The 54898-nt window shown below is 57.3% G+C and carries 61 protein-coding genes (1 of these 61 cut by a window edge); 23 read left to right on the top strand and 38 right to left on the bottom strand.

Going from position 1 to position 54898, the window contains the following annotated elements; genetic code table 11:
- Positions 1-129 precede the first annotated feature (129 nt).
- The gene (map, locus tag ACR0BD_RS01665) at positions 130-942 is read left to right on the top strand and encodes a type I methionyl aminopeptidase (RefSeq protein ID WP_480828509.1); all 813 of its coding nucleotides are present in this window, start codon (positions 130-132) and stop codon (positions 940-942) included.
- Here map and ACR0BD_RS01660 read toward each other — a convergent pair.
- Genes ACR0BD_RS01660 through ACR0BD_RS01645 form a run of 4 tightly spaced genes read right to left on the bottom strand, consistent with a single transcriptional unit; the run spans position 930 to position 3532 of the window.
- The gene (locus ACR0BD_RS01660) at positions 930-1109 is read right to left on the bottom strand and encodes a hypothetical protein (protein ID WP_480695638.1); all 180 of its coding nucleotides are present in this window, start codon (positions 1107-1109) and stop codon (positions 930-932) included. The two genes, map and ACR0BD_RS01660, sit on opposite strands and share 13 nt — an antisense overlap.
- Positions 1110-1135: 26 nt before the next feature.
- Complete coding sequence (locus ACR0BD_RS01655) at positions 1136-1771, bottom strand: HAD family hydrolase (protein WP_480828507.1); 636 nt, start codon at positions 1769-1771, stop codon at positions 1136-1138.
- Positions 1764-2324, bottom strand: a complete 561-nt coding sequence (gene rsmD / locus ACR0BD_RS01650; protein ID WP_480828506.1) for a 16S rRNA (guanine(966)-N(2))-methyltransferase RsmD — start codon at positions 2322-2324, stop codon at positions 1764-1766. Before rsmD ends, ACR0BD_RS01655 begins: the two co-directional genes overlap by 8 nt.
- A complete protein-coding gene (locus ACR0BD_RS01645; RefSeq protein WP_480828819.1) occupies positions 2321-3532 on the bottom strand; it encodes an NAD(P)/FAD-dependent oxidoreductase in 1212 nt (403 codons plus the stop codon). Before ACR0BD_RS01645 ends, rsmD begins: the two co-directional genes overlap by 4 nt.
- Before the next feature lie 99 nt (positions 3533-3631).
- On the opposite strand from ACR0BD_RS01645, the gene ACR0BD_RS01640 reads away from it, so the two are divergent.
- The 4 genes from ACR0BD_RS01640 (at position 3632) to ACR0BD_RS01625 (ending at position 5168) form a co-directional block, all read left to right on the top strand.
- On the top strand, positions 3632-4117 hold the full coding sequence (locus ACR0BD_RS01640) for a redoxin family protein (protein WP_480828505.1): 486 nt from the start codon (positions 3632-3634) through the stop codon (positions 4115-4117).
- A gap of 102 nt (positions 4118-4219) precedes the next feature.
- A complete protein-coding gene (locus ACR0BD_RS01635) occupies positions 4220-4465 on the top strand; it encodes a glycine zipper 2TM domain-containing protein (protein WP_480828504.1) in 246 nt (81 codons plus the stop codon).
- 11 nt (positions 4466-4476) lie between these two features.
- The gene (locus tag ACR0BD_RS01630) at positions 4477-4821 is read left to right on the top strand and encodes an EF-hand domain-containing protein (protein WP_480828503.1); all 345 of its coding nucleotides are present in this window, start codon (positions 4477-4479) and stop codon (positions 4819-4821) included.
- A gap of 35 nt (positions 4822-4856) precedes the next feature.
- Complete coding sequence (locus ACR0BD_RS01625) at positions 4857-5168, top strand: hypothetical protein (protein WP_480828502.1); 312 nt, start codon at positions 4857-4859, stop codon at positions 5166-5168.
- On the opposite strand, the gene ACR0BD_RS01620 is transcribed toward ACR0BD_RS01625, so the two are convergent.
- From ACR0BD_RS01620 to ACR0BD_RS01605, 4 genes are read right to left on the bottom strand one after another with little or no spacing between them, the layout of a single operon-like run.
- Positions 5165-5458, bottom strand: coding sequence for a 4a-hydroxytetrahydrobiopterin dehydratase (locus ACR0BD_RS01620; protein ID WP_480828501.1), 294 nt, complete (start codon positions 5456-5458; stop codon positions 5165-5167). The genes ACR0BD_RS01625 and ACR0BD_RS01620 overlap by 4 nt on opposite strands.
- Complete coding sequence (locus tag ACR0BD_RS01615; protein ID WP_480828499.1) at positions 5455-6642, bottom strand: GNAT family N-acetyltransferase; 1188 nt, start codon at positions 6640-6642, stop codon at positions 5455-5457. Before ACR0BD_RS01615 ends, ACR0BD_RS01620 begins: the two co-directional genes overlap by 4 nt.
- A gap of 45 nt (positions 6643-6687) precedes the next feature.
- Positions 6688-7455, bottom strand: coding sequence for a glycerophosphodiester phosphodiesterase family protein (locus ACR0BD_RS01610; protein ID WP_480695655.1), 768 nt, complete (start codon positions 7453-7455; stop codon positions 6688-6690).
- A complete protein-coding gene (locus ACR0BD_RS01605) occupies positions 7452-7907 on the bottom strand; it encodes a RidA family protein (protein ID WP_480828498.1) in 456 nt (151 codons plus the stop codon). The genes ACR0BD_RS01610 and ACR0BD_RS01605 overlap by 4 nt, the downstream gene beginning before the upstream one ends.
- A 295-nt stretch (positions 7908-8202) precedes the next feature.
- Here ACR0BD_RS01605 and ACR0BD_RS01600 point away from each other — a divergent pair, with 295 nt between their 5' ends.
- Together ACR0BD_RS01600 and ACR0BD_RS01595 are read left to right on the top strand one after the other, a co-directional pair.
- Positions 8203-9018, top strand: coding sequence for an MlaA family lipoprotein (locus ACR0BD_RS01600; protein WP_480695659.1), 816 nt, complete (start codon positions 8203-8205; stop codon positions 9016-9018).
- Positions 9008-9616 (top strand): MlaC/ttg2D family ABC transporter substrate-binding protein, encoded by a 609-nt coding sequence (locus ACR0BD_RS01595; protein WP_480695661.1) that lies wholly within the window; start codon positions 9008-9010, stop codon positions 9614-9616. The genes ACR0BD_RS01600 and ACR0BD_RS01595 overlap by 11 nt, the downstream gene beginning before the upstream one ends.
- Before the next feature lie 72 nt (positions 9617-9688).
- Here the strand turns inward: ACR0BD_RS01595 and ACR0BD_RS01590 are convergent, their stop codons facing one another.
- Genes ACR0BD_RS01590 through ACR0BD_RS01575 form a run of 4 tightly spaced genes read right to left on the bottom strand, consistent with a single transcriptional unit; the run spans position 9689 to position 13863 of the window.
- Positions 9689-10786 (bottom strand): ABC transporter ATP-binding protein, encoded by a 1098-nt coding sequence (locus ACR0BD_RS01590; RefSeq protein WP_480695663.1) that lies wholly within the window; start codon positions 10784-10786, stop codon positions 9689-9691.
- 3 nt (positions 10787-10789) lie between these two features.
- Positions 10790-11695 (bottom strand): carbohydrate ABC transporter permease, encoded by a 906-nt coding sequence (locus ACR0BD_RS01585; RefSeq protein ID WP_480828496.1) that lies wholly within the window; start codon positions 11693-11695, stop codon positions 10790-10792.
- Positions 11688-12560, bottom strand: coding sequence for a carbohydrate ABC transporter permease (locus tag ACR0BD_RS01580; protein WP_480828494.1), 873 nt, complete (start codon positions 12558-12560; stop codon positions 11688-11690). The genes ACR0BD_RS01585 and ACR0BD_RS01580 overlap by 8 nt, the downstream gene beginning before the upstream one ends.
- A gap of 58 nt (positions 12561-12618) precedes the next feature.
- The gene (locus ACR0BD_RS01575; protein ID WP_480828492.1) at positions 12619-13863 is read right to left on the bottom strand and encodes an ABC transporter substrate-binding protein; all 1245 of its coding nucleotides are present in this window, start codon (positions 13861-13863) and stop codon (positions 12619-12621) included.
- Between the two features lie 217 nt (positions 13864-14080).
- Between ACR0BD_RS01575 and ACR0BD_RS01570 the strand changes: the two genes are divergently transcribed.
- Both ACR0BD_RS01570 and ACR0BD_RS01565 read left to right on the top strand, forming a co-directional pair.
- Positions 14081-14815, top strand: coding sequence for a response regulator transcription factor (locus tag ACR0BD_RS01570; protein WP_480828490.1), 735 nt, complete (start codon positions 14081-14083; stop codon positions 14813-14815).
- A complete protein-coding gene (locus ACR0BD_RS01565; protein ID WP_480828487.1) occupies positions 14812-16254 on the top strand; it encodes a sensor histidine kinase in 1443 nt (480 codons plus the stop codon). The genes ACR0BD_RS01570 and ACR0BD_RS01565 overlap by 4 nt, the downstream gene beginning before the upstream one ends.
- A 4-nt stretch (positions 16255-16258) precedes the next feature.
- Here the strand turns inward: ACR0BD_RS01565 and fliP are convergent, their stop codons facing one another.
- The 4 genes from fliP to fliF are packed head-to-tail and all read right to left on the bottom strand — an operon-like array spanning position 16259 to position 19455.
- Positions 16259-16990 carry a flagellar type III secretion system pore protein FliP gene (gene fliP, locus ACR0BD_RS01560; protein ID WP_480828485.1) on the bottom strand — a complete coding sequence of 244 codons (732 nt, stop codon included), beginning with the start codon at positions 16988-16990 and terminating at the stop codon, positions 16259-16261.
- Positions 16990-17277, bottom strand: a complete 288-nt coding sequence (locus tag ACR0BD_RS01555) for a FliM/FliN family flagellar motor switch protein (protein WP_480695673.1) — start codon at positions 17275-17277, stop codon at positions 16990-16992. The genes fliP and ACR0BD_RS01555 overlap by 1 nt, the downstream gene beginning before the upstream one ends.
- Positions 17270-17866, bottom strand: coding sequence for a FliH/SctL family protein (locus ACR0BD_RS01550; protein WP_480695675.1), 597 nt, complete (start codon positions 17864-17866; stop codon positions 17270-17272). Before ACR0BD_RS01550 ends, ACR0BD_RS01555 begins: the two co-directional genes overlap by 8 nt.
- Positions 17866-19455, bottom strand: a complete 1590-nt coding sequence (fliF, locus tag ACR0BD_RS01545) for a flagellar basal-body MS-ring/collar protein FliF (protein ID WP_480828483.1) — start codon at positions 19453-19455, stop codon at positions 17866-17868. The genes ACR0BD_RS01550 and fliF overlap by 1 nt, the downstream gene beginning before the upstream one ends.
- A 119-nt stretch (positions 19456-19574) precedes the next feature.
- On the opposite strand from fliF, the gene ACR0BD_RS01540 reads away from it, so the two are divergent.
- The 5 genes from ACR0BD_RS01540 to ACR0BD_RS01520 are packed head-to-tail and all read left to right on the top strand — an operon-like array spanning position 19575 to position 24165.
- Entirely contained in the window at positions 19575-20072 is a 498-nt protein-coding gene (locus tag ACR0BD_RS01540; protein ID WP_480828481.1) for a flagellar basal body-associated FliL family protein, read from the top strand.
- A 9-nt stretch (positions 20073-20081) separates the two neighbouring features.
- Positions 20082-20531, top strand: coding sequence for a hypothetical protein (locus ACR0BD_RS01535; protein ID WP_480828480.1), 450 nt, complete (start codon positions 20082-20084; stop codon positions 20529-20531).
- Positions 20528-21112 carry a MotE family protein gene (locus ACR0BD_RS01530; RefSeq protein WP_480828479.1) on the top strand — a complete coding sequence of 195 codons (585 nt, stop codon included), beginning with the start codon at positions 20528-20530 and terminating at the stop codon, positions 21110-21112. The genes ACR0BD_RS01535 and ACR0BD_RS01530 overlap by 4 nt, the downstream gene beginning before the upstream one ends.
- 45 nt (positions 21113-21157) lie before the next feature.
- Positions 21158-22027: a flagellar motor stator protein MotA gene (motA, locus tag ACR0BD_RS01525; protein ID WP_480828478.1), complete on the top strand. Its 870-nt coding sequence runs from the start codon at positions 21158-21160 to the stop codon at positions 22025-22027.
- Entirely contained in the window at positions 22024-24165 is a 2142-nt protein-coding gene (locus ACR0BD_RS01520; protein WP_480828477.1) for a hypothetical protein, read from the top strand. Before motA ends, ACR0BD_RS01520 begins: the two co-directional genes overlap by 4 nt.
- A gap of 52 nt (positions 24166-24217) precedes the next feature.
- Here the strand turns inward: ACR0BD_RS01520 and ACR0BD_RS01515 are convergent, their stop codons facing one another.
- Together ACR0BD_RS01515 and ACR0BD_RS01510 are read right to left on the bottom strand one after the other, a co-directional pair.
- Positions 24218-25570, bottom strand: a complete 1353-nt coding sequence (locus tag ACR0BD_RS01515; protein WP_480828476.1) for an MmgE/PrpD family protein — start codon at positions 25568-25570, stop codon at positions 24218-24220.
- A complete protein-coding gene (locus ACR0BD_RS01510; RefSeq protein ID WP_480828475.1) occupies positions 25567-28011 on the bottom strand; it encodes a GcvT family protein in 2445 nt (814 codons plus the stop codon). Before ACR0BD_RS01510 ends, ACR0BD_RS01515 begins: the two co-directional genes overlap by 4 nt.
- Before the next feature lie 380 nt (positions 28012-28391).
- On the opposite strand from ACR0BD_RS01510, the gene ACR0BD_RS01505 reads away from it, so the two are divergent.
- On the top strand, positions 28392-28721 hold the full coding sequence (locus tag ACR0BD_RS01505; RefSeq protein WP_480695692.1) for a hypothetical protein: 330 nt from the start codon (positions 28392-28394) through the stop codon (positions 28719-28721).
- A gap of 4 nt (positions 28722-28725) precedes the next feature.
- Here ACR0BD_RS01505 and ACR0BD_RS01500 read toward each other — a convergent pair whose 3' ends face one another.
- Positions 28726-29229 (bottom strand): ion channel, encoded by a 504-nt coding sequence (locus ACR0BD_RS01500; RefSeq protein WP_480695694.1) that lies wholly within the window; start codon positions 29227-29229, stop codon positions 28726-28728.
- A gap of 71 nt (positions 29230-29300) precedes the next feature.
- Positions 29301-30206, bottom strand: coding sequence for an oxygen-dependent tRNA uridine(34) hydroxylase TrhO (gene trhO, locus ACR0BD_RS01495; RefSeq protein ID WP_480828473.1), 906 nt, complete (start codon positions 30204-30206; stop codon positions 29301-29303).
- Between the two features lie 97 nt (positions 30207-30303).
- Between trhO and pncA the strand changes: the two genes are divergently transcribed.
- Complete coding sequence (pncA, locus tag ACR0BD_RS01490; protein ID WP_480828472.1) at positions 30304-30897, top strand: bifunctional nicotinamidase/pyrazinamidase; 594 nt, start codon at positions 30304-30306, stop codon at positions 30895-30897.
- Here the strand turns inward: pncA and ACR0BD_RS01485 are convergent.
- Positions 30894-31427, bottom strand: coding sequence for a hypothetical protein (locus ACR0BD_RS01485; RefSeq protein ID WP_480828471.1), 534 nt, complete (start codon positions 31425-31427; stop codon positions 30894-30896). The two genes, pncA and ACR0BD_RS01485, sit on opposite strands and share 4 nt — an antisense overlap.
- Positions 31428-31592: 165 nt before the next feature.
- Between ACR0BD_RS01485 and pncB the strand changes: the two genes are divergently transcribed.
- Positions 31593-32885 carry a nicotinate phosphoribosyltransferase gene (gene pncB / locus ACR0BD_RS01480; protein WP_480828470.1) on the top strand — a complete coding sequence of 431 codons (1293 nt, stop codon included), beginning with the start codon at positions 31593-31595 and terminating at the stop codon, positions 32883-32885.
- Between the two features lie 3 nt (positions 32886-32888).
- Here pncB and ACR0BD_RS01475 read toward each other — a convergent pair whose 3' ends face one another.
- From ACR0BD_RS01475 to ACR0BD_RS01455, 5 genes are all read right to left on the bottom strand, one after another.
- Positions 32889-34340, bottom strand: a complete 1452-nt coding sequence (locus tag ACR0BD_RS01475; protein WP_480828469.1) for an aldehyde dehydrogenase family protein — start codon at positions 34338-34340, stop codon at positions 32889-32891.
- Positions 34341-34364: 24 nt separating this feature from the next.
- Complete coding sequence (locus tag ACR0BD_RS01470; protein ID WP_480828468.1) at positions 34365-35972, bottom strand: ABC transporter ATP-binding protein; 1608 nt, start codon at positions 35970-35972, stop codon at positions 34365-34367.
- The gene (locus ACR0BD_RS01465; protein WP_480828467.1) at positions 35969-36784 is read right to left on the bottom strand and encodes an ABC transporter permease; all 816 of its coding nucleotides are present in this window, start codon (positions 36782-36784) and stop codon (positions 35969-35971) included. Before ACR0BD_RS01465 ends, ACR0BD_RS01470 begins: the two co-directional genes overlap by 4 nt.
- Positions 36781-37728, bottom strand: a complete 948-nt coding sequence (locus ACR0BD_RS01460) for an ABC transporter permease (RefSeq protein ID WP_480695709.1) — start codon at positions 37726-37728, stop codon at positions 36781-36783. The genes ACR0BD_RS01465 and ACR0BD_RS01460 overlap by 4 nt, the downstream gene beginning before the upstream one ends.
- Before the next feature lie 153 nt (positions 37729-37881).
- Positions 37882-39369: an ABC transporter substrate-binding protein gene (locus ACR0BD_RS01455; protein WP_480828466.1), complete on the bottom strand. Its 1488-nt coding sequence runs from the start codon at positions 39367-39369 to the stop codon at positions 37882-37884.
- A gap of 171 nt (positions 39370-39540) precedes the next feature.
- Between ACR0BD_RS01455 and panB the strand changes: the two genes are divergently transcribed.
- The 3 genes from panB (at position 39541) to glpK (ending at position 42765) form a co-directional block, all read left to right on the top strand.
- Positions 39541-40380, top strand: coding sequence for a 3-methyl-2-oxobutanoate hydroxymethyltransferase (panB, locus tag ACR0BD_RS01450; RefSeq protein WP_480828464.1), 840 nt, complete (start codon positions 39541-39543; stop codon positions 40378-40380).
- Positions 40377-41219: a pantoate--beta-alanine ligase gene (gene panC / locus ACR0BD_RS01445; RefSeq protein ID WP_480828463.1), complete on the top strand. Its 843-nt coding sequence runs from the start codon at positions 40377-40379 to the stop codon at positions 41217-41219. The genes panB and panC overlap by 4 nt, the downstream gene beginning before the upstream one ends.
- Before the next feature lie 67 nt (positions 41220-41286).
- Complete coding sequence (gene glpK, locus ACR0BD_RS01440) at positions 41287-42765, top strand: glycerol kinase GlpK (protein ID WP_480828461.1); 1479 nt, start codon at positions 41287-41289, stop codon at positions 42763-42765.
- A gap of 33 nt (positions 42766-42798) precedes the next feature.
- On the opposite strand, the gene smpB is transcribed toward glpK, so the two are convergent.
- The 10 genes from smpB to ACR0BD_RS01390 all read right to left on the bottom strand — a co-directional run bounded on the left by smpB (position 42799) and on the right by ACR0BD_RS01390 (position 50957).
- The gene (gene smpB, locus ACR0BD_RS01435) at positions 42799-43281 is read right to left on the bottom strand and encodes an SsrA-binding protein SmpB (protein WP_170382128.1); all 483 of its coding nucleotides are present in this window, start codon (positions 43279-43281) and stop codon (positions 42799-42801) included.
- A gap of 47 nt (positions 43282-43328) precedes the next feature.
- Complete coding sequence (idi, locus tag ACR0BD_RS01430; RefSeq protein ID WP_480695721.1) at positions 43329-43871, bottom strand: isopentenyl-diphosphate Delta-isomerase; 543 nt, start codon at positions 43869-43871, stop codon at positions 43329-43331.
- 153 nt (positions 43872-44024) lie between these two features.
- A complete protein-coding gene (locus ACR0BD_RS01425) occupies positions 44025-44438 on the bottom strand; it encodes a c-type cytochrome (RefSeq protein ID WP_480828458.1) in 414 nt (137 codons plus the stop codon).
- A 113-nt stretch (positions 44439-44551) separates the two neighbouring features.
- Positions 44552-45565: a P1 family peptidase gene (locus ACR0BD_RS01420; protein ID WP_480828457.1), complete on the bottom strand. Its 1014-nt coding sequence runs from the start codon at positions 45563-45565 to the stop codon at positions 44552-44554.
- Positions 45566-45646: 81 nt separating this feature from the next.
- Entirely contained in the window at positions 45647-46393 is a 747-nt protein-coding gene (locus tag ACR0BD_RS01415) for an SDR family oxidoreductase (RefSeq protein ID WP_480828456.1), read from the bottom strand.
- A 60-nt stretch (positions 46394-46453) separates the two neighbouring features.
- Positions 46454-46873 carry an alternative ribosome rescue aminoacyl-tRNA hydrolase ArfB gene (gene arfB, locus ACR0BD_RS01410; protein WP_480828454.1) on the bottom strand — a complete coding sequence of 140 codons (420 nt, stop codon included), beginning with the start codon at positions 46871-46873 and terminating at the stop codon, positions 46454-46456.
- Positions 46874-47136: 263 nt separating this feature from the next.
- A complete protein-coding gene (locus ACR0BD_RS01405) occupies positions 47137-47781 on the bottom strand; it encodes a queuosine precursor transporter (RefSeq protein ID WP_480695729.1) in 645 nt (214 codons plus the stop codon).
- Between the two features lie 91 nt (positions 47782-47872).
- Positions 47873-48757: an esterase-like activity of phytase family protein gene (locus ACR0BD_RS01400; RefSeq protein WP_480828453.1), complete on the bottom strand. Its 885-nt coding sequence runs from the start codon at positions 48755-48757 to the stop codon at positions 47873-47875.
- On the bottom strand, positions 48730-49593 hold the full coding sequence (mepA, locus tag ACR0BD_RS01395) for a penicillin-insensitive murein endopeptidase (RefSeq protein WP_480828452.1): 864 nt from the start codon (positions 49591-49593) through the stop codon (positions 48730-48732). Before mepA ends, ACR0BD_RS01400 begins: the two co-directional genes overlap by 28 nt.
- Entirely contained in the window at positions 49590-50957 is a 1368-nt protein-coding gene (locus ACR0BD_RS01390) for an MFS transporter (protein ID WP_480828450.1), read from the bottom strand. The genes mepA and ACR0BD_RS01390 overlap by 4 nt, the downstream gene beginning before the upstream one ends.
- Before the next feature lie 126 nt (positions 50958-51083).
- On the opposite strand from ACR0BD_RS01390, the gene ACR0BD_RS01385 reads away from it, so the two are divergent.
- The 3 genes from ACR0BD_RS01385 to yaaA all read left to right on the top strand — a co-directional run bounded on the left by ACR0BD_RS01385 (position 51084) and on the right by yaaA (position 54292).
- Positions 51084-51371, top strand: coding sequence for a YggT family protein (locus tag ACR0BD_RS01385; protein WP_171123085.1), 288 nt, complete (start codon positions 51084-51086; stop codon positions 51369-51371).
- 77 nt (positions 51372-51448) lie between these two features.
- Positions 51449-53488: a DNA helicase RecQ gene (gene recQ / locus ACR0BD_RS01380; RefSeq protein ID WP_480828449.1), complete on the top strand. Its 2040-nt coding sequence runs from the start codon at positions 51449-51451 to the stop codon at positions 53486-53488.
- A gap of 33 nt (positions 53489-53521) precedes the next feature.
- Positions 53522-54292 (top strand): peroxide stress protein YaaA, encoded by a 771-nt coding sequence (gene yaaA / locus ACR0BD_RS01375; RefSeq protein ID WP_480828448.1) that lies wholly within the window; start codon positions 53522-53524, stop codon positions 54290-54292.
- Here the strand turns inward: yaaA and ACR0BD_RS01370 are convergent.
- Both ACR0BD_RS01370 and ACR0BD_RS01365 read right to left on the bottom strand, forming a co-directional pair.
- Entirely contained in the window at positions 54283-54744 is a 462-nt protein-coding gene (locus ACR0BD_RS01370; protein WP_480695741.1) for a VOC family protein, read from the bottom strand. The genes yaaA and ACR0BD_RS01370 overlap by 10 nt on opposite strands.
- A 9-nt stretch (positions 54745-54753) precedes the next feature.
- Positions 54754-54898: the final stretch of a response regulator gene (locus tag ACR0BD_RS01365; RefSeq protein ID WP_480828447.1), read on the bottom strand. It continues 2060 nt past the right edge of the window; the window shows 145 of its 2205 coding nt (coding positions 2061-2205); its start codon lies off the right edge, out of view; its stop codon occupies positions 54754-54756.

Raw genomic sequence — 54898 nt, 5'->3', positions numbered from 1 at the left:
GCCGCCTTGGTCCACCTGCGAAAATGATGTGCACATAGTTTCACCATGATGCGACCGCACGCCCTCTGGAACTTTCTGCACAAGCAGCGTAAATAGAATGCTGCGCGAAACATTTGGAGCCTCGCACCGATGAAAGAACATCGTGGCCGCCTGACCAAGGACGGTATACGCATCTATGAGCAAGGTGACTTTGCCGGAATGCAAGCGGCAGGGGCCTTGGCCGCGCGGATTCTGGATGACATTGCCGAACACGTTTTTCCCGGTCAGACCACCGGTGCAATTGACGGGATCATCACCCGGATGGTCGAAGACGCAGGCGCAACCTCGGCCACTATTGGCTACAAAGGCTACCAGCACGCCAGTTGCATCAGTGTGAACCATGTGGTCTGCCACGGCATTCCCGGCGACAAAAAGCTGAAGGATGGCGATATCCTGAACATCGACGTCACGGTCATCGTGGATGGCTGGTTCGGCGACACGTCACGCATGTATGTAGCGGGCAAGCTGCCACGCAAGGCGGAACGGTTGATTCAGGTCACGCACGACGCCCTGTTCAAAGGCATCGAAATGGTCAAACCCGGCAACACGTTCGGCGATATCGGCCACGCGATTCAAGCCTATGTCGAGGCTCACAGGATGAGCGTCGTCCGGGACTTCTGCGGGCACGGCTTGGGTCGTGTCTTCCATGCGCCGCCAAACGTTTTGCACTATGGCCGCCCGGGTACAGGTGCCGTGCTGGAAGAAGGCATGTTCTTTACCATCGAACCCATGGTGAACCTTGGCCGACCCGAGACCAAGACGCTGGCAGATGACTGGACCGCGGTAACACGTGACAAGTCCCTGTCGGCACAGTTCGAACACTCGGTCGGTGTGACCGCAAATGGGGTTGAGATTTTCACCCTGTCACCAGGTGACAGGTTCCATCCGACCTATTCGTCCTGATCTGTGGCCTGATCTCTCATCAGTTTCAGCAACAGCGTCTCAGAACCCCATGGCGTGATCGCGTCATGGATGAAAACCGGCGCGCGCGTTGGCTTGCGCTCGGGTCCGGTGGCAGCTTCGGTGTCTTTTGAAAATGCCCACAGGGGCGGGGTAAGTGCACGGTCCATGAATACGACCATAGCACGATCGGTCGTCAGAGTCCCAAAAGCTCGGGCACTTGTGACATGCGCGTGAATACCTCGGCCCCTAAGGCGGCCAATTCGTCACCATCGTCATGCGCAGCGTAACCAAGACAGCGCATATTCGCCCGCAAAGCCGCAGTAACCCCGGCGACACTGTCCTCTATGACGACCGGAGATTTGGCGTTGAAGTGTTGTGCTGCCAAACGGAACATCGTCGGATCGGGTTTGCCGACACCAATGTCATGAGCCGAGAACATGACATCCGCGAACCGATCCCACAAACCGTTTTGACCCAGCGTGATTTTCATTTTGTCCACCCGCCCGTTGGATGCGACGCAGAACGGTATGGCCTTCTCATCCAACCGGTCCAGCACTTCGGCCACGCCCTCAATCAACGAAACACCTTGGCGTAAACGGGCATAGGTATCGGCGTAGACCTCTTCGATCCAATTCGCCGGCAACACCGCTCCCATATCTTGCGCCACGTCTTGTGCCTTTGTCATGGTGGTGCCCACGAACAGCGACAAGCACTCTTCCTCCGTTAGCGGCAGACCATAGCGCGACAGGCTGTCGACCAAGACTTGATTGGATATCGGCTCGCTGTCGACCAGAACGCCGTCGCAATCAAAGATCACCAGGTCATGCATTCGCATCATCCTTCCAAATCAGCGTGATATGCGTATCGCCGTACTTGCGGCTGTCATGCACGCTGAAACCTTCGGGCGCTTGCATCGGTGCGCTTTCTTCCCAGACAATCAGCGCACCATCCGACAACCAGCCTTGCGTCAAGTTGGCAAGCGCCTTTTGGCCAAGAGATTTGCCATATGGCGGATCGAGGAAAACCAAATCGTAAGGGTCGTCAGGATTCTCTGCCAAACGAGTGGCATCGCGACGGATCAGATCCGTATAGTCGCGACTTTGGGTCAGTTCGATATTCTTGCGGATCAATCCCTGTGCCACGCGACCATCGTCAACAAATGTAACATGCGCCGCGCCGCGTGAAAGAGCTTCAAGACCCAGGGCTCCGGTGCCTGCAAACAGATCCAAAACACGCAGTCCGTCAAAGTCGATCTGATGGTTCAGTACGTTGAACAGACTCTCGCGCACCCGGTCTGTCGTGGGGCGCAAATGCGCCCCTGCGTCACCCTTGCCGACCGAGGCCAAAGCACGGCCCCGGTACTGTCCGGCGATGATCCTCACGCTTTGAGAAGCGGTTTCAGATCCGCGGCGGGGTCTGCCACAATAGCAGGATCCGCAGTTCTGCCCGCGTCGATCAGCCGTTTACCAACCATGTAGGCGCGCGGGTCGTTCATCGCATCCACCGCAATCAACTGATCACCCTTGTAGTACCAAAAGGACACGGTCGAGCCCTCGCCCTTACGGGTCACAACGCGATCGTAACCGGTATTCAATCCAGCGATCTGCAGTTTGATGTCATACTGATCCGACCAGAACCACGGCGTCGCCGTGTAATCCTTGGCCGCGCCCAACATGTTCTGGGCGACGATCTCGGCCTGATCAATGGCGTTCGGCACACTTTCCAGTCGAATGCGGCCCCCAGCATGAGGGAAAGAGGCGCAGTCCCCCGCCGCCCAGATCGACGCGTCAGAGGTGCGGCCATGTGCATCGGTCTTGATGCCGTTTTCAAGCTCAAGACCAGCCATTTCTGCCAACGCCGTTGCCGGGGCAATACCGACGCCGACGACGACGAAATCCACGTCCAGTTCGGTGCCATCGGTCAGAACTGCACCTGTAACCCTGCCGTTTTCCCCCACAAGACGGTCCAGCCCAACCCCCTCGCGGATATCTGCGCCGTATTCGGAATGCAGCGCGCGGAAATAATCACTGGTCTCAGCCGCAGCGACGCGTTGCAGAATGCGGTCAGCCATCTCGACCAAGGTCACCTTGACCCCGCGCTTGGCGCAGACGGCCGCAGCCTCCAACCCGATATAACCGCCACCGACGATCAAGGCCCGCGCACCGTCTTTCACGCGCGGCTCCATCTCGTCGATATGGGCCAGATCACGCACCACATGCACACCCGCAAGATCGCCGCCGATCGCAGCAGGCAGACGGCGCGGATCAGACCCTGTGGTCAGGGCAAGCTCGTCATACGAAATGACCTCATCGCCCAGCGACACGGTCTTGGCCTGCGGATCAATACCGGTCACGCGTTGCCCAAGCCGCAGGGTGATATTGTTCTCGGCATAAAAGCTCTCGGGTCGCAGGAACAGGCGTTCCAGCTCCATCTCGCCCAGCAGATACGCTTTGGACAACGGTGGGCGCTGATAGGGCAAATGCGGCTCGGCACCGATCAGGGTGATGTCACCGTCAAACCCATCCTTGCGCAGTCGCGCGACAAGCGAAGCACCCGCCTGCCCAGCCCCAATCACGACAATATGGCTCATCATTTCCTCGCTCAGTCGAATTACCGTGGTCACTTCCTCTGGCTCCCCTATATTGCGGCAAAGCCCGACTCTGCAAATCCAAACGACAGGAGCACAAAAATGATTTCAACAGGTGACACGCTGCCCGACGCCACGCTGACCCAGATGGGCGCGGAAGGCCCCGAAGAAGTTCGGATTTCAGATAAGACAAGTGGCCGAAAAGTCGTAATTTTCGCCGTACCGGGTGCGTTTACCCCGACCTGTCATTCAGCCCACGTGCCCAGCTTTGTGCGGACCAAGGATCAGTTCGACGCCAAGGGCGTGGATGAGATCATCTGCATTTCCGTGAACGACCCCTTTGTTATGAGCGCATGGGGTGAGGCCACCGGCGCGACCGAAGCCGGCCTGACCATGATGGCTGATGCGGCGTCGGAATTCACCAAGGCCATCGGTATGGACTTTGATGCGCCGCCAGTTGGTCTGATCGCGCGTTCGAAACGCTATGCGATGCTTGTCGAAGACGGCAAGGTTGTCGCCTTGAACCTCGAAGAAAGCCCCGGCGCCTGCGAAATCTCGGCCGGCGAGGGATTGCTGGAAGTTATCTAAGCCAAAACCTGGCCCCGGCGGTGCCGGGGCCGGTATCCTAATTAACTTGATCCTCTGCCCTGATGCGCGAATACTTAACCTGTATTCGTCAGGGAGTTTTTCATGAACCTAAAGGTTATTTACCTTGCTCTGGGCGCAGCCGGCGCGTTGGCCGCGTGCGGTCCAGCTCCAACCCCTCAACAACAGGCGGCACGACAGCATGAGATTGCCTGTCTTAGCGGCACAGTAGGCGGTGCATTGCTGGGCGGCGTGATCGGCAACCAGTTTGGTGGTGGCTCCGGTAAGACGATCCTGACAGCAGCAGGTGCTGCGGTTGGCGGGATCGAAGGGCAGAAATTCGCGTGTTGAAAGGGGCAAACATGAGAAACATTTTGACGTTGGCCTTCATTACGCTTTCCAGCGGAGCTATTGCTGAAACCGTTGCGGAACTGCATGAGAATGAACTGAAGGCCATAGATGCAAACAATGACGGCTTTCTGTCCAAAGATGAGTTCAATGCCTTTTCCGATTATGCGTATCAGGCAATGGACGAAGACAAGAACGGGACATTGGGGTTGGAAGAAGCCAAGCCGTTTCTGGATATCAAGCAGTTTCAGCAACTTGACCGCAACAAAGACAACCTTATTTCAAAAGATGAATATGATTTGCAGATGAACCAAGATTTCGAGTCCGCCGATCAAGACGGCAACGGTCAGTTGGACTGAATCCGGCCACCTGCCTCAAGAGTCAGGAGTTCGAGATGAACAAATGGATTTCTCTGGGTGTCGTGGCCCTGATTGCAGCCTGTGATGTACCACAAGCCCCAATCGTTACGGGGCCAGATGGCCAGCCGCGCATACAGATCAACACAAGTGGTTTGACCTGCTATGAAACGCGGTGTCTGGATATCGACCCGGCGGCGCGATCCGTACGAATGGTCGGAAACCGGGCCACCCGAATTCCAAGCAATATTAACGTCAGCAACGGAACGGTCACTCCGGCTGAATTCAAGCAACTGGGGCAGATCGCAAGCCTGGCGGGTGGCTTCGGGTCGGATATGGATCGGCGCTAGGCCAGACTATCCATTTTGCGCGCCAGCTTGGCGTCCAGCGCTGAAAGCCCCCCAACATCGTGGGTCGACAGGGTGACCTCGACCGTACGGTATACGTTGAACCATTCGGGATGATGGTTCCATTTCTCGGCAAAGATCGCCACTTGTGTCATCCAGCCAAAAGCATGGACGAAATCCTTGAAAACAAAACTCTTGGTAATTGCATCCCGACCCTCGACCATGGTCCAGCCGTTTTCGAACAGCGGGTTCAGCAGGGGGCCGCGGGTCTCGGTCGACAGTAGTTCGGTCATTGCTGTTCCTCCGGGTTCGCTTTCCTGAACGGGCCGTAATCCGTCAGGATTTCGATCTCGTCGCCGATCGCCTGTGCTTCGGCCTTCAGATATTTGCGGATCGCATCAGAAAAGCCCGGGTCATTGACCCAATGCAGGCTGTGCGTCCGTGTGGGCAAGTAGCCGCGCGCAAGTTTATGTTCCCCCTGCGCGCCAGCCTCGACCCGCTTGTGGCCTTGGGCGATCGCAAAGTCGATCGCCCTATAATAGCACAGTTCGAAGTGCAGGCATGCATGATGTTCGATACAGCCCCAATACCGGCCATAAAGCGTTTCGCGCCCTATGAAATTCAGCGCCCCGGCGATCGGGTAGCCATCACGCTCGGCTAGAACAAGTGCCATGTCATCCGCCATGGTTTCATGTGCGATGTCAAAGAATTGCCGGGTCAGGTATGGCACACCCCATTTCCGCGAACCCGTATCCTGATAGAACCGCCAGAACGCATCCCAGTGCTCGGATCTCAGGTCGGCGCCGGTCAGGGTTCGGATTTCTCCACCGAACTCGCAGGCTTGCTTGCGCTCTTTGCGGATATTCTTGCGTTTGCGGGACGATAACGCAGCAAGGAAGCCGTCAAAATCCGTGTATTCATCGTTCAACCAGTGAAACTGTTGCGAGTGGCGCACCATCAGGCCCATTTCCTGACCTGCTTCGGCCTCGTCTTCGGTACAGAAGGTCGCGTGGATTGAGGACACCTGATTGTCTGCAGCCAACTGCACCGCGCCTTGCACCAGCGCCGACAGGCCCACGCCCTCATATCCCGGGCGCACCAGAAAACGTCTGCCTGTGGCAGGTGTAAACGGTACAGCGATCTGCAACTTGGGATAATAGTGGCCGCCGGCGTTCTCGTAGGCATGCGCCCAGTTGTGGTCAAAGATATATTCGCCCTGACTATGCGATTTGGCGTACATCGGCGCAGCACCGATGAGCATTCCATCAAGATAGGCTGTCAGGTATTGCGGCTGCCATCCCGTGCGCTGCCCGACAGAGCCACTTTCCTCGAGCGCCAGCAAGAAACGATGCGTGGTAAATGGATCCAGTGGGCGTCCGCCATCTGCGGCCTCGGGACAGGCGCAACTATCCCATTCCGCCGCAGAAATCTGCGAGAGCGATCCAAGTACCCGAACCTCGATTTGCGCCTGATCCATGTGCCCTCCGCGTCCTTTTACTATCTGTGACGTACAGGACCGGGTTCAACCCGAATGCGCGGCCAAATACCCTTCAAAGGTCACATTGTCGGCAACCGTGCGGGCCTCTGCCTCTTGTTCAGGCGACCGGATGGTCCAACACAGAATGGGAACACCCTGTGCTTTCAATTCAGCCACGCGGGGGCGGGAAAGATCAGCGGCTTCGTGGCTGATAAAACTGGCACCGACCCGATCATAATCAGGAATGTCGCGCAGATGATCGCAGACATCTTGTGGCAGAAGTTCAACCTTGGGCTTGTAGGCACAGGTCGTTAGGCCGCGTGGCAAGTGCGGCGCAATGCGCGCCAGTTCAGCCACCGAGTTTGGATTGAAGGACATGACCGCCACGGGCCCGTCATACCCATCCAAAGCCTGCACCGTGTCACGTTCGAGCGGCCCGACATCGGGCCCCATGGCACCGTCCTGATCTTTAAGCTCGATCAGCAGGGGCACGCGACCTGCCACCATGGCGACCACTTCTTCCAGTGTTGGAACGCCGTCTTCACCGTGCAACAAGGTCAAATCAGATGCCTGCGCCGCCGTTATCTGGCGGATCGGCCCTGATTGGCCTGTCAGGCGACCCATGTCGTAATCATGAAAGACCACGGCCCTGTCATCGGATGTCAGTTGCAGATCAATCTCGATCCCGTAACCCGCCTCGATCGCTGCACGAATGGCCGCCCGGCTGTTTTCCGGGCGGTTGTCTGACAGGTCGTGAAGCGCGCGATGCGCAATTGGCACGTCCAGAAAGGCCGGTGGCAATGAGGGTGTCATGCGACCTCGAAAATACCTTCGATCTCAACCGCGACGCCCAATGGCAATGACGCAGCACTAACGGCCGATCTTGAGTGACGGCCAGCATCGCCCAGCACCTCGACAAGGAAATCCGACGCGCCGTTGATCACCTGCGGTTGGGCGGTGAAATCGGCGGTGGAATTCACGAAACCCGTCAATTTGATGACGCGTACCAGTTTCTCGATATCCCCGCCACACGCTGCTTTAACCTGCGCCAACAGGTTGATCGCACAGACTTTTGCCGCAGCAGCCCCGGCGTCCACGTCCAAGTCATCGCCCAGTTTTCCGGTGATCAGGTTATCATCCTTGGAAATCTGGCCCGAGACGTAAACAATATTGCCAATACGCACGAAAGGCACGTAATTCGCCGCAGGCGCGGGGGCGTCGGGCAATGTGATGCCAAGGCTTTCCAGTTTCGCTGCGATGCTCATGAGTTGGTCCTCACCATAATTCGACTCGGTCGGACGCTAACCGGGATCGCACGACTGGGAAAGCGGGAAACCGGCAGTTTTAGGATTGCCTGCGCAGTAAGCATAACTTCACTTATTCTGGACTGTTGAACTTGTGTCACTTTACGTTGACCTTTTGCGCAGGTTACACGCTGGCTGTTTCAATGTATTTATGAAACACATATGTGACATCAGATTGAGCCGAAAACCGGCCCGAAACAGTATTTATTTTACGTTGGGAAGCTTTTGATCCCGACGCGTTGGAGTGGCAAAGACCGTGTTGAGTAAGACCAGCTTTAAGCCCCTGATCGTTCTGTCCCTGTTGGCAATCCTGGGTGCCTGTGCCACGCGGCCCCCGGAAGGAACCCCGCCGGGTGCAACTTTCGACCCCTATGAGAGAAACAACCGCGGGATTCACAAGTTCAATCTTGGCGTCGACCGGTTCCTGTTCCGTCCGGCCTCCAAAGGCTATGTCAAGATCGTGCCGGACCCTGTTGTGACCAGCTTCAGCAATTTCGCGGAAAACCTGACGATGCCGGGACAGGCACTGGACTACCTGCTGCAGGGCAACCTGAAACAATCGGGCAATGCGTTGCTGCGCTTTGCGGTGAATACGACCGTCGGGGGGGCCGGGCTGGCCAAACCCGCAGACGAATTGAACCTGCCGCCGGTTGATACCGATTTCGGTGAAACCTTGCATGTTTGGGGTGTGGGCGAAGGCGCCTATGTCGAACTGCCCTTCTATGGTCCATCGACGCAACGCGACGCGATCGGCGTTGTGGTCAATCTGTTCTCGAACCCGATCAACTTCTCTCCGGTTCGCCCGGTCGACAATATCGGTGTCTATGCCGAAGTGGTCCGCCGCATGGGCGATCGGGGCCGGTTCTCGGACACTGTGGACTCGATCTTGTATGAAAGCGCGGACAGTTACGCGCAGGCGCAGACGATCTATCTGCAAAACCGACGCTTTGAACTGGCACGCGATGACGAAGAGGCCTATCTGGACCTCTATGACGACCCTTACGCCGTAACCGGGACCGACCCTGTCAGGGACCCCTTCCTAGACCCCTACGAGGACCCATATGCCGAATAATCAACTGAACCGACGCGGTTTCATTGCCACTGGCTTTGCCGGGGCGATGCTGACCGCCCTGCCCGCCTTTGCCCAGACCGAAGCCAGTGCCAAGGCGCTGGTGGTCAGTGTCGTGGATGACATCAACCGTGTGATTGCCTCGGGCAAGTCCGAGAATGCGATGATCCGCGATTTCGAGAAGATCTTTACCCAATATGCCGACGTGCCGATCATGGCCCGATATGTGCTGGGTGCAGATGGCCGCTCGGCCAGCCCCGCTCAACTACGACAGTTCACCAGCGCGTTTCAGGGCTATATCTCGAACAAATATGGCCGCCGTTTCCGTGAATTCATCGGCGGTCAGGTCACCGTTCGAAATGCGCGCAAAATCAAGGCAGGTTACGAGGTGCGCACCTCGGTCAAGCTGCAGGGGTCGTCCCCGTTCGAGGTGACCTTCCTGGTATCTGACAAGTCGGGCAGCGACAAGTTTTTCAACATGTTTATCGAAGGCGTAAACATGCTGCTGACCGAGCGGACAGAAGTCGGCGCGATGCTGGACGCCCGCGGCGGTGATCTGAACCGCTTGATCAAGGACATGAACCAGAACAAGCTGAGCTGATCGCAACACCAAATCGCAAAAACGCCGCGCCGTCCAATCGGCCGGCGTTTTTTTGTCGGGGCCTTGCCGGCCTTAGTTCAGTCGTTCGCCAGTTTCTTTGGCAAAATAGGAGACCTTGCTCATGTCAAAGGCCAGATTCAGAACTTTACCGGCCTGCGCACTGGTTTCTGCATGCAGCCGCGCCGTCACCTGTTTGCCCCCCAGTTCCGAAACCACATAGGTATCCGCCCCCGCGGGTTCGACCATATCCACCAGGCATTCGGCCTCTTGCACGCCATCGCCCGCACGGAACCCGGCCTCGGCGATGTCTTCGGGACGCAGGCCCAGGATCACATCCTTGGGCAGTGCGAGATCACGCGCGTCGTTCAGAACCAGCGTCTCGCCACTTTCGCGTGAAATCGCGATCTGCGTGCCCGCTCCGTTCTTATGCGCCTGCGCCGGGATCAGGTTCATCGCCGGTGAGCCCATGAAATCGGCCACGAACAGATTGGCCGGGTTGTTGTAGATCTCGGCCGGGGTGCCGATCTGCTGCACGACCCCACCTTTCAGCACGACGATCTTGGTCGCCAGCGTCATCGCCTCGATCTGGTCATGGGTGACGTAGACGATGGACGCATCCAGCGTCTGATGCAGCTTCTTGATTTCGGTCCGCATCTCGACCCGCAGCTTGGCGTCGAGGTTGGACAGCGGCTCGTCAAACAGGAACAGCTTGGGATCGCGCACCAGCGCCCGACCCATCGCCACACGCTGACGCTGACCGCCCGACAATTGGCTGGGGCGGCGATTCAGCAGCGGTTCGATCTGCAACAGTTGAGCGACTTCTTTCAGCTTGGCGTCCTGCGTGGCCTGATCCACCCCACGCACTTTCATGCCAAAGGTGATGTTCTTGGCTACGCTCATGGTTGGGTACAAAGCATAGGACTGAAACACCATCGCGATATCGCGGTCCTTGGGGCTGACATGGGTCATGTCATTGCCGCCAATGGACAGGGTGCCGCCGGTGATTTCCTCCAGCCCTGCGATGCAGTTCAGCAGGGTGGATTTACCGCAGCCCGAGGGGCCAACCAGCACCAGAAAATCGCCCGGCTCTATCGAGATGTTGATGTCCTTCAGAATCTCGGTCGCGCCGTAATTCTTGTAGAGTTTGTTGATATCAAGGATCGGGGCCATGATTTATCCCTTCACAGAACCGGCGGTCAGGCCGCGGATGAAATACTTACCGGCAACGACATAGACGAGCAGCGTCGGCAGCCCCGCGATGATCGCGGCGGCCATGTCGACGTTGTATTCTTTGACGCCGGTGGTGGAGTTTACGATGTTATTCAGCGCCACGGTCACTGGCTGCGTGCCCGCCTGGCTGAACGACACGCCGAACAGGAAGTCGTTCCAGATCTGCGTGAACTGCCAGATCACGGTCACAACGATGATCGGCAGCGACAGCGGCAGGAAGATCGACCAGAAAATCCGCAGGAACCCGGCCCCATCGACGCGCGCGGCCTTGGTCAGCTCGGACGGGATGGTGACATAGTAGTTGCGGAAAAACAGAGTGGTGAAGCCCAGCCCGTAGATCACATGGACAAAGATCAGGCCCGGAATGGTCCCCGCGATCCCCATCATGCCCAACAGGCGCGCCATCGGCAGCAAAACCACCTGAAACGGAATAAAGCAGCCAAACAGCATGAGCGAAAAGATGATGTTCGCGCCTTTGAACCGCCATTGCGCCACGACATAGCCGTTCAGCGCACCCAGCAGGGTCGAGATCGCCACCGCAGGCACCGCAATCAGGACCGAGTTCCAGAAATAAGGCCGCAGACCTTCGCACTGGATACCCGTACAGGCGCCCGACCATGCGGTTTTCCAGGCGTCAAAACTGACCTCGCGCGGCAAGGAAATCAGGCTGCCTGTGCGGATTTCCTCAAGGCTTTTCAGCGATGTGGTCAACATCACGAACAACGGCATCAGGTAGTACAGCGCAAAGAGGCCCAGCAGGACATAGAGCAACCAACGCAAGGCAATCTTGCCCGTTGCACTTTGGCTGCGTGTTTGGGTTTGGGATTGGGGCATCGACAGATCAGTCATTTTTCGCCCTCAGCTCTGAGTAAAGATAGGGAACGACGATGGCAAAGACGACCAGCATCATGATCATCGCAGACGAGGCCGCCTGACCAATATCGCCGCGTGAAAACGCCATGGCGTACATGTATGTGGCCGGCAGATCGGTTGCGTAGCCCGGACCGCCACCTGTCAGCGCGATGACCAGATCAAAGCTTTTGATTGCCAGATGCGCCAGCACGATGAAGGCGGACAGAAAGATCGGGGCCATCGAGGGGATGATGATCGCCGTATAGATGCGCCATGTGGGGATGCCATCGACCTGGGCGGCCTTGATGATCTCACCGTCCACTGACCGCAGACCAGCGAGGAACAGCGCCATCACGAAGCCTGAGCTTTGCCAGATCGCGGCCATCACGATGGTGTAGATCGCGTAGTCCGGGTTCACCAGCCAGTCGAACTCGAAATTCGTGAAACCCCAGCCCTGCACCATGGATTCGATGCCCAACCCCGGGTTCAAAATCCACTTCCACGCTGTACCGGTCACGATCATCGACAGCGCCATGGGGTAGAGGTAGATCGTGCGAATGGCCCCTTCGACACGGATTTTCTGATCCAGCAGGATGGCCAGCAACAGGCCAAGAACCATCGCAACGATGATAAACAGCGCGCCAAAGATATACAGGTTGTTGATTGCCGTATCCCAACGAGGGGATTCAAATAGGCGTTCGTATTGAATGAAGCCTTTGATTTCGTATTTCGGCAACAGTTTCGATCGGGTCAGCGACACCCAAGCCGTCCATCCGATAAAGCCGTAGACAAAGATCAATACGGCAATGAACGACGGTGCCAGCACCACCTTGGGCAGGTGGTTTTCCAGCCATTCGGACATGATTTCCTCCGGGGAAAGATGCTCTGCCCCATCAGTATAGGGGGCAGAGCGATTTGGATCAGTAGCTGTTAGCCACTGCCGCCGCCAGTTGCTGAACCGCGTCAGCCGACGACATATCCGAGTTGAAATGCGCAGTCACAACATCCGTGATCGCACCAGACTGCGACCCGCGCAGCGCCATGCCGTGGGCATAGGACGGCAGCAGAGAACCTGCATCCGAGGTCGAGCCCATATCTTCGGCCGACAGGTTGGCGCAGATGTCAAAGTCATCCAGTGCCACGTCAGTGCGTGCCGGGATCGAGCCCTTGTTCAGGTTGAACACTTTCTGGAAGTTCGGCGCAACGATCAGCTTGGCCAACAGGTCCTGACCGGCTTTCTTGTCGTCGCCGTCTACGTCGAACATGGCAAAGCTGTCGACATTGTACAGGTAGCCATCACCGGGGGTCGAGGCACACAGGAAGTCCTCACCGGGCTTTTTGCCCGCCGCCAGGAACTCACCCTTGGCCCAGTCGCCCATGATCTGGAATGCGGCCTCGCCGTTCATGACCATCGCGGTGGCTAGGTTCCAATCACGGCCCGAGAAGTTTTCGTCCACGTAACCACGCATTGTGCGCATCTGATCAAAGACCTGAACCATCGTGTCTGAAGTCAAAGCATCTGCGTCCAGATCGACCAGCGCCTTTTGGAAGAACTCCGGTCCGCCAATGCCCAGAACCACGGTTTCGAACACGGTCGCGTCCTGCCATGCCTGACCGCCATGGGCCAACGGGATCACACCAGCGGCCTGAAGCTTTTCAGCAGCAGCGTTGAATTCTTCCCATGTGGACGGCATCTCGATGCCATTTGCTGCAAGAACGTCGGCGTTTGCCCAGATCCAGTCGACACGGTGTACGTTAACCGGTGCTGCACACCATGTGCCATCGCATTTCATATGACCCGCGATCGAAGCTGGCAGAACATCGGCCCACCCTTCGGCCTCGGCGACCGAGGAAATGTCGGCCAGAACACCTTCCTCATACCACTCCTGAATGGCCGGGCCTTTCAGCTGAACAGCCGTGGGAGCGTTGCCGGACAAAACACGCGCACGCAGCGCGGTCATAGCTGCATCACCACCGCCGCCAGCGACCGGCATGTCAGTCCATGTGCCGCCGTTCGAGGCAAACTCTTCTTGCAGGACGGCTACCGATTTGGCCTCACCGCCCGAGGTCCACCAATGCAGTACCTCGGCCTCTGGACCGGCCAGAGCCGTCGATCCGGCAATGACCGCCAGCGTCGATACGGTGGCAAATGAAAAACGCTTCATAGTGTCTCCTCCCTAGAGAACTCAGTGACTGCCGCAGCAGCGATGACGGTCATACTGGGACTCAAGTGCCGTCTGGCAACGCGGAATCCGCGGCGATTCACCCAAACCGTCCAATTTTTCACCGCTTTTGTTACAGCGTGTTACGTTGACATTGAATCTGTTTCCGTTCGTTACAATTGACGACGCCAGAGGGGCAGAGAACGGGAGGATAAAGACAGTGAGCATTCCACGGCTCTTGGTGGTGGATGATGACCCAGAGATGCGGTCAATGATGACACAGTTCCTCCAGCAAAACGGGTTCATCGCGCTTCCAGCAAGCTCTCAGGCCGAAATACGAACACATCTGAATGCGGGCCGTATCGACCTGATCCTGTTGGACGTCATGCTGGGCGATGAAAACGGTGTCGACATTTGCGCCACCTTGCGCGCGGAACAGGATGTTCCGATCATCCTTGTTTCCGCCCTGTCGGCGGATCACCAGCGCATGGCGGGATATGAGGTCGGCGCCGACGACTATATCGCCAAGCCGTTTAATCCACAGTTGTTGCTGGCACGCGTACGAGCAGTCATGCAAAGGGCGCGGCGCACGTCGTCACTGGCTTATCGCAGACAGACCCGCAGCTTTCGCTTTGATGACTGGCTCTATGACGGCAAACGAGACGAAGTGCATTCACCCGAAGGATACCTTGTTTCCCTGTCACAACGAGAGACAGCGCTGCTCAAAGTGTTGCTGGCCAATCCGCACATACCCCTGACCCGCGATGAAATCGTGGCGGCACTGGATGTGACGGGCGATGCCGACAAGTCCGAAGCGCAGGGCCGCGCCATAGACATGCTGGTTGGGCGGCTGCGGTCCAAGATCGAGGCCAATCCGAAAGATCCACAGATGCTGCGCACGGAACGTGGTGTGGGCTATGTCTTTGCAGCTGATGTTTCGGTGCACGACGAATGACATTGCGCCTGCGCGAACTGGGTTGGCTATGGGTTCTTTCCGCCTTTGCGGCAGGGTTGCTGTCAGCCGTCATGTGGTTCGCCTCAGCGCGCGCGTGGAACCAGTTCGTAACGCAGTCTTTTGTGGCAGGCTTTGCCGTTTATGAAGAGTTACGGACCGGGATGGCCCCGTCAGCGGGCCTGTCCATCACTCCGCTATCTCCAGCCGAAGCGGTGCTGGCCAACAAAGGCGAGTTTCAGCAATTACCGGGATTTTCCGATCGCCGGTTTGTCACGAACCTGTCGATCCTCACCGACAGTTCGTCACCGCTCAGCGGTCGCGAGCTGACACTGGCCATCATGTCCGACAGGTTGGTGTACCCTGTCTCTGACATCGTATCCGGCAGCGATCAGACCGGACCGGAGAAAATGGGGCATCTGACCCGCCTGCTGGCCACATATTGCAGTGAGCCGATCTTGATCGCGCAATTCGGGCGCGGGTCGTGGCAAAAAGTGGACGGAACCGAAATCTGGGGATGTGGCGCAGCACCGACAGACCTGCGGCTGCCCGCAATCATACTTGGCATTGTCGCATTGGCCGTGATCCTGACCTCGGTCAGCAACGTGTCCGAGACGTTCACTCGGTTCGCGCACGCTTTGCGCATGCGACAACGGCGGGGCGGCCCGGATAGCTATGACACCGATGGCCCCGGTGAATTGCGCGACATCGTTTCTGCGGTCAATGCCCATCTTGATGCCGAACGGCAGCAGCTGGAAAAACGTGCAACGGTCTTGTCCGGCGTCAGTCACGATCTTGGAACGCCTGCAACGCGCGTGCGGTTGCGGGCCGCCCTGATCCCCGACGACGAACTGCGTGAAAAGCTTGAGGCAGACGTTGATCAGATGACTGGCATGATCGAAAGCGTGCTGACTTACACGCGGTCGGAACTCAGTGTTGAGGAGCCTCGCCAGGTTTCCCTGACCTCCCTCGTCGAGTCGCTGGTGGCAGATTATCAGGACATGGGCCTGCCGGTCGCATTGCAAAAAACCGACCCAGTCAAAGTCGAGGGAGCACCGTCCGTTTTCATGTCACGCAGGGGGCAAGGGTCATTGACCGAAACGCGCCGCATGCTGGTTATGGCACGACCAATTTCGCTTAGACGGGCGCTGACCAACCTTGTTGACAACGCGTTGAAATATGGGCGGCACGCAGATGTCCAACTGGAAACCGATGCCCATATGGCGACAATAACTGTCGAGGACAAAGGCACCGATCTTTCTGTATCCGATATCGAGGCCTTGATGGCACCATTCCTACGGGGATCGAACACAGGGTCCTCGGACGGCTACGGATTGGGTCTGACCATCGCGGCCACTGTCGCCGAGCAGCACGGCGGATCCCTAAGCTTCGAAGCGGGCGATCACGGGCTCCGCGCCCGCCTGCAAATAGCCCGGCACTGACTTTTCACGTCATGTAACTGCGTACCAGCGCACCAGCAATCAACGACCAGCCATCCGCGATAACAAAGAATGCCAGCTTGAAGGGCAAAGAAACGGTCGCTGGCGGCACCATCATCATCCCCATCGACATCAGAACTGCCGCAACAACAAGGTCTATGATCAGGAATGGCAGAAAGATCAGAAATCCGATCTGAAATGCCCGCGCGATTTCGGATAACATGAATGACGGCATCAGGATCGACAGAGGCGCATCTGGTGACACGTCCACAGTGTCACCACCCGGGCGCAGCGCCGCCATGGAGTGAAACGTATCCGGGTCCAAACGCGCTGCCATGAAGGCTCGGAAAGGTGCCAAGGCACGCTCCAGCGCGGGTTCTACCTCCATCTTTTCTTCGACCATTGGGCGGATGCCCGTAGTCCAGGCCTCAGTAAAGGTGGGTTCCATAATGAAATAGGTGAGAAACAACGCCAAGCTGACGATCAACATGTTTGGCGGCGATTGCTGCAAGCCGATGCCCTGTCGCAAAATCGCCAATACCGTGATCAGGAAGGGGAAACAGGTGATCATGATGGCCAATCCCGGAGCAAGGCTCAGAACCGTGATCAGCAAAATCAACTGAATCGTGCGCGCAGAAATTGAGCCACCTTCACCCAGAGACAACGAAACGTCCTGCGCTGCTGCAAGGCTGGGGTTTAACAGCGCGACGGCGACCAACGCCCACAAGAGGGCACGCATCAGCCTATTCCGTTTTGCAGATCGGCGATTTCCGTCAACCGGACAGCCAGTTGGCCCGGCTGGTCACCTTCCATCTCTTCCAACAGACCGCGTGCTACCAGCTGATCGCCCACATAAAGATCGACCGGATCCTCAATCCGTTTGTCCAGTGTAAGCACCGCATTCTTTCCCATGTTCAACAAATCTCGGATCAATGGGCGGGCACGTCCGACAGAAACTGTGACCTCAATCGGGACGGCTTCGAACGGGTTTGGTTTTTCGGTTTTCATATTTTGCGGGTCACTCATTGCTTGTCGCCTTTTTTGTCTCGAATACATACGCGTCGAAGGCCCCTGAGATCGAAGCCAGCAGACCGGCGGTATCGACCTCACGCTGTGAAACACCCACTTGCAGCCTTGCCTGCCCCTCCGTTAGCGAGGGGTCTTCGATCACGGCCACAGGTGGCGAAAGGTCTGCTGGCAGCAACGCCTTGATGTCATCCACCTGTCCACCGGCTGCGAATATCTGCATGGGTTGTCCGATCTCATCACGGGCCATATCGACCAGCTGTTCGGCCAGGCGTAGGGCAAACCCTTGTTCCAACGTTTCCGGCAAAACGGCATGAACGAGGCTTTGGAACAAAGGCTCCAATGACAGGCTCATACGCCTCATCGCTTCGTGGTAAGTAAAGGACATGTCTTGCAGCGACCGGGCCAAGTCGGCCGATACCTGCCCCCGGCTTTGTTCCTGCGCCTGAAGCGCGTCTTCCCAACCCGCGCTGTATCCCTGCTCGAACGCGGCCAGTCGCTGTTCCTCAAGCGCATCTTCGTCCAGCAGGTGCAGCTTACCGCCGCTGGCCTGCACGGTGAAATCCTCAAGAAGGTGTGCAATCGACATCAGACGCGCTCCTCGCCTTCTTCAAGCCAACTGCGCAGAATTTCGACGGTTTCTTCCTGTTTATCGCCGATCATTGCCCTGAGCCGGTCGACCGGATCCGCGGCTTGTTGGGCTGCAAGGGCGGGGACCCCGCCGGATTGTTCCTGTGCCTGCAACGCCTGGAATTGCTGTCCTTCGTCTGTTGCAATTTCTCCGGTCAGATAGGTTTCGGGTTCCGAGGGTGAACCCGCAGGCAACAGCGCCGGGGCCACGACGGGTTTCGTCAGGATCGGCCGAATGACAAACAACGCGAGAACCAACGATACAACAGCCAGTACCGCCATTTGGACAAGCGACATCGCATCCAAATGCACATTCTGCCAGATCGAAACCGAAGCGACCGTGCCTTGCGGTTCAACGGTGGGCAAATCCATGGACTTCAGCGTAATCACGTCACCGCGTTCCGAATCAAATCCGACGGCCGAGGCAACAAGCTCTTTCAAAGCACCCATTTCCTGTTCCGGCAACGGGGCGAAAGTTTCGGTTCCGTCTGCGGCGACTGAGGTCGTTCCGTTGACCAGCACCGCAACGGTCAGTCGTTTGATGGCACCGGGCGCGTTGTGAACTTCAAGCTCTGTTTCGGAGACTTCATAATTCACGCGCTCCCGGGTTTGGGTCGCGTTTGAGTTCGATTCATCACCGCCCGCACCGTCCCCATCCGGCAGGTTTGACGCCACGGTGACATCTGCCGATTGGTTTCGGGCGCTGTCCGAACGTTCTTCAACGTCGGTACTGATAGCCACCCGACCATTCGGATCGAAACGCCTTTCACGGATCGACTCTGTCTTGGTGACTGTATCAACGCTGACCTCGACCACGGCATTCCCCGCGCCGACACGAGCTTCGATCAGTCTTAGAACACGTTCGCGCAGCTGGCGCGATTTGTCGTCCGCGGTGTCTGCTGCAACAGCGCCGTCCTGCGCCCCAATCACTGCGCCATTCGAATCGATCACCGTAACGTTTTCCGGCATCAGGCCACTGACTGCGGACGAGACCAGAAACCGAACGGCCTTGGCCTGATCCAAAGTTATGTCGCCCCCCGATGGCACAAGGTATACTGAAGCCGTGGGTGCCACGCTGCGCTGAAACGGGTTCGAGGACCCGTTTGCAATATGAACGCGCGCCTGGTTGATATGCGCACTGCCAACAATCGTACGCGCAAGCTCGCCCTCTTTTGCACGCCAGTAAGCGGCATCGAACATCTGCGACGTAGTGCCGAAACCGCTGAGTGAATCCAGCAGTTCGTACCCTCTGTTCCCATTCGCGGGCAGCCCTTCGCTGGCCAATGTCATCCGCAGTTCGTCACGCTGTGAGCCGGGCACGTAAATCGAGCCGCCGCGAATCTCATAGGGAACACCGCGCTGATCCAGCGATCGAACAATGTCGCCCGCCGCACCGCTTTCCAGCCCGGCATACAGCAAGGTCATCGATGGCGCACTGACCATCCGCGACATTGCAAGGACCCCAAGAAAAACCAGCACAACTGCACCGGCAACGATGATTTGTTTACGCCTGTCCAAATTTGCCCAGACAGTTCCGATCTGCTGCACATTCACCTCCGACTCGCCGGCGTTCTGCCCGACGCATCCCTTGTTTGAACGATTGCCCTTAACAATCGGTTAGTCCCTGCCGGGTTATGACAGCTTCAGAACGTAGGAATGAGGACGTCATGGCTGACGCGACTGCAGAACAGGCAGAAGCCCCAGAAAAATCTGGGAAAAAGGGATTGATTATCGGTGTGATTCTGGCGGTGGCCGGGGCTGCGGGTGGCTATTTTGCGACCACCTCGGGCGTACTGCCAATTGGGCCCGAACGCGCAGAAACAGGGGCCAAAGAACAAAACAAGGACAAACCATCCAAGGCGTTGCCCGATGTTGGCTTCGTGGACCTTCTGCCGGTGATCGTGTCGGTCAAAACCGGCGATTCTCGACATCTGAAGTTTCACGCCCAGCTTGAGGTTGATTCTGAACACATCGCCGACGTGGAGAAAATGAAGCCACGAATCATGGACGTTCTGAACAGCTACCTGCGCGCGGTGGAAATCTCGGACCTTGAGGACTCACTGGCCCTGATGCGTATCCGCGGCCACCTGCTCCGTCGAATCGGCATCGTCGTCGGTGAGAACCGCGTACGCGATGTCCTCGTCATGGAATTCGTACTGAATTAGGAGTCGAAAATGGAATTGATCGCAGATATTTTGCTTGTTGCCGGTGCTTTGGGCGCGGGATTGTACTGTTTCGTCCTGTCCCGGCGTCTTAGGCGGTTTACGGATCTGGAAAAGGGCGTGGGCGGCGCTGTTGCCGTATTATCGTCGCAGGTTGATGAGCTGAAAGGGTCTCTGGACGCAGCGCGCTCGGCCTCGGAACAGGCAGGTGTAGAGCTGAACGACCTCACGCAGCGTGCTGAATCTGTGGCCAAACGCCTGGAGCTGACGATGGCTTCCATGCACGACGTCATCCCCGATGAGGATCCCGTCGAAGCGCCCCCGGTAATCGACCTTTCAGAATCAGAGAACAACACTGAAGCAGAAGTGGATTCTGATCCAGTGCAGGTGGAACCGATCAAACGTCCTGTCGGGTTGATGTTCATGCGCCACAGCCGCGACCGCAAAGAGGTCACTCCATGAAGGGAAAGGTTTTGGGCAAGCGTTCCACCCGACCCAAAGGGGGCGTGCTTGCCGTGATCTCATTGTTAATGATCGGCTCAGCCGCCATTCGTCTGGGGCTCGAGGCGGGCCCGGCTTTGGCCAAAGAAGCCGACCCATCCAACACTGGATCGCCCATTGTGCAGCCTGATCTGCCAGGAGCGGATGAGTTATTAACAGAGTTGTTGCGTCGCGAGAAAGCACTGGAAAAGCGGGAGGCAACCGCGCTGGACAGGGAAAAAGCCCTGCAGCTTGCGGGTGATGCGATCGAATTACGGCTAGCCGCGTTGCAGGAGGCAGAAGCGAGCCTGAGAGAAACGCTCTCATACGCGGAAAAGGCGGCCGAGAGCGATCTGACGCGCCTCACTGATGTCTATCAAAGAATGAAAGCGAAAGACGCCGCCGCCTTGTTTGAAACGATGGACCCAGGATTTGCAGCCGGTTTCCTGTCACGCATGCCCGCCGATGCGGCAGCTGGCGTTCTTGCAGGGTTAAGCCCCGAGGCCGCTTACACGATCAGTGTCATCATGGCCGGTCGAAATGCTGCCGCGCCGCAGGAATAACCTCATGAAATTCAATTCCGCAAATTACACTGCCGGGGAACGCACATGATCGGAATAATCGGAATCGTAGTTATTTTCGCAATGGTTTTCGGCGGATACCTCGCCGCAGGCGGAAAAATGACGATCATTTTGAAATCGCTCCCGTTCGAGATGATGATGATCGGTGGCGCGGCTGTCGGTGCTTTTTTGATCAGCAATGATATGAGCGCGGTAAAGCACACCGTCAAAGATATCGGCAAAGTATTCAAAGGCCCCAAATGGAAACCCGATGACTACCGGGATTTGCTATGCCTTTTGTTCTCGCTGATCCGCATTGCCAAGACTAACCCGGTCGAGGTTGAGCAACATATCGAAGACCCCCAGAACTCATCGCTCTTTTCGAACTACCCCAAGATCCAAGCAGACAAGGAGGCCGTAGATCTGATTTGCGACACGATGCGGTCTGCCTCAATGAATTATGACGATCCACATCAAGTGGAAGAAGTTCTGGAAAAGCGGATGGAGGCAAATTTCCACCACGCCATGCATTCCAGCCATGCGTTGCAGACAGTTGCGGATGGATTGCCCGCCTTGGGAATTGTCGCGGCTGTTTTGGGTGTTATCAAAACGATGGGCTCAATCGACCAACCACCCGAGGTGCTGGGCAAGTTGATCGGCGGCGCTTTGGTTGGGACCTTTCTGGGGGTTTTTCTGGCATACGGTCTGGTCGGGCCCTTCGCCGGGAAATTGAAAGCTGTGGTTGAGGAGGACAATCACTTCTATCAACTGATCAAGGAAGTCCTGGTCGCCAATCTGCATGACCATAATGCCGCCATGTGTATTGAAGTTGGCCGTCAGAATACGCCAACGCATAATCGCCCCGGTTTTTCCGAACTTGAGGAAGCTTTGAAAGAGCTCAAGCAGGCTGCGGCATGATCCGGATTGCTTTTGCGACAGCGTTCGCTTTGGGGATAGCGAGCGCGGCCTTTGCCCAACAATTGACGGTTCGATCAGGTGAACACGAAGGGTATACACGCCTTGTCGTTCAGATCCCTGCGCGCACGGAATGGGAGTTTGCGCAAACCAAAAATGGTGCGCAATTGAAAGTCGATTTAGCGGATGTGACGTTTAGCACCGCGTCGGTATTTCAGCGCCTGACTCAGAACAGGCTTTCGGCAATATCGCAAAAGAACCCCGGAGACGTGCTGGAATTACAGTTCGGTTGTGAATGTGCCGCGTCTTCGTTTTTGTATCAAGACACGATGATTGTTGTGGATATCGCGCCAGCGACCAAACTGCCGCCGATAGATGCAAGCATCCCGCCACCGATCCTGCCGAAAGTAGCGGCGGAAATCAGTACGGTCGACCCAGAGCGGTCTTGGGAAACGCTTCCTTTGCCACTGCTCAATCTGAACGCACGAAGTCTCGAAAACCAGTTGTCTGCCCAAGTCCTCAAAGGTGCGGATCGTAGTCTCGTGGACCTCAACCTAGCACCTTTGGGACCCCGATCGTCACTGGCCCAAAACGTGCGGGTTCCGCAGACTGACTTATATACAAACATTAACGTCACATCAGTTTTTGATGAACTGGATGGCCTATTGGGTCCGGATGTGACTGACACTGAACGCCCCCCTGTCTGTGTGTCTGACACAGAGCTGGGATTTAACACGTGGTCCAGCGAAGCCCCGTTTTCGGTGTTGGTTGCGGCGCATCGTTCTGCCCTGTTTCAGGAGTTTGACACTGTTGATAGGGACAGCGCGCTGAAGCTGGCGAAGCTATATACCTATCACGGGTTTGGTGCCGAAGCACTTGATACACTGGAATTGTCTCAACTCAGCACGGCCGAAACACATAGGGTGTCCGCGATCGCGCAATACCTGGACCACGGTCAACTCTCTGGTGAAAACCCGTTTCAGGGTCTGCAGCGCTGTGACGGCGATGTCGCGCTTTGGGCAATGCTGACGGAAGGTGAATTGAGCGGTGATGCGAATCTGAACCGTATCGAGCAAACCTTTACCGCCCTTCCTGCGCATTTGCGGCGGCATCTCGGACCCAAACTGTCCGACATTTTGGTCTCAGCCGACAAGCTTGAAGCGGCGCAACGTGTCCTGAGAGCCGTTGATCGCATAGAAGCCAGCACCAGCGCTGGCGTGTCGCAAGCCAAGGCTACGGTTGCGACTGCGAAAGCCGATGGCCCGAAGGCAGAAAAGCACTTGGCCGACGCCATCAACGCAGAGGACGCAGACAAAGAAGCCCCTCTTGCGATGGCGCGCCTTGTGGAAAAACGCTGGATGGACCGAGGATCCGTTTCCCCTCAAGAACTGGGTTTGGCGGCGGCCTTTGCAGTTGAACACCGTAAATCAGACATGCATCCGACACTAATGCGCGCGCATGCAGTCGCTCTGAGCCTGAATAATGAGTTTGACGCGGCATTGGGTGTCGCCGGTCAAATCCCAATCGGTGCTGAACGCGAGGCCGCGCTGAACCGGGTCATTCACCTGGCGAGTGAGCGTGCCAATGACGTGACCTTTCTACGCCGTGCGTTGACACTTTCTGACGAGATCAGCGCAGCACTCAGTACAACCGTGGCAACGTCAGTATCAGCGCGACTGGCAAAACTCGGTTTCCCGCAGGCCGCATATACTCTCGCCAATCGGTCACAAGACAAACAGCACCGGGCCGAACGCGCACAAATAAGGGCGAAGGCATCGTTGCTGCAGGGACGCCCGCACCGCGCCATGTTAGAGTTGGAAAACGACACATCTGAAGGTGCGCTGCAAATCAAATCGCAGGCTATGATGGCAACTGGGGACCTGGCTGCAGCCGCAGAATTGTTGAATGAGCTGGCGGACGTTGGTGCAGCCGACAGGCTGTTTTGGTTGGCGGATCAACCTGACAGGATCGCCCCAACGCGCGATACGAAATTCGGAGAGGTCAACCGGCTGTCACAAAAGATCGCAGCACCTCCCCCACGAGAGCTGGAAAAACCATTGGCCGATGCCCGGATTCTGCTGCAAGACAGCGCGGATGCTCGCCAAACGATTGCTGAGCTGCTGAATGCGATTGGCCCGTAAAAAGGGCCAGCGCAATCATTCCGCAGGCGACACAGTGATGCTGTTTTACCGCTCAGCTTTCGGGCGGGTCGAAAAGCCATTCGGATAGGTCCGAGAACCGCGAAGACGGGCTGGTCCATCCCAATACTGCGCTCTGGATTGCCGCCGCGCGTTCGATCCCGATCACAGGTGACGCGAAGGCGTTGAACTTGTCGATCACCTCGGCCCTGCCAAACGGGTGTTCCGGTCCTCCACGAGCGTGTAAGTCGCCCGAGTCGAACACGCGACCATCCGCGGTGGTTATCTGTACATCCGCCCATCGCCCCTCGGGGAAGCGCGCTGAATGACGAGGGCTTTCCGCGACATGAATCCGCTCCAACAGCGCGGCAACGGCAGGATCGCGCAAACCCGCGCCTGAGATATGTTCCACCCCAATCCGCCCATAAATCGCGTGAACGGCAACTGCGAATGCCAAAGAGTATTGCGCTTGAGATGTCGTATCGGGCATCCCCGCATAGAGACGCGCAGCTTCGTCAAAACTGTTGATTTGTATGGTTTCTATCTGTTCATGCTTCAGATTGTTGGCCGACAGCAATGCGCGGACACCATCAATGGCTGCATGGGCCCACCGACAAATTGGGTAGGGTTTTATGTATTGATGTTCGATCTGCCAAAACTGCGCCAGATCCTGCCAAAATTTTGAGGCTTCCGGGGCTTCGACCGTAATCGCCGGCGCGCCAGTAAACCCACGCTCGGCCAGAACCGCAGCAGACATTCCCGCCAGCGCCCCCCAGCCAGAGCCATCATGCAGCATCGTCGGATTCGCAATTTCACGCATCATCTGGCTGCGTGGTCCGTGATACTCGGCGATGCCCATGGCCTGTCGCATCTGTTCGGGCGAGTGGCGACGCAATCGGGACGCCATGGCCACCACGCCCAGCGCATTCCAAGCCCCGGACGTATGGTGATCACTGACAGAACTGTGCAGGGACAACCCGGCCCGACCTGCGATTTCGTATCCGGTCACGACGGCAGACAGCAATTCTGGCCCGGTTAAATCTGGACAGTTCTCCGCCAGTGCCACCAGAGCAGGCAAAACGACCACACCGATATGGCCCTTTGTGGGGTTGTACCCATCATGCCCATCCAGATTGTCGGTCTGCGTGGCAGCGGCATAGACGGCACCCGCCATGCTGACGGATCGACCATCGAACATCATCCGTGCAGAATAAGACGGGTCGTGGCTGGCAAACAGCAAAGCTGCAGTGTCGCGCGCGATTACCCCGGCCTCCATCGGCCCCGAAGCAATGAGGATCCCCATCGTATCCAGCATAAGCAGCGCTGCGGCCTCTTTCGCGCTGTCGGGCATATCATCCGAAGACCGGTTCAGAACAAAATCGGCAACGCGGGAAAACGTATCGCTCATTTGACGAGCTCTGCGGCAGGTTGAACGGTATCGCGCAGGCGATGACCCTCAGGATCAAATGGCGGCTCGGCGAGTAAGGTCGCGCGGTGGGGTTCGCCCAGAATGAAAACCTCGACCGTTTCCCCCGGTTGGACAAGTTTGGGGTCGACATAGCCCAACGCCAGAGACTTTCCGACGGAATAGCCGAAAGCCCCTGAAGTCACGCGCCCAACGGGCGTCCCGTCCAGCGAAAAGATTGGCTCACCACCCGACGCGTCAGCCTCTTTGGCGTCAACTGAAAAGACAGACAAGACCTCTCGAGGTGCATTGTCCTTAATTGCGAGATAGGCATCCTTGTGCAGGAAATCCTTATCTAGCTTGATCAGGCCAGCCAGCCCGACCTCTTGCGGCCAATATTCCTGCGAATACTCGCGACCCCATGACCCATAGCCTTTTTCGATGCGCAAAGATCCAAGTGCACGGCTCCCAACAGGCCCTCCGTCCAGATCATTGGCAACGTCCAAAAGCGTTGTATAGAGCCTGATTTGATCTTCTGCGGCACAGTGCAGTTCCCAACCGAGATCACCGGTAAAGCTGACACGGATCGCCAGACATGTAACACCGGCAACATCGATCACACGAGATCGCATGAACCGAAATCCATCGTTGGACAGGTCAGCATTGGTTAACCGTTGCAACAGGTCGCGGGATTTTGGACCCGCAATATTGAAACCGGCGATCCGATCCGTCGCGATTTCAAAGGTGGTGTTTTTGGGCAGGTCTACCATACGGAAAAACCGCTGATGATAGCGTTCAGCCATGCCAGACCCGATCATCATGTATTCGTCATCCGCAACTTTGGTGATAGTGAAATCCCCTGCGATACCGCCCCTAACCGAGATCAACGGGGTCAGGCAAGATCGCCCGATTTCTGTTGGAACGCGGTTGGCAACGACGCGATCCAGCCAATCGTGCGCTCCGGGTCCTTTGACCACGTAGTTCGCAAAGTTCGAGATATCGATCACGCCCACATGATTCCGCAGCATCTTGACCTCGCGCCCAACCGTTTCCCACCAATTCTGACGGGTAAAGCCGGTCGTTTCCGTCACATCCGGAGCATCCGCAAACCACAAAGGATGCTCCCAACCGCAGTTCATGCCAAAGACCGCGCCCATCTCCTTTTGCATTATATAAGTGGGGCGGACGCGTGCAGGACGGCCCGCGGCGCGTTCTTCGTTCGGAAAATGGATCGCGAAACGATGCGTATAGGCGTCCTGGACCCGCGCTTTGGTGAATTTCTGATCTGCCCAATCCCCGAACCGGGCCAAATCCCATGCAAACATGTCATATTGCGGCTCGCCCTCGATGATCCATTGCGCCGCTAAAAGACCCAAGCCGCCAGACTGTGAAAACCCAGGGATGATGCCCGTAGAGCAGAAGTAGTTTTTCAGCTCTGGAACCGGCCCCCAAATCGCGTTTGCGTCCGGAGACCAGATCATTGGCCCGTTGATGACGCGCTTTACACCCGCAGTTGCGGCCAATGGCACGCGTTCTGTCGCGCGAATGACGTTTTCCATTATGCGGTCCAAGTCATCCGGAAAAAGATCATGGGCGAAATCCAGCGGCGTCCCGTTTTCGGCCCAAAACCGCATGTCTTTTTCATAGGCGCCAATCAGCAGCCCGTTGCCTTCTTGCCGGAAGTAGTATTCCCCATCCCGGTCTGCAATTGAAGGCAGCCGCCGACCCAGCGCGGCGACCTCTTCGATTGCTTCTGTCACGAAATACTGATGCTCGGTTGGCTGCAAGGGAAGGGTCAGCCCTGCCATGGCAGCAACTTCGCGCCCCCAAAGCCCACCTGCATTGACCACCCATTGCGTATGGATGTCGCCTTTTTCAGTGCGCACGATCCATGACCCATCTGATTGCTGATCAGTCCCTATTACAGGGCAAAACCGCTCAATTATGGCGCCCAAAGCCCGTGCTCCAGCAGCATAAGCATGCGTTACACCCGAGGGATCGACGTTGCCACCGTCCGGTTCAAACATGATGCACCGAATGTCGTCGAACTGTGCCAACGGGTGCAACTCCATCGCTTCTTCACGGCTGACTTCATAGAAGTTCAGGCCGTAATACCGCGCTTTGGCTTCTTGCAGACGCAGCTGATGTTCCCGATCCTGCGTCTGCGCCAAATACAATGAGCCGGACTGGAACACGCCGCATCCCTGGCCCGTTTCTTGTTCCAGCTGCTTATATAGGTTCATGGTGTAATACTGCAGGCGGGTGACGTTGTTATTGTCGTGTAGCCCGTGAATGTTTGCCGCTGCGTGCCAGGTTGAGCCTGACGTCAGCTCATCCCGTTCAAGCAGGACCACATCGTTCCAGCCTAGTTTCGCCAGATGATACAGGATGGAACATCCAACCAGCCCTCCTCCGATTACCACCGCCTGTGCATGGGTTTTCATCGTCCGGCTCTCCTCGTGCAAAACATCGCCCTTTGGCAAAGTCAGCCACAGCTCTGCGAGAGCTTATGATCTGTTCCCGACGCGAAATGTCGCAAAAATCACCCAAAGCGCCGTAAATAGGCCCGGCTTCGGCGGATCATTGCCATTGTAAGACTCGCGCGCGATGTCGTGAGCATCTGTGTATTGAAATGACGCACGCCGATTCTTTGATTCCTTTATGAAGCACGAAAAAAGTGCCGATTTGGTCGAAAAACGACGGGACAGACTGGTTGAATACTTGGCGGGGGCCGCGCGAACCGGTGGAAATCTTGAAAAAGTTCCTAAAATGTTCTATATTTGTTCCATCAGATTTTCTGAGACGGAACGGAGGTATTCGAGCTATGACCAACGCTGCCCGTCAAAGCTGGTATGACGCACCCAGCAACGACTATCATATGTTGCCCGTGACAGACCGGCAGATGCGATACGCGCGCGCGATTGCCCAGCAATCGGCACTAGAGATTCCGGTAGAGGCCCAGCGCGATCGAAAATCAATGTCGGACTGGATTTCCGCCCATAAGGTAAGTGACCCTTCGCCATTCGCGAACTATCCGACGGGAAAACAAGTGGCCTATGCGGAACGGATCGCGCGCATCAAGCGTCGGCAAATCCCGCAGGAATGCTTTCGCGACAAACATGCCATGTCATTGTGGATCGACCACAACAAATAAGGCGTTACGCTTTGTTGTGGCTGCGCGCGTAAATACCCACGGCGGCGGCCACAAAAAGGCCCAGCAAGACGTAGCCAGTGATCGCCTCGGCGACCGCCAGACCGCGGCACAATCCGGCGGGGCGCAAGTCGCCAAACCCGACGGTCGTAAACGTGACATATGAGAAATAAAGCACATCCGCCGGACCTTTGGCCCCGACGACGCAAAGATCACGATAGCCAAACGCGCCGTAAACTGCGGCGAACAGGAATGGGACCACCTGAATAAAGGAAATCCCCATCAACAATAGCTGTCGGCGGGGCGATCGGATTTGCGTGGCATAGTACCAGATCTGCGACACCATCCACACAGCCAGAAACACGGTTGCAACTGTACCGATCGTGTCGCCTGCAGTCGCCTCGCTCAGACGGGATAGGCCGAACCACGCGAGAAAGCTGACGAATACCAGCCCAACTGCTGCAAACAGGGTCGATTTCCACTCTTCCAACGTATTTGGTTCGCGGTGCATGTCGCCTCCGTATTATGCGGGTGCGATGATCCGGGTTTTGGCTCATGCGCGCAACCGCGAAAAGCGGCGATTTAGTCTGCCCCTAAATGTTCCTGTCCGCGTTGGCGCGCCAAACCAATTTGTTTTTGCCGTTCGCGAAAACGTTTCTTGTCCGCTTCTGAGGTTTCGTTAACGCACCGATGGCAAGCTACACCATGCTCGTATTCCGGGCGTTTCATATCCTCGGGTAAAATCGGCCGACGGCACCCGTGACACAGCTTGTGTGGCCCTTCGACCAATCCATGGCCCACCGACACACGGTTGTCGAAAACAAAACACTCGCCCTGCCATGTGCTGTCATCGGCTGGCATTTCTTCAAGATAACGCAGGATGCCACCCTTCAGGTGGTACACATCCTCAACGCCCTGCCCCAGCAAGAAGTTGGTGGATTTCTCGCACCGGATACCACCCGTGCAGAACATGGCGACTCGCTTGTTATGAAAACGCTCTTTGTTGGCGTCCCACCATGCGGGGAATTCACGAAAACTGGCTGTTTCAGGGTCTATTGCGCCTTCAAACGTGCCAATCGCCACTTCGTAATCGTTGCGCGTATCGATCACCACCACGTCGTCGGACCGGATCAGATCGTTCCATTCCTCGGGTTCGACATAATTGCCGACGCGGGCGCGCGGGTCGACGTCGGGTTGACCCATTGTCACGATCTCTTTCTTAAGGCGCACTTTCATCTTGCCGAAAGGCGGATGATCGGCAGTTGCCTCTTTCCACTCCAGATCGGCACACCCCGGTAAGGCGCGGATATGGGCCAGAACTGCGTCAATTCCGGCGCGTGGCCCCGCGATGGTGCCGTTGATCCCCTCTTGCGCCAGCAACAGGGTTCCTTTGACCGACTGCGCGCGGCACAAATCCAGCAAAGGATCGCGCAGGGCGGCGTGATCAGCGAAACGGGTGAAATGATAGAGTGCAGCGATCGTATACATGCGCGCGGTCTAAACCCGGACGCGCAGAGTCGCAAGTGACCGGATTGACGCCCCCGCACTTGCCGCCTACCGATATTGCAACGCTAGGAGGCCCAGAATGACTCATGCCCTGATCGTAATCGACGTCCAGAACGATTTCTGCCCCGGTGGTGCGCTGGCCGTTCCGGATGGCGATTCCATCATTGCGCCCATCAACGCCATGATGGGCGATTTTGACGCCGTGATCCTGACCCAGGATTGGCACCCCGCAGGACATTCCTCTTTTGCCAGCAGCCATGCAGGTCGCAATCCTTACGACGTGACCCAGATGCCCTATGGTGCGCAGGTGTTATGGCCCGATCACTGTGTTCAGGCTACGCCGGGCGCAGCGTTCCACCCAGATCTGAATACCGACGGCGACCTGATCATCCGCAAGGGGTTTCGGAGCGCTATCGACAGCTATTCCGCCTTTTTCGAAAACGATCAGACGACGCCGACCGGACTGAAGGGGTACCTGAACACCAGAGGGATTGAGAACCTGACACTCGTCGGCCTTGCGACAGACTTTTGCGTTCATTTCTCAGCTGTGGACGCGGCGCGCCTCGGGTTTGACGTTACCGTTCGAATGGATGCGTGTCGGGCCATTGACCTAGATGGATCACTGGCCGCTGCTGAAACGTCCATGCGCAATGCAGGCGTCAAACTGGTTTAAGGGGCTCCGCCCCGCTCGGCCAGGTACTTGAGGATCACAAACAGGACCACGGCCAGCCCCAATGCAACGCCGATACGTCCGGGCAGGGTGCGCCGCTCGGGCGATGCCGGGGATTTGTACCGGGGGTTCGGGCTCCAATCGGCAACCTTACGGCGCTGACCGTTCCGTGGGCGTGCATTTTTGACGTCCCGCAGGAATTTGAGGAAGTCAAACTCACCGCAATATTCACCCTGAACGCCCATTTCCCGGATGTTGTTGAATAGCGCTCGCAGAATGCGCTCGCGTTCGGCTTCGTCGCGCGGACGGTAGAGGCCGTGCATCAGTTCACTGCCAGTTGCATCAAGCCCAAATCCGGCGTCCTGAAAGATTTTGCGGATTTTAGGAGAGGTGGCACGCAGGGCGTCCGCAGTTTTTACGTTGCGAAACATCGCACGCAGCACAGGTTTCTTGGAAAACCCATCCGGGCCGGCCTCTGGGTCTCTTTCACCCGGATCGACAACAACAATGTCAAAATCGTACTCGAGAACCATTCACTATTTTAACCTCGTCTTCCGTACCCTCTCTTTTCACTAACCAGTGAAAAGATCACACAATATGCTCGCTTTGTGACTGTACATTGTCATTGTCACCAAACCAGCGACTCTTGCCATTTCACACACCGATTGATCTAACAACGGAAATCGCAGGAGTTCCTCATGGTCGATATTGCGGCAAGGGTGTACAATCATAAATGGCAAATTGACCCAATTATCCGGTCTTTGATCGACACAGATTTCTACAAACTGCTGATGTGCCAGTCAGTGTTTCGAAATAAGCCCCAAACGGATGTGGTGTTTTCGCTGATCAATCGGTCGAATCACATACCTCTGGCCAAGTTGATCGACGAGGGCGAGCTACGCGAACAACTGGATCATATCCGTTCCCTCAGCCTGAGCCGGGGCGAAAGCACATGGCTGCGGGGCAACATGTTTTACGGCAAACGGCAGATGTTCCGTTCCGATTTCATGGAATGGTTCGAGAACCTTCGCCTGCCGCCATACCATCTAGAGCGAAAAGGCGATCAGTACGAACTGACCTTTGAAGGTAAATGGCATGAGGTCATGTTGTGGGAAATCCCCGCACTTGCCGTGTTGATGGAGCTACGATCCCGCGCGGTTCTGAACGAAATGCGCCGGTTCGAGCTTCAGGTGCTTTATGCGCGGGCAATGACCCGCGTTTGGGAAAAAATCGAACAACTCAGGGATATTGACGGACTAGGGATCGCTGATTTCGGGACAAGGCGGCGGCATTCCTTTCTATGGCAGGACTGGTGCGTGCAGGCGATGATCGAGGGGCTGGGGCCTGCGTTTTCCGGCACGTCGAATTGCCTGATCGCCATGCGCCGCGAGGTCGAGGCGATCGGAACCAACGCCCACGAACTGCCCATGGTCTATTCAGCGCTGGCCGAGACCGATTCCGAACTTGCGCAAGCCCCGTATGACGTTCTGAGCGATTGGCATGACGAACATGACGGCAATTTGCGCATCATTTTGCCAGACACCTATGGGACCAAAGGGTTTCTGGATAACGCACCCGACTGGCTTGCAGGCTGGACCGGTATCCGCGTCGACAGCGGTGATCCGGCAACAGGGGCGGAAACGGCCATAAATTGGTGGAAATCGCGCGGAGAAAACCCGCGCGAAAAGCGGATCATCTTCTCGGACGGGCTGGACGTGGACAAAATTCGGGAATTGCACGCCCAATTCGCTGGGCGGACCAAAGTGTCCTTTGGTTGGGGTACGTTGCTGACCAATGATTTTCGCGGATTGGTGCCCGACAACGCGCTTGCGCCGTTTTCGCTGGTCTGCAAAGCCGTCTCCGCCAATGGTCGCCCGACTGTGAAACTGTCCGACAACCCGGAAAAGGCAATGGGGCCTGCACAGGAAATCGAACGCTATAAGCGTGTGTTCGGCGTGGGTGCTCAGCAGGCGATCGAAGTCGTTGTTTAGACCCTATCCATGGTAATTCGCGACGGTTTTTAACTGCGAGAACCCATAGAGCGCCTCGAACCCCTTTTCGCGGCCATGACCCGATTTCCCAACCCCGCCAAAGGGAAGCTCAACGCCGCCTCCGGCGCCATAGTTGTTGACGAACACCTGACCTGAACGCAGTTTTTTGGCCAGTCGCATCTGCCGCCCACCGTCCCGTGTCCAGATGCTGGCCACCAACCCATAGTCAGTACTATTGGCGATCCGGACGGCTTCCTCTTCGGTGTCGAAGGGGATCAGAACCTGCACTGGCCCGAATACCTCATCCTGGGCCAGTACGTGATCGGGCGGTACATCTGCAAACAAGGTTGGGCGCACATACGCACCACTGGTCGGCGCGTGAGGAACGATCTGCCCTTGCGCTGCGACGGTCAGGTCGGTGCCTTGATCCAAAAACCCCTCAACGATCCTCTTTTGTCGATCCGAGATCAGAGGGCCAACACGCAAATCCTCGGGCGCAGGACCTACGGTAAGTTCCTCATAAGCCGCTGACATTCGGGATTTGACCTCTTCATAGACCCCACGCTGCACCAATATGCGGGAAGACGCTGAACAGGTTTGTCCGGCGTTCTGAATCCCTGCATTCACTAGAAACGGCAGGGCTGCGTCCAGATCGGCGTCATCAAATACCAGTTGCGGTGATTTTCCACCCAACTCCAAAGTCACGGGTACAACGTTTTTCCCCGCGGCTTGCTGCACCAGCGCACCCGTTGCAACGGAGCCCGTGAATGAGATGTGATTGACGCCCGGATGTCCCGACAACGCCGCTCCTGCCTCAGACCCCAGGCCGGGGACAACGTTCAGCGCGCCGGCCGGCAGCCCGGCCTCTTGTGCCAGATGGGCAAAGGCAAGCGCGGTCAGACACGCCTCTTCCGCGGGCTTCAGGACACAGGCATTGCCCATCGCAAGCGCCGCACCAACCGAGCGGCCAATGATCTGCATCGGATAATTCCACGGTACAATATGCCCCGTGACACCATATGGTTCGCGCAAGGTGTAAACAGTGTACCCGTCCAGATAAGGTATGGTTTCGCCCATGACCTTATCCGCTGCTCCACCATAGAACTCGCAATAGCGCGCCAGCGCCACCGCATCTGCGCGCGCCTGTGTGAGCGGCTTGCCCACGTCAATCGCCTCGAGCGCGGCAAGATCATTAACGCGATCCAGAACCAATTGACCCAGCCGCGTCAGAACGCGCCCACGCTCGACCGCTGTTTTGCGTCCCCAATCCCCTGCCAGCGCGGAATGGGCCGCCTGAACGGCTGCGTCGATATCGGCGGCGTTGCCCCGCGCGATCCTGCAAATCTCTGTTCCGTCCGACGGGTTAATCAGCGGCAAATCCATCTGAGCCGACGTTTCGACCCATGCGCCGCCAATCAGACAGCGGGTGGGGTTGAACCATATGGGATTGGACATGTTCAGCCTCCGTTTCGGCTCTAATTAAGTTATATTTGCCAGATCGACACTGATTTCCGGCAAACTGGGTGCCGCCTGGATCAGTGTTTGGGTGTACGAATGCTGCGGGTCAGAAAAGACTTGTTCTGTATCGCCTTGTTCAACGATTTTACCTGCCTGCATAACCAAAACCCGATCCGTAATGGTCCGCACGACGCTCAGGTCGTGACTGATGAACAGATAGGTCAGACCGTATGCCTCGCAAAGCTCTGCCAGCAGATCCAGTATTTGCGCACGGACCGAGACGTCCAACGCTGAAACGGCTTCATCAAACAAGATCAATTCAGGTCGGATGATCAGAGCACGTGCGATGGCGATCCTTTGCCGCTGCCCACCTGAAAACTCGTGGATATACTTTCCCGCATCGTCCGGGCTCAGGCCAACGGCCGTTAACATCTCGGAAATCCGATCTTGGCGTTCAGATCCGGTTGGCGGCGCATCAAGCAGGTGAAACGGTTCGGTGATCAACCGCGCCACCCGATGTCGAGGGTTGAAGCTGCCATATGGATCCTGAAACACTACCTGCATCTTGCGACGCACGGAAAGATTGGGTTTGTGTCCGCTGAACACTGGTTGACCAACCAGCCGGATATGCCCCGCTTGAACCTCTTCAAGACCCAAAATCGCCCGAGTTAGAGTTGATTTTCCACACCCAGACTCACCCACAAGACCCAGGCGTTCCCCCTTGTGCAAGGTAAAGCTGACCTTATCCACGGCGCGGTGATGGCGTGGAGCATCTAACAAACCCTGTTTCGGCAACCGGTAGTCGCGCACGACCTGCGAAACCTCCAACAACGGTCGCGGTTCACCCGGTTTGGGCAGAACCACCTGATGGTCTGACGCTTCGAACAGCATCCGAGTGTAGGGATGCTGCATATGGTGCAGCAGGTGTTGCGTAGCGCCGCTTTCGACCACTTCACCGTGGCGCATGACTGTGATCTGGTCGGCCATATCCGAAACCACCGCCAGATCATGTGTGATCATCAGCAGACCCATATCGTATTCCCGCACCAACCCTTTGAGCAGATCCAGAATCTGCGCCTGTGTCGTCACGTCCAATGCCGTCGTGGGTTCATCAGCAATCAACAGTTTGGGACGAAGGGCGATTGCCATCGCGATTACGACACGTTGACGTTGGCCACCGGACAATTCGTGCGGGTACCGAGATAACGGGAAACGTTCCGGCGGCAGTCCCACACGGGTCAGCACGTCGCGGGCACGGTCAAGCGCCTGATCCTGCGGCATGGCCTTGTGGATCAGGATCGTCTCCATCACCTGATCGCCAATAGTCTTCACCGGATTGAGCGCCGTCATAGGCTCTTGAAACACCATACCGATTGCGGCCCCGCGCAAGGCACACATCTGGACCTCGGACTGGGCAAGAACATCAGCGCCGTCCAGCCGGATTGCACCGCTGGCCTTGGCGCCGTTCGGCAGCAATTGCATCACGGCCAGCGCGGTCATGGACTTACCGGACCCACTTTCACCTGTGACAGCAACGATCTGACCGGGGTCGATGGACAGGTTGACCCGTTTCAGAACCTGGACACCGTGGATCGACAGTGAAAGGTTTTCGATCTGCAGCAAACTCATGCGCGCGCCACCCTGATCCGCGGGTCAAGCCAGTCGCGCAAACCGTCGCCCAAAAGGTTCAACCCAAGCACCGTGACGATAATCGCCAGACCCGGTATCAGAGCCAAATGCGGGGCAAAACTGACCATTGTCTGCGCATCGGCCAGCATCCTTCCCCAACTTGGCGTGGGCGGCTGAGCACCCAGACCAACGTAAGAAAGCCCGGCCTCGGCAAGAATACCAAGACTGAACTGGATGGTGCCCTGTACAATCAGCAGGTTCGCGACGTTGGGCAAGATATGCTCAGCCGAGATCCGTGCGGCCCCTTTGCCCGACACGCGCGCGGCTAGGATGAACTCTCGTTCCCAGAGCGACAGCGCTGCACCACGCGTGATGCGCGCAAAGACAGGGATGTTAAAGATGCCAATGGCGATAATCGCGTTGATCGCTCCGGCTCCGAATACAGCGGTGATCAGAATGGCGATGACCAGCGAAGGGAAGGCAAATACAAGATCATTCCCGCGCATGATCACCTCGTCCAGCCAAGACCCCTTTCGCGCGGCCGCCGTCAGGCCAAGCGGCACGCCCAGCGCCATGCCAATACCAACGGCTACCAGCGCCACTGCGATAGACGTACGGGCCCCGACCATGATCATCGAGAACATGTCCCGTCCAAAATGATCGGTGCCAAACCAGTGCTGCGCATTTGGTGTCTGCAACTTTTCGGGGATGTTCAGCGCAGCGTGATCATAAGGTGTCCAGACGAACGAGACCAAAGCCGCCAGCAAAACCAACGAGGACAAACCTGCACCAAGGATCAGATTGCGGTTCATGTCCGGCTCCGCAACCTTGGATCGACGGCGGCATACGCCAGATCGACCAGAAAGTTCACGGTGATAACCGCAAACACCAGCAACATAACCACAGATTCCACAACGATCAGGTCGCGGGCTGAAATGGCCTGAAAGACCAACCGGCCAAGACCAGGCAGGTAAAAGACCTGCTCAATGATGATGGACCCAGCAAGCAGGAACGAAAACTGCAGCCCTATGATCGTCAGTACAGGGATCAGTGCGTTTCGCACCCCATGCCGCCATAGTGCCTGACGGCGCGATAACCCTTTGGCGCGCGCGGTGCGCATAAAGTCTTCTCCGAGGATATCCAGCAGCGCCGATCGCATGACCCGTGCCAGAATGGCCGCCTGCGGCAGCGCCAAGGCCACGGCAGGCAATGTCAACGAATGGAGCCCGACCCACAGGCCGTTGTCCCAACCTGCGAAACCTCCGGCGTTGAACCAGCGCAGGTTGATCGCAAAAATCAGCACCAGCATCATCGCAAACCAGAAATTTGGTACGGCGATCCCCAACTGCGTTGCGCCCATAACGGTCAGATCACCAGGTTTACCGCGCCGCGCCGCTGCGTAGATACCGGCGGGAAACGCGATCAGCGTGGACAGCGTCAACGCATAAAGCGCCAGCGGCAATGAGACCCAAAGCCGATCTGCGATCATCTGCGACACCGGTGTGCGATAGGTGTAGGACGTGCCGAAATCACCCACCAGCATGCCACCGACCCAATTGAAGTACCGTTCGGTTTTTGAAACATCCAACCCCAGCTCGGCCCTGAGGGCAGCCAGCGTATCCTCTTGCGCATTCACACCCAGCATGAAGGACGCAGGATCACCCGGTGCCACCTCAATCACCGCAAAGATGACAACCGAGGCAACAGCCAGGCTGATCATCAACGAGATCAGGCGTTTCAAAGCATAGCGCAGCATATTGAGGACGTTAGGGCCACATCTAGCCGGGGTCCAGCATCTAAGGGACCGAATGAATACATGGCCTGCGACCGCGGCGATAGCGCTATGTGGCGCGCGGATGCGCAGCAACCAACGGCCGGGCAGGGCCAGAATAGCTGGCCCCGTGCTGTTTTATTCGGACCAGCTGATCTGGGTCAGGTCTATTGCGGCCGTTGGCGCATTTTCCCAAAGCCCTTGTACGCCTGCCTTGGCCACACCCAGCTTGGCGAGCTGGAACAGGTAGCCGTTGACATAATCTGTCGAGATAAGACGCTGCGCCTCACCCATAAGCTTTTTACGCTCATCGGGGTCGGTCGTTGTGTTCAAAAGGTCCATCAACGCCTGAAAATCACTGCTGTCGTATTGAAAGTAGTAGTCAGGCCGCGCGTAGATTCCGATATCCATCGGCTCGGTATGGCTGACGATGGTCAAACCAAAGTCTTTGCCTTTAAAGACCGACTCCAGCCATTGCGCCCACTCGACATTGATAATCTCGGCCTTGATGCCGACCTCGGCCAACTGAGCGGCGATGATCTCGCCACCACGGCGCGCATATGACGGTGGAGGCAGGTGAAGCGTGGTTTCGAACCCATCCGCATACCCCGCATCGGCCAACAGTCTGGCGGCCTCTTTTGGGTCATAAGCCGATTTTCCAGTCAGATCGACATAAGCCGGATTGTGCGGCGCGAAATGCGTTCCGATTGGCGTGCCATAGCCAAACATTGCCCCGTCAATAATCGCCTGACGGTCAATTGCGTGGGCCAGCGCCTGCCGAACGCGGATGTCGTCAAAGGGTGCCTGTTTGTTGTTGGTCGACAGGATCGTTTCCCCCTCGGTCGAGCCCACAAGAACCTGAAAACGCGGATCAGCCTCGAACTGTGGCAGGTTTTCGGGGGCCGGGAAATTGTCGAACACATCGACATCCTCGGCCATCATGGCCGCAAACGCTGCGGTCGGGTCCGAGATGAACTTGAAGGTCGCGGTCTCAAGCGCGGGTTGATCACCCCAATAGTTCGGGTTGCGGTTCAACGTGATGCTGTCGCCCTGAACCCAGTCGCCAAAAGTGAAAGCGCCGGTCCCGACGGGGTTGGTTTTGATATCCTCGATGCTTTCGGGGGCCACAATCACCGCGTCACCCCAAGCGAGGTTGAACAGAAAATTGCCGTTTGGCCCGGACAGCGTGACCTGAACCGTTTGCGGATCCAGAACATCAACGCTGTCGATCCCGGCGAACAGTGCCTTTTGCGCATTGGCGCTGTCTTCGGCCCGCGCGCGATCCAGGCTGAACTTCACGTCGTCGGCATCCATGGACGTGCCATCGTGGAATGTCACGCCTTCGCGTAGCTTGAAGGTATAAACCGTCCCATCGTCAGAAATCTCCCAGCTTTCGGCCAGGCCGGGCACCACTGATCCGTCGCCCATAAAGCGCGTCAGCCCTTCGAAGATATTGGTGTAGACAACCGAATCAATGGCTTGCGCAGCTGCGCTGGTTGGATCCAGATGCGGAGGTTCAAGCTGCATCGCGATGGTGATATCCGACTTGGCCAACGCCTGCCCTGCAAACAGGCTGGCACCAACCGCCAAAGCCGAGACAAAAGTTCGAAACGACTGCTTTGTCATATAAATCACTCCCCACTGAGATTGCTGAACCCCGTATTCATTCGGGCCATTCTTGAGCTAATGTCCCCATAAACCTAGGGGCAATCAAGGAAATGTTCGCGCAACCGGGGTTTATATGGCCCCGGTCCATCTGCTATGCCGCACCGAAATATCCACACAGCAGGAGCCGAAATGAGCGCCACTGCCCGAAAAAAAGCCCCGAACGCCGAGGATATCCGCGCCCGCAAAGGTGGCACGCCTCTGGTCAGCCTGACCGCCTATACGACGCCGATGGCCCGGTTGATGGATGCTCATTGTGATTTCGTTCTGGTCGGTGACAGCGTGGGTATGGTGTTGCACGGGCTGGAATCCACCCTTGGCGTGACGATGGAGATGATGATCATGCACGGGCAGGCCGTCGGGCGCGGTCTACAGCAGGCCATGATGGTCATCGACATGCCGTTTGGCAGCTATGAGGAAAGCCCGATGCAGGCTTTTCGCAATGCGGCGCGCATTATGGCGGAAACCGGCGCGGGTGCCGTCAAACTGGAAGGCGGCGTCGAACTGGCCGAAACCATCCGCTTTCTGGTCAAGCGCGGTGTCCCTGTGATGGCCCATATCGGCCTGACCCCCCAGTCGATCAACACCTTAGGTGGCTATAAGGTGCAAGGTCGCGATGAACAGGCTGCGACGGTACTGGCCGACGCACACGCCGTGGCGGAGGCCGGTGCATTTTCGGTCGTGTTAGAGAAAGTTCCGCAAGGTTTGGCGAACCGGATCACAGACGAGGTCATGATCCCGACGATTGGGATTGGCGCATCGGCTGGTTGCGACGGGCAGATATTGGTAGTGGACGACATGGTAGGTTTTTTCACCGCCTTCAAACCGAAATTTGTCAAACGCTACGCCGAGCTTGGCCCGCTTGCTGAGGCCGCCATAGCCGAATACGCGACCGAAGTTCGATCGCGTGCTTTTCCAGCCGACGAACATGTGTTTTCCGATCATGCCCCTGCGCCGGGATCCGGCCAATGACCGCGCCTATCCTGCGCCGCCTGGCCGATTTGCGCGCATTGACCACCCAATGGCATCGCGAAGGTGAGGTGATCGGCGTCGTTCCCACCATGGGCGCGTTGCACAAGGGGCATCTGTCACTGGTCGAAGCCGCAAAGGCAGGCACCGACCGGGTGATCGTAACGATCTTTGTGAACCCAAAACAATTCAACAATCCCGAAGATCTGGCCAATTACCCGCGTACCGAACATGAAGACGCCGAAAAACTGGCCCCATTCGGCGTTGACGCGATTTACGTTCCTGACCCCGACGAAATCTATCCAACAGGATTTGCCACAACCGTCTCGGTCACAGGGTTGACGGACGTGATGGAAGGTGAATTTCGCCCGGGTCACTTTGACGGTGTCGCGACAGTGGTGGCCAAGCTGTTCCTGCAAACACAGGCGGATCGAGCCTATTTCGGGGAAAAAGACTATCAACAACTGATGGTCGTGCGCCGCATGGCGCGTGATCTGGATATTCCGATTGAGGTGATCGGCTGCCCTACGGTGCGCGAACCCTCGGGGTTGGCAATGTCATCGCGCAATCTGCGCCTGTCGCCCGAGGGGCTTGAGGTTGCGGCCCATAAGCACCGGATCATGAAAGAATTGGCCGCTGCTTTAAAGGAGGGCGCGGTTTTTGACGCCCTAGCAGCGCAGGCTGAAGCCGCACTTCTGGCTGCTGGTTTCGCGCAGGTCGAATATATCCACCTGCGCTGCGCCGAAACGCTGGACCCGCTGACACGTGCTGACCGCCCCGCGCGGTTGTTCGCCGCCGCTTGGGCGGATGGGGTGCGTCTGATCGACAACATTCCTGTCTGAACACTCTGGCACCCGCGCGTGTGTTTGCGCTAAAGTCCCGCAAAACGAAACGGGAGGGGCGCGGGGAATGACCTATATTCTCGCCATTGATCAGGGTACCACATCGTCACGGGCCATTTTGTTCGACGCGGATATGCAACGTGCTGGAACCGCCCAGCATGAGTTTACCCAGCACTTTCCTCAGGAAGGCTGGGTTGAACATGATGCCGAGGAAATCTGGGACAGCGTTCTGCGCGTTTGCCGTGAAGTCATGGAAACGAACGGCGTTGCACCTGATCAGATCGCGGGCATTGGCATCACGAACCAGCGCGAAACCACCGTCGTATGGGACCGCGCGACGGGCAAGCCGATCCACAATGCAATTGTCTGGCAAGACCGCCGCACGGCCGAGATTTGCGCCCGTTACAAACAGGCAGGGTGCGAGGATGATGTAACCGCCCAGACCGGGCTGCTGCTGGATCCTTATTTCTCGGGAACCAAAGTCAAATGGTTGCTGGATACCGTTCCGGGCGCGCGAGACAAAGCAGAGGCCGGCGAGTTGATGTTCGGCACTATCGATAGCTTTTTGATCTGGCGCCTCACTGAGGGCCGCAACCACGTCACAGACGCCACCAACGCCGCCCGGACCCTGCTGTTCGACATCCACAAAGGGGAATGGAGCGCCGAAATATGTGATCTGTTGGATGTGCCTCAGTCCATGCTGCCCAACGTGCAGGACTGTGCCTCAGAATTCGGAGAAACGACCCTATTTGGGGGAAAAATCGCTATTCTGGGTGTGGCTGGTGATCAGCAGGCGGCCACGATCGGGCAGGCTTGCTTTCAACCTGGCATGATGAAATCCACCTATGGAACCGGCTGTTTTGCTTTGTTGAACACCGGGACACAGCCGGTCATGTCCAAGAACCGTCTGCTGACCACAATTGCCTATCAGCTGAACGGTCAAAAAACCTATGCGCTGGAAGGATCGATCTTTATTGCGGGTGCCGCCGTGCAATGGCTGCGCGATGCGTTGAAAATAATCGACGCCGCACCGCAAAGCGGCGATCTGGCCGCTGAGGCCGACTTAACGCAGAACGTGGTGCTTGTGCCCGCCTTCACCGGTCTCGGCGCGCCCTACTGGAAGCCCGAATGCCGTGGGGCCATGTTTGGCCTGACGCGCAACTCTGGCCGGGCCGAGATTGCACGCGCCACGCTGGAAAGCATCGCGTTTCAGACGCGTGACCTGTGGCAGGCGATGCAGGGTGACTGGGGGGCCGAGGCTGACGTCATCCTGCGTGTCGATGGCGGGATGAGCGCATCTGATTGGACGATGCAGGGCCTGTCCAACATCCTTGGCGCACCGGTAGACCGCCCTGTCATGCAGGAAACCACGGCGCTTGGGGCCGCATGGCTGGCGGGAATGAAGGCCGGTGTTTACCCAGATCAAGCTGGTTTTGCCGACACCTGGGATCTGGATCGCCGGTTCGAACCCGCGATGGCCGAGGAAGACAGGGACGCAGCCTACGCACGTTGGCAACGGGCCGTTCAAGCGACCATGGCGTTCTAGGGCCCGCCCCCCTTCAAGACAAAAAAGCGAAACTCAGCTGTGATCTTTCATCAGACGCTGTTTCTGACGTGACCAGTCACGCTTGGCCTGGGTTTCGCGCTTGTCATGCAGCTTTTTACCCTTGGCGATGCCGATCTTAAGCTTGGCCCGACCTTTGTGGTTGAAATACAGCACCAATGGTACCAGCGTCATCCCCTTGCGCTGGGTCGCGTTCCACAGGTTCGACAGCTCTTTGCGGGAAACCAACAGTTTCCGGCGGCGGCGTTCTTCGTGTTTGAACACTTTGGCCTGCTCATAAGGGGCGATGTAGCTGTTGATCAGCCACAGCTCACCATCGTCGACCGAAGCATAGCTTTCGGCGATGTTTGACCCACCCGCACGCAGGGATTTGACCTCGGACCCTTCGAGCACGATGCCGCACTCAATATCCTCTTCGATCGCATAATCGAAGCGGGCACGCCGGTTTTCGGCGATGACTTTGTAGTTCGGGTCTGTTTTCTGCTTTTGCTTGGCCATGACGCGTTGATTTAGGCGGCTTGGACCGCCCTTGCAAGCCGAAGCGGTCAGCTGGTGGCCGAGATAATCAGATCAGGGCCGAAAATTGTATCCGCATAGCTGTGCAGGTAGATTTTTAACCACGGGGTGAAACGCGTTGGATGACGCTGCACTTCGGCCAGCAAATCATGGTAGTCAATCCAGCGGATATCCATGACTTCGTCCGGATTAGGCTCGATTTTCAAGGGGCTGCGCACGTGGGCCAAGAAGATGTCGACCACTTCATGCTCGATCATGTTGTTGCCAACATCCGCATGATATTCCAACCGGTGGCGGTATTCTGGGAAGAGGCCGGTAATGCCCAGTTCTTCCCGCAAACGGCGAACGGCGCATGCCGAGGGTGTCTCACCCCAATCGGGGTGCGTGCAGCACGTATTCGCCCAAAGCCCCGGCGTGTGGTATTTGCCCATAGCCCGGCGCTGCAGCAAAATCTCGGTTCCGCGCACGACAAAAACGGACACGGCCTTATGCCGCAGCCCCTTTTCATGCGCTTCAAGCTTGTCCACGGGGGTCAACTCACCATCGACCCAGGCCGGGATCATGATTCCCATTTGTCGTCTCCTGCTGCCGGTCCGCCGGTTGGGCACGGACTCACGACACTCTGAGCCTTCAAGGTGGCGCTGTTCCCGGCCGTTATCAATCGCACGAAAGGCCGCAGGGGGCTGCGGCCTTTCAAATTCATCCGAACTGTTAAGTTAGAGGCTTTATTCGCCCGAAACGCTGGCGATAAAGGCGTAAATATCTTCGCCACCCGATTTCAAACGGAAGGTCATTTTGGACTTGGCCGAGGTTTCATCCAAATAGGATTTCAGGAACGCCTTGGGGTCCTGAACATATTCCACAAAGGTGGTCTCATCCCAGACCAAACCTTTCTCGCCCGCGGCAACGAGGCTGTCACCGTATTTGAACCCATCGACCGTGCCGGCGGTACGACCTGAAATGGCGTACAGATTCGGGCCTGTCTTGCCGCCCTTTACGATTGCCTCACCGGACGCGTCTGCGATCTGGTGGCAGGATTTACACTTGTTGAAAGCTTTTTTACCGGCTTCTGCGTCGCCTTCTGCATAGGCGGGAACAGCCAGCAGGCCGACAATTGCGGTGGCGAGGATACGATTCATGGCTCATGCTCCGATACAAATTGGCTGTACCGAATGGACAGCCGGTACAGCAGAGAGTCAACGCGCAGATTGCCGCGTGATGGCAGTGTGTCACAGAGCGACTTTAGTCGTCCTTAATCTGAATCATGAGAATCGGACCAGCATGGCAGAAAATCCCCACTACTCGGCGTCGCCAGAAAAATGGCGCGCGCTATGGCGCGGGCCAGACAAAGCGACGCTGCATGCCCGATCATCGCCATCGCTTCTGCGTCAACTTTGTGCGCACCAGTACTGACCCCGAAAACCAGATCGCCATCCCCGGGAGTATGTGCCGGAACGATTGCCCGCGCGATGCCGTCATGCGCCGCAACGGCCAATCGCTGACACTGAGGCTTGGTTAAGGCGGCATTGGTTGCGACGATAGCGATTGTAGTGTTCCCGCGATCTGCGGGTGCCGTGTGGATCATCTGCGCCTTGAGGCTTGGGCTCGGTGCACCCAGACCTGATACCGGATCAGGACCCAAGCCCCCGAACTCATCCCCCACTTCAAACGGTGCCGCCCAAAAGTGACGATCGCCCAGGGTTGTCACACTTCCCATCGGGTTGGCTGCGACCAGCGCCCCCACATGCACACCATTTTCCAAAACGACCGAGGCCGAGCCCAGACCGCCCTTGTGCCGGGCCGCCAGAGCACCTGTACCCGCGCCAGACGTGCCCAGGTCGAAACGATCCGAAGCATCTTGGAAAGCGCGTCGCCCCAATGCGCGGTACGGGTTTTCATCCCAATCTTTATCGCCCCCATTCAACAGGTCGAACAGAATGGCACCTGGAACAATGGGAACAACGGCATGGGCGACCTCAAAACCGCGCCCTTGCGCCCGCAACGCGTCTGACACGCCCGAACAGGCATCCAGCCCAAATGCGGACCCCCCGGACAAAACAATCGCGTCCACGTGGTCAACGGACTTATCTGGCGCAAGCAGATCGGTTTCCCGCGTTCCCGGTGCCCCACCCATAACGTGAACCGACGCTGTAAAAGGGGTATCTGATGTCAGAACCGTTGTGCCGGATTTCAGTGTCGCACATTGTGCGTTCCCAACCAACAGTCCAGGGACATCGGTGATCAGGTTCCTGACGCCAGGGGTCATGAGATCCTCGGACGACAGAGCAGAGAAGCGCGCAAGCGCGCTGCCTCCGGCGGGGATATTTTTGGCCAGATGAAGAGCGGATCAGATGCAGCGGCCACCATCGACCTCCAACGCTGTGCCTGTGATCATGCTGGCCTCGTCCGAGCACAGGAAGCACGCGGCGTTGGCCATGTCCTGAGGTGTCGAGAAACGGCCCAGTGGGATGGTCGACAGGAACTTGGCCCGGATTTCTGGCGTGTCTTCCCCCATGAAAGATTTCAGCAGGGGCGTTTCGCCTGCCACCGGGCAAATGGCATTTACGCGAACACCGGATGGCGCCAGTTCGACGGCCATCGTCTTGGTCGCGGTGATCATCCAGCCTTTGGAGGCATTGTACCAGTTCAGGTTCGGGCGTGGCGATAAACCGGCAGTTGAAGCCACGTTCAGAATTGCCCCACGCCCCCTTGCTTTCATTTGCGGAACAAAGGCGCGGGCCGTCAGATAGACGGATTTCATATTCACATTGAACACGCGGTCAAAATCCTCAGGGCTCACGTCCTCTAGCGGAGCGGGCAAGTGGGTGACGCCCGCGTTGTTGACCAGAATATCCAGCTGACCAAACGCATCATAGGCGGCATCAGCCATTGTCTGAACAGACGTTTCATTGCCCACATCGACCTGTTGTGCTGTCGCTGCTGACCCGAGTTGTTTGGCCATATCCAGTGCCGCATCACCATTGATATCGGCGACCATCACCCGCGCCCCTTCTTCGAGGAACTTTTGCACGATCCCGGCCCCGAACCCGGACGCACCGCCGGTTACGATCGCCGATTTTCCCTCTAGCCTCATAGTTTTGCCTCCCCATCACCTGACGAAAGTAAAGTAGCAAGGCGTAGGAAACTTGCTAGGTCAATCTTCGGATACCCGGCCGCGCAGCGCTTTGACGTCAGAGCGCGCCTTTTTCGCGGCCAACCGTCGTTTGACCGATCCATACGTAGGTTTAGTGGCGATACGTCGTTTGGGTTTGACCAATGCACGCGTGATCAGTTCGGCCAAGCGCGCGCGGGCAATTTCCCTGTTACGCGCCTGCGAACGGGTCTCTTCGCACTGGATGATGATTGCGCCGTCCTTGGTCCAGCGTCGTCCGGCCAAGCGCTTTAGACGGTTTTTGACCGGGTCAGGCAGCGAGGGCGAGCGCGCCGCTTCAAACCGCAGTTCAACCGCAGTCGAAACCTTGTTGACGTTCTGACCGCCGGGACCGGAGGAGCGGACAAAGCTTTCGGTCATTTCCCAGTCTTGCAGGGCAATTTCGTCGTTGATGCGCAACATGACGTGGACCTTACAGGGGCCTTGCGGAAACAAAAAGGGCCGCCCCGGTGGGACGGCCCTTCGAAAGTTCAGGAGGTCGGGTCGGTTAGATCAATCGACCAGCCGGGGCGTGCGCCCCACCAAGGGCTGCCCTAGCAGGCGATCCCCCCGGTTGTTCCGACACCTCTCTCCAATCTCTTTCTTGACACTGGATCACCTCCTTTTCTATTTGTTGCGGTTGATAAGGATGGTGACACAAGATGCGCCATTCTCAAAGCACTTTTTTAAGCCGGTTGCGCAGTCAACCGCGCAACGATCACTTTGAACGGGATCAGCGCAATCAGCGCCAGCGACAGTTTCACCAACCAGTCGGCAAAAGCCAGCGTCACCCAAAGCGGGGCCATTGGGCCGGACAGCATGAACGGAACAGGTTCCCACGCCCAGTTGATTGCGGCGTCGGCGTTGGCCCCGAACAACGTGACCGAAGCTGAAAAGGCGAGGGTAAAGAAGATCGCTGTATCCAGCGCCGAGCCAATGATGGTCGAGACCAGCGGCGCGCGCCACCAACGACCACCACGCATGGCGTTGAACACGGTCACATCTGTGAGTTGGGCAATCAGGAAGGCCGTACCGGATGCAACAGCGATCCGCAGCGGCACCGCCGCATAGGTAAACCCATCGCCTTGCAGCATGATCTGACTGCCAATCAGCGAACAGATGATGCCGGTGACAAAACCTGCGAAAACGACCTTGCGGGCACTGGCCGCCCCGTAAACGCGGTTCATGATGTCAGTGACCAGGAAGGCCAGCGGATAGGTGAAAGCACCCCAGGTCAACAGCCCGTCAAAGATCAGGAACTGGACCAGAATATTCGAGGCCACAACAATGGAGGCCATGGCAATAATGCCGGGTAAAAAGCTGCGTTGCATGTTTTGATGCCCGTTTTGACAAGGTAGCGGCGACTTGGCCCCGGGCGCATCCCAAGGCAAGCCGTGCGTTTAGACCTTTGGCCTTGCCCTGTCAATCAGGCAGCAGATATTCCACCAATTCGGTTCGTTGCAGCGCCAGAAAATTATCGTCCGAGATCATGGTCGCTCGCAATCTCTGTTGGTCATCGCGCCAGATTGACAGCCCTTCGAGGTTGTCATGCGTGCCCGTGCGGGATTCAAACAGAACTTCTTCGTTTGTGGGTAAATCCCCGTCGATCCGCCAACGCCGCAGACGAGACCGGAAACCGGTCCAGCCCAGCGCCCGCTCGAGCACATAGAACCTGCCATCCGGGCCGAAATCGGCGGACACGGGCAGGAACTTACCGCGTTGTGGCAACACGAAGGGTGTCGACCATGACCGCCCGTCCCAGCGATAGACCGGGATGTCGCCCTGCTGGGTGCGGCTTTTCTCGGTCAGGGTGTAAAGCCGCTGTTGATCGTCAATTGCCAACGCTTCGAACGAACCGTTCAGGTTTAGCCCGTTGAACGCACGGGGCCGTGGCAGAGGGCGCGCAGCCGACTGAGGCGTTTCATAATAAGCCACACGGTGCACACCCTCGAACGAGATGAAAAAGCTGCCGTCAGGTTTGACCGCGATCCCTTCTGAATCGCCTGAAACACCCGGTAAAGTCGCACCCGTGGTGGACAGGACTGGCCAATGGCCGACAACCCGGACGCTTGTGATGGTATCCCCCTCACGGTCAATCTCGGCTTGAGCCAAATGGGCACGATCGCTGAGCACCAGCATTTTGCTGCCATCTTCTGACAGATGCAGCGCCGAAAAGCCGCCGAACCATTCTGCGTCATTTCGCCAGACAAAGCTGCCCAGCTGCGCGGCAGTTTTGACCTCGACAGCCGAAACAGCAGTGGCAAGCATAGACGCCGCGGTTAGTTGGATTGCAAGACTGCGGCGCATTGCTGGGGTAGATCAGCCAATCGATACTCGCGACGTTTCTTGGGCGGCGGCGCGTTTGGATCCGGTGGCGGAGGGTTCAGGATGTTGTTCACCCATTCCTGCGCCTGCGCGCATCCATCACCCTTTGGGGGCGGGTCTTGATTAACGCATCCTTTGGACCCGCGCGGACAGTTCAGCCGGACATGAAAGTGGTAGTGATGCCCCCACCAGGGTCGAATTTTGCGCAAGTAGGCTCGATTACCCTTCTCATCCTTGCACATCTGTACCTTCGCGCCCGGAAAGACAAAAATGCGGGCAACGCGTTTGTCTTTGGCAGCGGCTTTCAGAACTTCGTGGTGTTGCTTGGTCCAGTTGCCGTTAACGAAGGCCCCGTTGGAACGTCGCAGTGAAATCGACGATAAGTTTTCGCGTGCCTTGCGGCTGAGACGCATATTGTCGCCCGGCAGCATCCAGACATCGATATCCAGCCCCAGTTGATGGCTACGGTGGCCCGACGTCATCGGCCCGCCCCTAGGTTGGCTGATATCGCCTATATAAAGCCCGTTCCACCCTGGCTGCCTGGCCGCTACCGCACTGAGATCCTTGACGAAATCAATTGCGTCAGGATGACCCCAGTTGCGATTGCGGGAAAGTCGCATCGCCTGCCAGGTCGGTCCCGTTTCGGGCAATTGTACCGATCCCGCCGCACATCCGCGCGAATAACTGCCGAAAGCGGCCGGTCTCTGCTGTGAACTTTGCTTTTGCGCCCCGAACAACTGCTTGGCCAGAGGCTGCGCCCCTGCCATACCTGAGAATGCAATCGCGGCGATTATTGCCAAAAAACGTAGTAAAATCATCTGCTCTGATCCCCTTCCGGTTTCACCCAGCGCATCAGGAATAGGCCCAGAATAAACAATGCGATGATCGGTGACACCCCTAAGCGCGCGCTGCCTGTCGCTGTCGTCACGATCCCGATCATTAAGGGCGCCACGAAAGCCGTGGCGCGGCCGGACAATCCATAAAGCCCAAAGCTTTCGACAGGTGCCTTGGGATCGGTGTGCCGTACCATAAGCGACCGGCTGGCGGATTGAAGGATCCCCCCCATCCCACCAATCAAAACGCCGCATCCAAAGAACACCATATCCGGCAATCCGGACCCCTGCGGCAGGCTGATGCCGTAAATCTGCGTACGGTCCATCGAAACCACTGTGATACAGACGAAGATCAGCACCCAGATCGCGACAAGAATAACCGGTTTAGGGCCGTATTTCTTATCGGCCTTCCCCCCGACCCATGCAAAAACAGCCGAGGCAAGAACGCTGACAATACCGAACACGCCGATCTTGATCAGCCCCCATTCCAACACCAGCCGGGCATATACGCCGCCAAAACTGTACAACCCGTTCAGCGCGTCCCGGTAGAACATGGACGAGCCTAGATAGGTCGCCAGGCTGACCCGGTGACGCAGATCCGTGATGGATTTCTTCAACAAGTGCAAAGCTTCGGTGAGCGAGCCGGTTTTGCTGCTGTCAGGGTCATCGCGCACCCACAGGAAATACGGCACCATGAACAGAATGAACCAACCGGCAGTAAACGGGCCAACAAACCGCGTGCCCTGCTGTTGTGCCGGATCCAGCCCAAAGGCAGGCTCGATCCCGATTAGAGTCCGGCCGTTCGGCTGTTCCACGAACAAGGCCAGCATTATGGCCAGGGAAAGCAGCCCACCGAAATAGCCAAAGGCGAAACCAGAGCCCGATATCTCACCAACTTCATCATCATCGCCCAATTCCGGTAATTGCGAGTTTATGAAGATCAGCGCGTATTCTGCGCCCACAAATCCCAGACCAAAGGCCGACAACATGAGCCACATGTTCGAACCATCTGGCATTGTAAACCACAACGCGGCAGAGCCCACTGCATACATGACCGAAAACGCAAAAATCCAAGGAATGCGCCGCCCGGTCACATCTGCCATCGCGCCCAGAAACGGGGCCCCGAACGCGATGATCAGACCGGTGATGGTCAGGCAATTGGCCCAAACGGTTTGCGCGCGTGCAGCCGCTGCCTGCGCATCCAGCCCTGTGCCTGAGAAATACCCGGCAGCAACCCCCGCAAAGTAGGGACCAAAGACAAAGGTGACCAACAAGCTGTGATAAGGTTGGCTGGCCCAGTCAAAAAACCACCAGCCCCAAATGCGCCTGCGCCTGGAAATCTCTGCCATGACTGCCCCTGTTTTGTTGCTTTTATAAGACGGGGCTTTGGATCAATTCGCAAGCGCAGAGTTCGCTACACTTGCTCTTTGCCGTTGCGGCGCTTACCTCTCAGCCAACACAAGAACGGAGAGCCCATGCTGTCGCTGATCCAAATCCTCCTGCTGATCCTGGACATTGTCTGGTTCATCATTCTGGCCCATGTGATCATGAGCTGGCTGATCAACTTTCAGGTGCTCAATCTGCACCAGCAGTTGGTCGCACAAATCTGGTACGGCCTGAACCGTATACTCGAGCCTATCTACGGCCCGATCCGCCGCGTGTTGCCTAACATGGGCGGGCTGGATTTGACCCCTTTGGTCGTGCTGGTCGGCGTCTACGCGCTGCGGATTATCCTTATCAACAATATGGTCTATTTCGTCTGACCTCTTGTTCACTGAATCTTAGTATGTGATTGTCCTGTCTTAAGAGCAGATAAACCTTAAAACAGGGCAACCCCCACATGTTCGACGCCGCGCCTTTGCTGCGAGATGTCTTTGGATTCGACGACTTCCGCCCGGGACAGGAGGAAATCGTCGATGCCGTGACGTCTGGTGAAAATGTGCTGGCGATCATGCCCACTGGCGGCGGCAAATCCCTTTGCTATCAACTCCCTGCCCTGCTGAGGGACGGCGTCACAGTAGTGATTTCACCCCTGATCGCCCTGATGCGAGATCAGGTTCGCGGCTTGCAAGAAGCAGGCGTCGAAGCCGGGGCCCTGACCTCGGGCAATACCCCTGAAGAAACAGATGCGGTGTGGGAGGCGTTGGAGGCTGGGCGGCTCAAGCTGCTTTACATGGCACCCGAACGTCTGGCGGCGGGGTCCGCTTTGGGCATGTTGCGTCGGATCAACGTCAGTCTGATTGCCGTGGACGAAGCACACTGCGTCAGCCAGTGGGGCCACGACTTCCGCCCCGACTACCTGCGGATCGGCGAACTACGGCGCGCGCTGAACGTACCTCTGGCCGCCTTCACCGCCACTGCGGATGCGGAAACGCAGGACGAGATTGTCGAGAAACTGTTCGACGGCACCGCGCCGCGCAAGTTTCTGCGCGGGTTTGATCGACCCAATATTCACCTGGCCTTTGCCGCCAAGGATGGACCGCGCAAACAGATCTTGGACTTTGCCGCCGCCCGCAAAGGCCAATCGGGCATCGTCTATTGTGGCACCCGAAACAAAACCGAAGTGCTGGCGCAAGCCTTAACTGCCGATGGCCATACAGCCTGTCATTATCACGGGGGTATGGATCCCGAAGACCGCCGCATCGTTGAAACCCGCTTTGCCCGTGAAGACGGTCTGATCGTGGTGGCGACCGTTGCGTTTGGCATGGGGATCGACAAGCCGGATATCCGGTGGGTCGCTCATGCGGACCTGCCCAAGTCCATCGAAGCCTATTACCAGGAGATCGGCCGCGCAGGACGGGACGGAGGCCCGGCTGAAACTCTGACACTATTTGGCCCGGACGACATTCGGCTGCGGCGGTCACAGATAGATGAAGGGCTGGCGCCATCCGAACGTCGCATGGCCGATCATGCCCGCTTGAACGCCCTATTGGGACTTGCCGAAGCCTTGAAATGCCGCCGAAAAACCCTGCTGGGATACTTCGGTGAACAGGCAGATCCTTGCGGCAAATGCGATCTGTGCGACACCCCGCCCGAAGTGTTCGATGGCACAACCCCGGTTCGTATGGCCTTGTCCGCGATCCTGCGCACCGAAGAATGGTTTGGGGCAGGTCATCTGATCGACATTCTGCTGGCCAATGAAACAGACAAGATCCGTGCGCGCCGACATGATGCGCTGTCGACCTACGGCGTTGGCAAAGACTGGTCGCGCCCTCAATGGCAGGCGATCTTTAGACAAATGATGGGCCACGACCTTGTGCGCCCCGACCCTGATCGCCACGGTGCGTTGCGCATGACCGAAGCCGCCAAGCCCATCCTCAAAGGTGAGGCACAGATTGACCTGCGCAAAGACACGATCCGCAAGGCAACACGACGCCCCGCGGTCAAGGCCATGGTCTCTGATGAGGACGCGCCGTTGCTATCGGCGCTCAAGGCCAAGCGCCGCGCATTGGCCGAAGCTGCCCGTGTTCCGGCCTATGTTATCTTTCCCGACCGAACTCTGATCGAAATGGCCGAAAAGCGCCCGATGACGCTGGACGATATGGCGCGTGTCGGGGGCGTGGGCTCGAAAAAGCTGGAACGGTATGGCGACACGTTCCTTGAGGTGATTGCCGGCGAGGCTGCCGCCATCCACCCTGCACGGCGTAAATTGGCCGGACGCGAACAGGGCGATATCTACGATCAATTGCTGTCGATCCAGAACGATCTTGCAAGGGGCCCGGATGGGATTGACAAGCCGCTGACCTGCTCGGCCTCTCAGTTGGCCAAAGTCGCGCAACTGCGCCCAGACGATCCGCGTGGTATGGAGCAGGTTCTGGGCGATCGGCGTCACGAAAGGTTTGGAGCTGCATTTCTGGACGTGCTGCGTCAGGCGGGCTAGATACGCCTCATCAGGCAAGGAACGAGGGCGGATATGCTGGTAGTGATTTCCCCGGCCAAACGGCTGGATTGGGTCGAGCGCGATGTTGCGGTCACACAACCCGATTTTCAGGATGATGCAATCCGACTATCGAAAACCGCCCGTAATCTGACCCTCGGCGATCTGAAAAAGCTGATGGACCTGAGCGATGATCTGGCCCGGCTGAACCGCGACCGTTATCGCGCCTTTTCCGATGCTCCCGACGCGGAAATGACCCGCCCAGCCGCGCTGGCCTTTGCGGGTGATACATATCAAGGGTTGGAAGCCGCCACTCTGGACACCGAGGGAATGACGTGGGCCCAGGATCATCTGCGTATTTTATCCGGTCTTTACGGCGTGCTCCGCCCGTTGGACGCGATTCAACCCTATCGCCTTGAAATGGGCAGCAAACTGAAAACGCGGCGCGGCAAGAACCTTTATGAGTATTGGCGCGATCAGCTCAGCAAGGCGTTGAACGCGCAAGGTGCCGAGATCGGCTCGGATGTGCTGATTAATTGCGCCAGCCAAGAGTATTTCGGCGCGGTCGATCCCAAAGCCCTTAAGTTGCGCGTCATCACTCCGGTGTTCATGGAAGACAAAGCAGGGACACCCAAGATCGTCAGTTTCTTTGCCAAAAAGGCCCGTGGCGCAATGGCGCGTTATGTTATTCAACACCGCCTGACCGACCCCGCAGGGTTGTTGGATTTTGATACGGGTGGCTATGCTTACCGTGCGGATCTGTCGTCCGAGGACAAACCGGTTTTCGTCCGTCCCTATCAGGCCTGATCCTTCATCGACACGTCGAAGGCAACCAGCTCAATCGTGTTGCCTTCGGGGTCTTCGGTGAAAATACCGCGCCAACCTACCCATCCGAATTGCTCCACGCGATAGGGCTGGTCGAGGTGATCGAACCATTGCATCACGGCCTCTTGTTCGTGAAAGGGCAGCGAAAGAGCAAAATGATGCAACGAAGACCCAGACCCCGTCGCTGGTTGGGTGTTTCCACTCGGATGCAATCCCGGCCGGGGGGCAGCGGAATGATGAAAGAGAGCCAGAACCTGCGTGTGGCCACCGAATCCGGGCGCGATGCGGAAAAAGGTGATCGCGCTGTTATGGTCTCCCGAAAGGCGCTCTAACCCGATCACATCTTCATAGAACCGTACCATTGCGTTCATATCTGCGCAGCGTATGGCAATCTCGCCCAGCGCGCGCGGTTGAAATCCACGGGTTTCTGACATGATGTCAGACTAGTTTGGTTCCCCTTCCTCGACAATCAGGTGCTGCGCGCCGTCCGGATGGTAAGTTCGGATCATCTGATGGATTTTCAGCTTTTGCAGCGGCTTGGTCAGATAGTGATCCAGACCCGCTGCCAGAATACCTTGATCATCACCG

This window comes from Ruegeria sp. G5 (genome assembly GCF_056533365.1).
This window is presented reverse-complemented; position numbering and strand designations above follow the sequence as displayed.

Bases quoted from the DNA above. Each gene is read 5' to 3' on its own strand.
- ACR0BD_RS01460 (WP_480695709.1), bottom strand. From the start codon at position 37,728: ATGCTGCGCTATGCTTTGAAACGCCTGATCTCGTTGATGATCAGCCTG.
- ACR0BD_RS01645 (WP_480828819.1), bottom strand. From the start codon at position 3,532: ATGAGCCATATTGTCGTGATTGGGGCTGGGCAGGCGGGTGCTTCGCTT.
- ACR0BD_RS01595 (WP_480695661.1), top strand. From the start codon at position 9,008: ATGCCGAATAATCAACTGAACCGACGCGGTTTCATTGCCACTGGCTTT.
- ACR0BD_RS01635 (WP_480828504.1), top strand. From the start codon at position 4,220: ATGAACCTAAAGGTTATTTACCTTGCTCTGGGCGCAGCCGGCGCGTTG.
- arfB (WP_480828454.1), bottom strand. From the start codon at position 46,873: ATGTTGCGCATCAACGACGAAATTGCCCTGCAAGACTGGGAAATGACC.
- smpB (WP_170382128.1), bottom strand. From the start codon at position 43,281: ATGGCCAAGCAAAAGCAGAAAACAGACCCGAACTACAAAGTCATCGCC.
- ACR0BD_RS01580 (WP_480828494.1), bottom strand. From the start codon at position 12,560: ATGTCCGAATGGCTGGAAAACCACCTGCCCAAGGTGGTGCTGGCACCG.
- ACR0BD_RS01475 (WP_480828469.1), bottom strand. From the start codon at position 34,340: ATGTCCAATCCCATATGGTTCAACCCCACCCGCTGTCTGATTGGCGGC.
- ACR0BD_RS01390 (WP_480828450.1), bottom strand. From the start codon at position 50,957: ATGGCAGAGATTTCCAGGCGCAGGCGCATTTGGGGCTGGTGGTTTTTT.
- ACR0BD_RS01485 (WP_480828471.1), bottom strand. From the start codon at position 31,427: ATGGTTCTCGAGTACGATTTTGACATTGTTGTTGTCGATCCGGGTGAA.
- mepA (WP_480828452.1), bottom strand. From the start codon at position 49,593: ATGATTTTACTACGTTTTTTGGCAATAATCGCCGCGATTGCATTCTCA.
- motA (WP_480828478.1), top strand. From the start codon at position 21,158: ATGATCGGAATAATCGGAATCGTAGTTATTTTCGCAATGGTTTTCGGC.
- ACR0BD_RS01655 (WP_480828507.1), bottom strand. From the start codon at position 1,771: ATGCATGACCTGGTGATCTTTGATTGCGACGGCGTTCTGGTCGACAGC.
- ACR0BD_RS01465 (WP_480828467.1), bottom strand. From the start codon at position 36,784: ATGAACCGCAATCTGATCCTTGGTGCAGGTTTGTCCTCGTTGGTTTTG.
- ACR0BD_RS01455 (WP_480828466.1), bottom strand. From the start codon at position 39,369: ATGACAAAGCAGTCGTTTCGAACTTTTGTCTCGGCTTTGGCGGTTGGT.
- ACR0BD_RS01620 (WP_480828501.1), bottom strand. From the start codon at position 5,458: ATGACCGAACTACTGTCGACCGAGACCCGCGGCCCCCTGCTGAACCCG.
- ACR0BD_RS01585 (WP_480828496.1), bottom strand. From the start codon at position 11,695: ATGACTGATCTGTCGATGCCCCAATCCCAAACCCAAACACGCAGCCAA.
- ACR0BD_RS01510 (WP_480828475.1), bottom strand. From the start codon at position 28,011: ATGAAAACCCATGCACAGGCGGTGGTAATCGGAGGAGGGCTGGTTGGA.
- map (WP_480828509.1), top strand. From the start codon at position 130: ATGAAAGAACATCGTGGCCGCCTGACCAAGGACGGTATACGCATCTAT.
- ACR0BD_RS01610 (WP_480695655.1), bottom strand. From the start codon at position 7,455: ATGACACCCTCATTGCCACCGGCCTTTCTGGACGTGCCAATTGCGCAT.
- panB (WP_480828464.1), top strand. From the start codon at position 39,541: ATGAGCGCCACTGCCCGAAAAAAAGCCCCGAACGCCGAGGATATCCGC.
- ACR0BD_RS01520 (WP_480828477.1), top strand. From the start codon at position 22,024: ATGATCCGGATTGCTTTTGCGACAGCGTTCGCTTTGGGGATAGCGAGC.
- ACR0BD_RS01590 (WP_480695663.1), bottom strand. From the start codon at position 10,786: ATGGCCCCGATCCTTGATATCAACAAACTCTACAAGAATTACGGCGCG.
- ACR0BD_RS01555 (WP_480695673.1), bottom strand. From the start codon at position 17,277: ATGAGTGACCCGCAAAATATGAAAACCGAAAAACCAAACCCGTTCGAA.
- ACR0BD_RS01640 (WP_480828505.1), top strand. From the start codon at position 3,632: ATGATTTCAACAGGTGACACGCTGCCCGACGCCACGCTGACCCAGATG.
- ACR0BD_RS01535 (WP_480828480.1), top strand. From the start codon at position 20,082: ATGGAATTGATCGCAGATATTTTGCTTGTTGCCGGTGCTTTGGGCGCG.
- ACR0BD_RS01625 (WP_480828502.1), top strand. From the start codon at position 4,857: ATGAACAAATGGATTTCTCTGGGTGTCGTGGCCCTGATTGCAGCCTGT.
- trhO (WP_480828473.1), bottom strand. From the start codon at position 30,206: ATGTATACGATCGCTGCACTCTATCATTTCACCCGTTTCGCTGATCAC.
- ACR0BD_RS01415 (WP_480828456.1), bottom strand. From the start codon at position 46,393: ATGAGGCTAGAGGGAAAATCGGCGATCGTAACCGGCGGTGCGTCCGGG.
- ACR0BD_RS01425 (WP_480828458.1), bottom strand. From the start codon at position 44,438: ATGAATCGTATCCTCGCCACCGCAATTGTCGGCCTGCTGGCTGTTCCC.
- ACR0BD_RS01370 (WP_480695741.1), bottom strand. From the start codon at position 54,744: ATGTCAGAAACCCGTGGATTTCAACCGCGCGCGCTGGGCGAGATTGCC.
- ACR0BD_RS01500 (WP_480695694.1), bottom strand. From the start codon at position 29,229: ATGCACCGCGAACCAAATACGTTGGAAGAGTGGAAATCGACCCTGTTT.
- ACR0BD_RS01515 (WP_480828476.1), bottom strand. From the start codon at position 25,570: ATGAGCGATACGTTTTCCCGCGTTGCCGATTTTGTTCTGAACCGGTCT.
- ACR0BD_RS01400 (WP_480828453.1), bottom strand. From the start codon at position 48,757: ATGCGCCGCAGTCTTGCAATCCAACTAACCGCGGCGTCTATGCTTGCC.
- pncA (WP_480828472.1), top strand. From the start codon at position 30,304: ATGACTCATGCCCTGATCGTAATCGACGTCCAGAACGATTTCTGCCCC.
- idi (WP_480695721.1), bottom strand. From the start codon at position 43,871: ATGGGAATCATGATCCCGGCCTGGGTCGATGGTGAGTTGACCCCCGTG.
- ACR0BD_RS01470 (WP_480828468.1), bottom strand. From the start codon at position 35,972: ATGAGTTTGCTGCAGATCGAAAACCTTTCACTGTCGATCCACGGTGTC.
- ACR0BD_RS01575 (WP_480828492.1), bottom strand. From the start codon at position 13,863: ATGAAGCGTTTTTCATTTGCCACCGTATCGACGCTGGCGGTCATTGCC.
- ACR0BD_RS01565 (WP_480828487.1), top strand. From the start codon at position 14,812: ATGACATTGCGCCTGCGCGAACTGGGTTGGCTATGGGTTCTTTCCGCC.
- recQ (WP_480828449.1), top strand. From the start codon at position 51,449: ATGTTCGACGCCGCGCCTTTGCTGCGAGATGTCTTTGGATTCGACGAC.
- ACR0BD_RS01530 (WP_480828479.1), top strand. From the start codon at position 20,528: ATGAAGGGAAAGGTTTTGGGCAAGCGTTCCACCCGACCCAAAGGGGGC.
- ACR0BD_RS01405 (WP_480695729.1), bottom strand. From the start codon at position 47,781: ATGCAACGCAGCTTTTTACCCGGCATTATTGCCATGGCCTCCATTGTT.
- ACR0BD_RS01540 (WP_480828481.1), top strand. From the start codon at position 19,575: ATGGCTGACGCGACTGCAGAACAGGCAGAAGCCCCAGAAAAATCTGGG.
- ACR0BD_RS01630 (WP_480828503.1), top strand. From the start codon at position 4,477: ATGAGAAACATTTTGACGTTGGCCTTCATTACGCTTTCCAGCGGAGCT.
- ACR0BD_RS01505 (WP_480695692.1), top strand. From the start codon at position 28,392: ATGACCAACGCTGCCCGTCAAAGCTGGTATGACGCACCCAGCAACGAC.
- ACR0BD_RS01420 (WP_480828457.1), bottom strand. From the start codon at position 45,565: ATGACCCCTGGCGTCAGGAACCTGATCACCGATGTCCCTGGACTGTTG.
- glpK (WP_480828461.1), top strand. From the start codon at position 41,287: ATGACCTATATTCTCGCCATTGATCAGGGTACCACATCGTCACGGGCC.
- panC (WP_480828463.1), top strand. From the start codon at position 40,377: ATGACCGCGCCTATCCTGCGCCGCCTGGCCGATTTGCGCGCATTGACC.
- yaaA (WP_480828448.1), top strand. From the start codon at position 53,522: ATGCTGGTAGTGATTTCCCCGGCCAAACGGCTGGATTGGGTCGAGCGC.
- pncB (WP_480828470.1), top strand. From the start codon at position 31,593: ATGGTCGATATTGCGGCAAGGGTGTACAATCATAAATGGCAAATTGAC.
- ACR0BD_RS01660 (WP_480695638.1), bottom strand. From the start codon at position 1,109: ATGGACCGTGCACTTACCCCGCCCCTGTGGGCATTTTCAAAAGACACC.
- ACR0BD_RS01385 (WP_171123085.1), top strand. From the start codon at position 51,084: ATGCTGTCGCTGATCCAAATCCTCCTGCTGATCCTGGACATTGTCTGG.
- fliP (WP_480828485.1), bottom strand. From the start codon at position 16,990: ATGCGTGCCCTCTTGTGGGCGTTGGTCGCCGTCGCGCTGTTAAACCCC.
- ACR0BD_RS01550 (WP_480695675.1), bottom strand. From the start codon at position 17,866: ATGTCGATTGCACACCTTCTTGAGGATTTCACCGTGCAGGCCAGCGGC.
- ACR0BD_RS01615 (WP_480828499.1), bottom strand. From the start codon at position 6,642: ATGGATCAGGCGCAAATCGAGGTTCGGGTACTTGGATCGCTCTCGCAG.
- ACR0BD_RS01605 (WP_480828498.1), bottom strand. From the start codon at position 7,907: ATGAGCATCGCAGCGAAACTGGAAAGCCTTGGCATCACATTGCCCGAC.